This is a genomic window from Halomonas salipaludis (assembly GCF_002286975.1).
Lineage (GTDB): Bacteria > Pseudomonadota > Gammaproteobacteria > Pseudomonadales > Halomonadaceae > Franzmannia > Franzmannia salipaludis.
In genome coordinates this window covers 57672-114066 of the sequence record NZ_NSKB01000010.1, presented here as the reverse complement: position 1 = coordinate 114066, position 56395 = coordinate 57672, and the positions used below count along the sequence as shown (strand labels likewise).

General features: G+C 63.2%; 53 protein-coding genes (2 of these 53 only partly in view). 27 read left to right on the top strand and 26 right to left on the bottom strand.

What is annotated here, in order from left to right:
- Positions 1-533 carry the final stretch of a complex I subunit 5 family protein gene (locus tag CK498_RS22280; RefSeq protein ID WP_095623058.1) on the top strand. It extends 1345 nt beyond the left edge of the window, so 533 of the gene's 1878 nt are visible here — the last part of the coding sequence; the start codon falls outside the window, past its left edge; its stop codon occupies positions 531-533.
- 39 nt (positions 534-572) lie between these two features.
- On the opposite strand, the gene CK498_RS22275 is transcribed toward CK498_RS22280, so the two are convergent.
- From CK498_RS22275 to CK498_RS22255, 5 genes are all read right to left on the bottom strand, one after another.
- Positions 573-1046: a RidA family protein gene (locus tag CK498_RS22275; RefSeq protein ID WP_095623057.1), complete on the bottom strand. Its 474-nt coding sequence runs from the start codon at positions 1044-1046 to the stop codon at positions 573-575.
- Positions 1047-1048: 2 nt separating this feature from the next.
- Entirely contained in the window at positions 1049-1426 is a 378-nt protein-coding gene (locus tag CK498_RS22270; RefSeq protein ID WP_095623056.1) for a c-type cytochrome, read from the bottom strand.
- Positions 1423-3051: a flavin monoamine oxidase family protein gene (locus tag CK498_RS22265; protein WP_217987837.1), complete on the bottom strand. Its 1629-nt coding sequence runs from the start codon at positions 3049-3051 to the stop codon at positions 1423-1425. Before CK498_RS22265 ends, CK498_RS22270 begins: the two co-directional genes overlap by 4 nt.
- Before the next feature lie 269 nt (positions 3052-3320).
- Positions 3321-4730 carry a PhoH family protein gene (locus CK498_RS22260; protein ID WP_095623055.1) on the bottom strand — a complete coding sequence of 470 codons (1410 nt, stop codon included), beginning with the start codon at positions 4728-4730 and terminating at the stop codon, positions 3321-3323.
- A gap of 202 nt (positions 4731-4932) precedes the next feature.
- Positions 4933-5958, bottom strand: a complete 1026-nt coding sequence (locus CK498_RS22255; protein WP_095623054.1) for a patatin-like phospholipase family protein — start codon at positions 5956-5958, stop codon at positions 4933-4935.
- A 203-nt stretch (positions 5959-6161) separates the two neighbouring features.
- Here CK498_RS22255 and CK498_RS22250 point away from each other — a divergent pair, with 203 nt between their 5' ends.
- Complete coding sequence (locus CK498_RS22250) at positions 6162-7874, top strand: thiamine pyrophosphate-dependent enzyme (protein WP_095623053.1); 1713 nt, start codon at positions 6162-6164, stop codon at positions 7872-7874.
- Between the two features lie 294 nt (positions 7875-8168).
- Here the strand turns inward: CK498_RS22250 and CK498_RS22245 are convergent, their stop codons facing one another.
- The 4 genes from CK498_RS22245 to CK498_RS22230 all read right to left on the bottom strand — a co-directional run bounded on the left by CK498_RS22245 (position 8169) and on the right by CK498_RS22230 (position 12716).
- Positions 8169-9029: a PCC domain-containing protein gene (locus CK498_RS22245; protein ID WP_095623052.1), complete on the bottom strand. Its 861-nt coding sequence runs from the start codon at positions 9027-9029 to the stop codon at positions 8169-8171.
- Entirely contained in the window at positions 9026-10627 is a 1602-nt protein-coding gene (locus CK498_RS22240) for an acyl-CoA synthetase (RefSeq protein ID WP_095623051.1), read from the bottom strand. The genes CK498_RS22245 and CK498_RS22240 overlap by 4 nt, the downstream gene beginning before the upstream one ends.
- The gene (locus CK498_RS22235; protein WP_095623050.1) at positions 10624-11793 is read right to left on the bottom strand and encodes an acetyl-CoA acetyltransferase; all 1170 of its coding nucleotides are present in this window, start codon (positions 11791-11793) and stop codon (positions 10624-10626) included. The genes CK498_RS22240 and CK498_RS22235 overlap by 4 nt, the downstream gene beginning before the upstream one ends.
- A 107-nt stretch (positions 11794-11900) precedes the next feature.
- Positions 11901-12716 (bottom strand): IclR family transcriptional regulator, encoded by an 816-nt coding sequence (locus CK498_RS22230; RefSeq protein ID WP_095623049.1) that lies wholly within the window; start codon positions 12714-12716, stop codon positions 11901-11903.
- Positions 12717-12914: 198 nt separating this feature from the next.
- Here CK498_RS22230 and CK498_RS22225 point away from each other — a divergent pair, with 198 nt between their 5' ends.
- The 4 genes from CK498_RS22225 to CK498_RS22210 all read left to right on the top strand — a co-directional run bounded on the left by CK498_RS22225 (position 12915) and on the right by CK498_RS22210 (position 16624).
- Positions 12915-13922, top strand: a complete 1008-nt coding sequence (locus CK498_RS22225) for a DctP family TRAP transporter solute-binding subunit (RefSeq protein WP_095623048.1) — start codon at positions 12915-12917, stop codon at positions 13920-13922.
- A gap of 81 nt (positions 13923-14003) precedes the next feature.
- Entirely contained in the window at positions 14004-14495 is a 492-nt protein-coding gene (locus CK498_RS22220; RefSeq protein ID WP_095623047.1) for a TRAP transporter small permease, read from the top strand.
- The gene (locus CK498_RS22215; RefSeq protein WP_095623046.1) at positions 14488-15840 is read left to right on the top strand and encodes a TRAP transporter large permease; all 1353 of its coding nucleotides are present in this window, start codon (positions 14488-14490) and stop codon (positions 15838-15840) included. Before CK498_RS22220 ends, CK498_RS22215 begins: the two co-directional genes overlap by 8 nt.
- Before the next feature lie 22 nt (positions 15841-15862).
- Entirely contained in the window at positions 15863-16624 is a 762-nt protein-coding gene (locus CK498_RS22210) for an SDR family NAD(P)-dependent oxidoreductase (protein WP_095623045.1), read from the top strand.
- 66 nt (positions 16625-16690) lie between these two features.
- Here the strand turns inward: CK498_RS22210 and CK498_RS22205 are convergent, their stop codons facing one another.
- On the bottom strand, positions 16691-17149 hold the full coding sequence (locus CK498_RS22205) for an Lrp/AsnC family transcriptional regulator (protein WP_095623044.1): 459 nt from the start codon (positions 17147-17149) through the stop codon (positions 16691-16693).
- A gap of 125 nt (positions 17150-17274) precedes the next feature.
- On the opposite strand from CK498_RS22205, the gene CK498_RS22200 reads away from it, so the two are divergent.
- Positions 17275-18264, top strand: a complete 990-nt coding sequence (locus CK498_RS22200) for a nucleoside recognition domain-containing protein (protein WP_229359186.1) — start codon at positions 17275-17277, stop codon at positions 18262-18264.
- Between the two features lie 167 nt (positions 18265-18431).
- On the opposite strand, the gene CK498_RS22195 is transcribed toward CK498_RS22200, so the two are convergent.
- Positions 18432-19817, bottom strand: a complete 1386-nt coding sequence (locus CK498_RS22195) for an aminotransferase-like domain-containing protein (protein WP_095623042.1) — start codon at positions 19815-19817, stop codon at positions 18432-18434.
- Between the two features lie 154 nt (positions 19818-19971).
- Here CK498_RS22195 and CK498_RS22190 point away from each other — a divergent pair, with 154 nt between their 5' ends.
- Positions 19972-21141, top strand: coding sequence for an MFS transporter (locus CK498_RS22190; protein WP_095623041.1), 1170 nt, complete (start codon positions 19972-19974; stop codon positions 21139-21141).
- On the top strand, positions 21138-21758 hold the full coding sequence (locus CK498_RS22185; RefSeq protein WP_095623040.1) for a LysE family translocator: 621 nt from the start codon (positions 21138-21140) through the stop codon (positions 21756-21758). The genes CK498_RS22190 and CK498_RS22185 overlap by 4 nt, the downstream gene beginning before the upstream one ends.
- A 41-nt stretch (positions 21759-21799) precedes the next feature.
- Here CK498_RS22185 and CK498_RS22180 read toward each other — a convergent pair whose 3' ends face one another.
- Positions 21800-22999, bottom strand: a complete 1200-nt coding sequence (locus CK498_RS22180) for an MFS transporter (protein ID WP_095623039.1) — start codon at positions 22997-22999, stop codon at positions 21800-21802.
- 153 nt (positions 23000-23152) lie between these two features.
- Here CK498_RS22180 and CK498_RS22175 point away from each other — a divergent pair, with 153 nt between their 5' ends.
- The 7 genes from CK498_RS22175 (at position 23153) to CK498_RS22140 (ending at position 27811) form a co-directional block, all read left to right on the top strand.
- Positions 23153-24031, top strand: coding sequence for a helix-turn-helix transcriptional regulator (locus CK498_RS22175; protein ID WP_095623038.1), 879 nt, complete (start codon positions 23153-23155; stop codon positions 24029-24031).
- A 723-nt stretch (positions 24032-24754) separates the two neighbouring features.
- Complete coding sequence (locus CK498_RS22165; protein WP_095623037.1) at positions 24755-25141, top strand: tautomerase family protein; 387 nt, start codon at positions 24755-24757, stop codon at positions 25139-25141.
- A gap of 90 nt (positions 25142-25231) precedes the next feature.
- The gene (locus CK498_RS22160) at positions 25232-25663 is read left to right on the top strand and encodes an acetyltransferase (protein ID WP_095623036.1); all 432 of its coding nucleotides are present in this window, start codon (positions 25232-25234) and stop codon (positions 25661-25663) included.
- A gap of 37 nt (positions 25664-25700) precedes the next feature.
- Entirely contained in the window at positions 25701-26147 is a 447-nt protein-coding gene (locus CK498_RS22155) for an NUDIX hydrolase (RefSeq protein ID WP_095623035.1), read from the top strand.
- Positions 26148-26218: 71 nt separating this feature from the next.
- The gene (locus CK498_RS22150) at positions 26219-26878 is read left to right on the top strand and encodes an NADPH-dependent F420 reductase (RefSeq protein ID WP_095623034.1); all 660 of its coding nucleotides are present in this window, start codon (positions 26219-26221) and stop codon (positions 26876-26878) included.
- Positions 26879-26926: 48 nt separating this feature from the next.
- Complete coding sequence (locus CK498_RS22145; protein WP_176475880.1) at positions 26927-27376, top strand: NUDIX hydrolase; 450 nt, start codon at positions 26927-26929, stop codon at positions 27374-27376.
- Positions 27377-27400: 24 nt separating this feature from the next.
- Positions 27401-27811, top strand: coding sequence for a hypothetical protein (locus tag CK498_RS22140; protein ID WP_095623032.1), 411 nt, complete (start codon positions 27401-27403; stop codon positions 27809-27811).
- A 91-nt stretch (positions 27812-27902) separates the two neighbouring features.
- On the opposite strand, the gene nirD is transcribed toward CK498_RS22140, so the two are convergent.
- The 5 genes from nirD to CK498_RS22115 form a co-directional block, all read right to left on the bottom strand.
- The gene (gene nirD, locus CK498_RS22135) at positions 27903-28283 is read right to left on the bottom strand and encodes a nitrite reductase small subunit NirD (RefSeq protein WP_095623031.1); all 381 of its coding nucleotides are present in this window, start codon (positions 28281-28283) and stop codon (positions 27903-27905) included.
- 144 nt (positions 28284-28427) lie between these two features.
- Positions 28428-30932, bottom strand: a complete 2505-nt coding sequence (gene nirB / locus CK498_RS22130; protein WP_095623030.1) for a nitrite reductase large subunit NirB — start codon at positions 30930-30932, stop codon at positions 28428-28430.
- The gene (locus tag CK498_RS22125) at positions 30929-32263 is read right to left on the bottom strand and encodes an NAD(P)/FAD-dependent oxidoreductase (RefSeq protein WP_229359185.1); all 1335 of its coding nucleotides are present in this window, start codon (positions 32261-32263) and stop codon (positions 30929-30931) included. The genes nirB and CK498_RS22125 overlap by 4 nt, the downstream gene beginning before the upstream one ends.
- 269 nt (positions 32264-32532) lie before the next feature.
- Positions 32533-33555: a CmpA/NrtA family ABC transporter substrate-binding protein gene (locus CK498_RS22120; RefSeq protein WP_095623028.1), complete on the bottom strand. Its 1023-nt coding sequence runs from the start codon at positions 33553-33555 to the stop codon at positions 32533-32535.
- Entirely contained in the window at positions 33552-34145 is a 594-nt protein-coding gene (locus CK498_RS22115) for an ANTAR domain-containing response regulator (RefSeq protein WP_095623027.1), read from the bottom strand. The genes CK498_RS22120 and CK498_RS22115 overlap by 4 nt, the downstream gene beginning before the upstream one ends.
- A gap of 515 nt (positions 34146-34660) precedes the next feature.
- Here CK498_RS22115 and CK498_RS22110 point away from each other — a divergent pair.
- The 4 genes from CK498_RS22110 (at position 34661) to CK498_RS22095 (ending at position 40005) form a co-directional block, all read left to right on the top strand.
- On the top strand, positions 34661-37420 hold the full coding sequence (locus CK498_RS22110) for a nitrate reductase (protein WP_095623026.1): 2760 nt from the start codon (positions 34661-34663) through the stop codon (positions 37418-37420).
- On the top strand, positions 37380-38285 hold the full coding sequence (gene cobA, locus CK498_RS22105) for a uroporphyrinogen-III C-methyltransferase (RefSeq protein ID WP_095623025.1): 906 nt from the start codon (positions 37380-37382) through the stop codon (positions 38283-38285). Before CK498_RS22110 ends, cobA begins: the two co-directional genes overlap by 41 nt.
- A gap of 109 nt (positions 38286-38394) precedes the next feature.
- Entirely contained in the window at positions 38395-39624 is a 1230-nt protein-coding gene (gene fmdA, locus CK498_RS22100) for a formamidase (protein ID WP_095623024.1), read from the top strand.
- 48 nt (positions 39625-39672) lie between these two features.
- Positions 39673-40005, top strand: coding sequence for a zinc ribbon domain-containing protein (locus CK498_RS22095; RefSeq protein ID WP_095623023.1), 333 nt, complete (start codon positions 39673-39675; stop codon positions 40003-40005).
- A gap of 31 nt (positions 40006-40036) precedes the next feature.
- On the opposite strand, the gene CK498_RS22090 is transcribed toward CK498_RS22095, so the two are convergent.
- Positions 40037-40522, bottom strand: a complete 486-nt coding sequence (locus CK498_RS22090) for a GNAT family N-acetyltransferase (RefSeq protein WP_095623022.1) — start codon at positions 40520-40522, stop codon at positions 40037-40039.
- 72 nt (positions 40523-40594) lie between these two features.
- Positions 40595-41494: a LysR family transcriptional regulator gene (locus CK498_RS22085; protein WP_095623021.1), complete on the bottom strand. Its 900-nt coding sequence runs from the start codon at positions 41492-41494 to the stop codon at positions 40595-40597.
- A 126-nt stretch (positions 41495-41620) separates the two neighbouring features.
- Here CK498_RS22085 and CK498_RS22080 point away from each other — a divergent pair, with 126 nt between their 5' ends.
- From CK498_RS22080 to CK498_RS22065, 4 genes are read left to right on the top strand one after another with little or no spacing between them, the layout of a single operon-like run.
- Positions 41621-42601: a TAXI family TRAP transporter solute-binding subunit gene (locus tag CK498_RS22080; RefSeq protein ID WP_229359184.1), complete on the top strand. Its 981-nt coding sequence runs from the start codon at positions 41621-41623 to the stop codon at positions 42599-42601.
- A 22-nt stretch (positions 42602-42623) separates the two neighbouring features.
- Positions 42624-44543 (top strand): TRAP transporter permease, encoded by a 1920-nt coding sequence (locus tag CK498_RS22075; RefSeq protein ID WP_095623020.1) that lies wholly within the window; start codon positions 42624-42626, stop codon positions 44541-44543.
- On the top strand, positions 44540-45928 hold the full coding sequence (locus CK498_RS22070; RefSeq protein WP_095623019.1) for an acyclic terpene utilization AtuA family protein: 1389 nt from the start codon (positions 44540-44542) through the stop codon (positions 45926-45928). The genes CK498_RS22075 and CK498_RS22070 overlap by 4 nt, the downstream gene beginning before the upstream one ends.
- Positions 45915-46304 (top strand): AtuA-related protein, encoded by a 390-nt coding sequence (locus CK498_RS22065; protein ID WP_229359183.1) that lies wholly within the window; start codon positions 45915-45917, stop codon positions 46302-46304. Before CK498_RS22070 ends, CK498_RS22065 begins: the two co-directional genes overlap by 14 nt.
- 77 nt (positions 46305-46381) lie before the next feature.
- Here the strand turns inward: CK498_RS22065 and CK498_RS22060 are convergent, their stop codons facing one another.
- The 4 genes from CK498_RS22060 to CK498_RS22045 form a co-directional block, all read right to left on the bottom strand.
- The gene (locus CK498_RS22060; protein WP_095623018.1) at positions 46382-46858 is read right to left on the bottom strand and encodes a peroxiredoxin; all 477 of its coding nucleotides are present in this window, start codon (positions 46856-46858) and stop codon (positions 46382-46384) included.
- Positions 46859-46943: 85 nt separating this feature from the next.
- Positions 46944-48908 (bottom strand): tripartite tricarboxylate transporter permease, encoded by a 1965-nt coding sequence (locus CK498_RS22055; protein ID WP_095623017.1) that lies wholly within the window; start codon positions 48906-48908, stop codon positions 46944-46946.
- An 84-nt stretch (positions 48909-48992) separates the two neighbouring features.
- The gene (locus tag CK498_RS22050) at positions 48993-50087 is read right to left on the bottom strand and encodes a Bug family tripartite tricarboxylate transporter substrate binding protein (protein ID WP_095623016.1); all 1095 of its coding nucleotides are present in this window, start codon (positions 50085-50087) and stop codon (positions 48993-48995) included.
- 58 nt (positions 50088-50145) lie between these two features.
- Positions 50146-51030: a fumarylacetoacetate hydrolase family protein gene (locus CK498_RS22045; RefSeq protein WP_095623015.1), complete on the bottom strand. Its 885-nt coding sequence runs from the start codon at positions 51028-51030 to the stop codon at positions 50146-50148.
- 156 nt (positions 51031-51186) lie between these two features.
- Between CK498_RS22045 and CK498_RS22040 the strand changes: the two genes are divergently transcribed.
- Complete coding sequence (locus CK498_RS22040) at positions 51187-51903, top strand: FadR/GntR family transcriptional regulator (RefSeq protein ID WP_229359182.1); 717 nt, start codon at positions 51187-51189, stop codon at positions 51901-51903.
- Positions 51904-51935: 32 nt separating this feature from the next.
- Here CK498_RS22040 and CK498_RS22035 read toward each other — a convergent pair whose 3' ends face one another.
- From CK498_RS22035 to CK498_RS22025, 3 genes are all read right to left on the bottom strand, one after another.
- Positions 51936-52364 carry a GFA family protein gene (locus tag CK498_RS22035; RefSeq protein ID WP_095623013.1) on the bottom strand — a complete coding sequence of 143 codons (429 nt, stop codon included), beginning with the start codon at positions 52362-52364 and terminating at the stop codon, positions 51936-51938.
- Between the two features lie 67 nt (positions 52365-52431).
- On the bottom strand, positions 52432-53691 hold the full coding sequence (locus CK498_RS22030) for an MFS transporter (RefSeq protein WP_095623012.1): 1260 nt from the start codon (positions 53689-53691) through the stop codon (positions 52432-52434).
- Positions 53692-53783: 92 nt separating this feature from the next.
- Positions 53784-54719, bottom strand: coding sequence for a LysR family transcriptional regulator (locus CK498_RS22025; RefSeq protein WP_095623011.1), 936 nt, complete (start codon positions 54717-54719; stop codon positions 53784-53786).
- A 249-nt stretch (positions 54720-54968) separates the two neighbouring features.
- Here CK498_RS22025 and rhmD point away from each other — a divergent pair, with 249 nt between their 5' ends.
- Entirely contained in the window at positions 54969-56153 is a 1185-nt protein-coding gene (gene rhmD / locus CK498_RS22020; RefSeq protein WP_095623010.1) for an L-rhamnonate dehydratase, read from the top strand.
- 77 nt (positions 56154-56230) lie between these two features.
- Positions 56231-56395, top strand: partial view of a TRAP transporter substrate-binding protein gene (locus tag CK498_RS22015; protein WP_095623009.1) — the 5' portion only. Its footprint extends 840 nt past the window's final position; only the first 165 of its 1005 coding nucleotides appear in the window; it begins with the start codon at positions 56231-56233; the stop codon falls past the right edge of the window.

The following is a 56395-nucleotide window of genomic DNA, read 5'->3' as shown; positions in this document are numbered from 1 at the left end:
GCCAGGCCCACGCCTGGCGGGAGGCGCGCCGCCATGGCGCTGCCCCGGCGCCTTTGTCGATGACCCTGGCCTGGGCGCTGTGTGCGCTGCTGGCCGCCGCCGTGCCCTGGTGGCTGACGCTGCCCGAGGCGCCCGCCGGCGCGGTGCAAGCCACCGACCTGCCGCCCTGGGGCGAGCTTCCTGGCCTGCTGTGGCCGGTGATGTTGGGGGCGGTAGTCACCGCAGCGCTGGTGGTGGCCTGCCATCTCGAACCGCGGCTGCATACGCGCATCAGCCGTGCCGAACGCCTGCCACCCGGCGATCTCTGGCCGCTCTACGTGCACCTGGCAAGCTCGCTGAGTGGCCCCCTGCGCCGCGGGGTGGCGCGGCTAAGCAATGCCCAGGAAACCGCCCAGGATCTCGCCGCTGGCTGTGGACGTCATGCCATGGCCTGGCTGATGGCACTGCAGCGCTGGGAAGCCTGGCTGCGCCGCTGGGCAGTGCCGCTGATGGTAGGGTTGGTTGGTGTGCTGTGGCTGGCGCTGGCGGGTTAACGGCTGCTGCGCCCCGGATATCCGGGGCGCGGCGGTGGCTCAGCGTTCGGTGGCGGCTACCACCTCGATCTCCACCAGCCATTCCGGGTTAGCAAGGTCGGCGACACCGACCACTGAACGGGTTGGGAGGTTAGGCTGATCTTCGGTGCCGAAGAACGTGGTGTAGCCATCCATAAAGCCGCTGAAGTCGATACGGCCGGTTTCCTCGGTGGGCACCAGGAATACGGTCATTTTGACGACATCCGACATATCGAGGTCGAGCCGCTCCAGGTTCCCCTCGATGCGCTCCAGCACGGAGATCGTCTGTGCTTCCGTATCACCGAACTCACCGTCGTCATCGGCCAGAGGCACGGTACCGCTGAGGTAGGTGAGATTAACGTCGCTGAGGGTTACGGCCTGCAGGATTGGAAAATCCGAGTCCGGTATCGGATGGCGCTCGATGGCGTCTGCCTGGGCTCCGGTCGCCATGGCCGTAGCCAGCAGAGTGGTGGCAATTGCGTACTTGATCGTCATTGTTACTCCTCTCTTCCCATTTTGGCGGTTGCCGTTACTTTCAGCCTCTCGATATCTGAGGCGCTAAGGTCGGTGTCGGTGTCATTGAAGGTTTCACGAATGTAGCCGAGGATCTCAGCCAACTCTGTGCTGGCCAGCTCTTCGCCGAAGGAGGGCATGCCGGCGCGGCCATAGGCCACTACCCGAATCAAGTCCTCCAGATCACCCGCGACGAAGTCGCTATCGGTGAGGGCGGGAAAGGCGCCCTGGATGCCGCTGCCATCGACCATATGACAGGCCGAGCAGTTCTGCTGATAGAGGGATTCGCCATCGGCGCTTGCGGGGAGTGCTGCCATCAGCGGCAGGGCGGTAATGAGGGGGAAAGTGATCAGCTGCTTCATGAGGACATCGCCATCTCGTGCAGCTTTTCGATCTGCAGCCAGGATGACTCGATGGCGCCTGCCATCCAGCCTGTCATGTAGCTAAGGTGCTCTCCGGCCAGCAGTACGCGCCCCTGAGGCTCATTGAGTAGCGGATAGCTGTTCTGTCGAGCCTCGTCGGACCAGCTGGCCCAGCCGCCAAGGTTTTCCGGGACCAGGTGCCAGGCGGTGCTGAAGGCCGTCTCGAAGTCGCGCCGGTAGCCGGCATGAATTTTCTCGCCGACGCCCAGGGCCTTGTCGATACGCTGCTCCCGGGGCAGAGCACTGAACTGTGCGGCATTGGCGCCGAAGTTGTAGACCCCTTGCAGGATGCCCTTTTTCCCCTGCCAGCCGGTGGAGGGGTAGCTGATGTTGCCCACTTCGCTATTGTGGGTAAAAGAGTGGCCGCCGAAGACATGGTCCTCGACCTCCCAGAACCGGCTCTTCATTTGCAGGGCCAGTTTGCAGGTCGGGGTATAGCTAACGGCGTCCATGGCACTGCGGAACTCCTCCGTAAAGTCATTCTCGATATTGCGCAGCACCGACAGCGGAATGGTGCATAGGCAGTAATCCCCCGCCAGTTGCCGGGACTCTCCGGCGTCACCGTCCTGATAGTCCACCACCACTCCGTCCTCGCTCTGTTGCAGGCGGGTAACCCGAGCGCCAAAGGTGATAGTGTCACCGAGTTGTTCTTCGAATGCCTGAGGTATGCGGTCCATGCCGCCGATCGGCTGGAACATGGTCTTTTGCTGGGTGTAACCGCTCACCGAGCTGACGATGCCGAAGAGGTCGGAATTCAGCAGCGCTGAGAGAGCGTGTGGCGATGAGGCCTCACCCGGGTTGAGACCCGCCCCCGGGTCGCTGGCGTAGCCACGGCCACCGGTACCCAAGTAATCGAGGCTCTCGCGGTCGAGATGGCCTTCGCCGACCAGAAATTCCAGAAACTTCTCACGCTCCTCGGCAGTAAGGGGAACGTCCAGGGCATTCTGGTCGACATGCTTGGCGAGGATCTCCGCTGTATGGCCACGCATATCGGCGATGATTTCTTTCTGGCGCACTGCCTGGCCGTTCAGGGCACCTTCTCCATCACGGTAGGCAAAGGCGGCTTCGTTGTGATTGACGAAAATCTCGAGGGGAATCCCGAATTCCTGGGTGTAGTGGAGTGTCGAGCGGTGGTGATAGGGAATTCGCCAGGGCCCATGGTTGAAGTACTCGCCGTCATCGAAGTCACAGACTTCGTCATCCTGACCCAGCTGAGGCAGAACGAAACCCCGGCGTGCCGTCTGGCAGCGCCCCCCTGAGTACCGGCGGGCTTCCAGTACCTTGCAGTTATAGCCTTGGCGGCCTAGTTCGTAAGCGGCAACCAAGCCGGCCAATCCGGCGCCGAGGATAATGACCGTCTTGCCGTTACCGTCACCGGAGAGGGGGGGCGGACGATCCTGGGCCGAAGCGATGCCGATATTGAAGGCGGCAAGTCCCGACATCAGCATGCCCGCGCCGCCGACGGCCCCAAGGGCCTGCAGGAAATGGCGGCGGGTCAGCTGTCCTGTGATGGCGCCTGTCCTGTCCCGTCCGCCGGATGATAATGGCGTTTGTTGTTCATGCATCTGCGATTCCTCCATGTCAGACAATGGGGACATCGCAGCATCCATGCCAAGTTCGAGTATTCCTTCATTAGACAACGAGGTATGAGGACATTCGTCAGTACGGCTTCGTTAGCCTGCAATGTAACTGCACCAACATGACGAGTCTGATGGGCGTCACCTGAGGAGGTGGTGCAGTGGGCAAGCCTGATGGAAGCTTGTGAGTACGATCCCACGGCAATCCCCGCGCATCGGCATTGCCGAGGCGCGGGGATTCGGGGTGCTGGGGTGGGTTACAGCAGCTCTTCGGCGGCCAGCGCCAGGCGTGAGCGTTCGACGCTCTTGAGGGTGATATGGCCGGCGTGGGGCCAGTCGCGGAAGCGTTCGACCACCGCCGCCATGCCGCAGGTGTTGGCGGTGAGGTAGGGGGTGTCGATCTGGCCGACGTTGCCCAGGCAGACGATCTTGGTGTTGCGCCCGGCACGGCTGACCAGCGCCTTGAGCTGCTTGGGCGTGAAGTTCTGCGCCTCGTCGATGATCAGGAAGGTGTCGTTCAAGGTGCGCCCACGCATGAAGCCCGGCGAGCGGATCTGTACCCGCGAGCCGAGCAGCTGGCGGGTGGCGCCGTTGTCCCAGCTGGTGTCGCCATCCTCGCTACGCAGCAGGTTGTCCATGTTGTCGTGGAAGGCGCCCATCCACGGTGACATCTTCTCCTCCTCGGTGCCGGGCAGAAAGCCGATGTCTTCGCCCATGGGGATCGGCGCGCGGGTGAACACGATGCGTTCGAACTGCTTGGCGTCGAGGGTCTGTTGGAAGGCAGCGGCCAAGGTCATGAAGGTCTTGCCGGTACCGGCGTTGCCGGCGATGGTGACCAGGTCGATCTCCGGGTCCATCAGCAGGTTGAGGGTGAAGTTCTGACGGCTGTCGTGGGCGTGCACGCCCCACACCCCGGCGTGGTGGCGGTAGTTGGTGAGCAGCTGCAGGCGCGCCGTGCTGGGTGTCAGCTCGCGCACGATGGCCTCGAAGTCGGCGCCGTTGTCGCTGTCCGAGACCAGCATGCCGACGTGCCAGTCGCGCGGCGTCTCGCCGCTGAGCTGGTAGAAAGTGTGGTGGTCGACGCGCTCGACCCTGACCTCGACATTGAGGCACTCCCACAGCCCGTTGCCGTCCTGGCCGGCATCGGCATAGACCTTGGCGCCCTCGATCATGGCGTCGCTGTCGGAGAAGGCGCGGTCGTTGAGGTAGTCCTCCACCGGCACTCTGAGCGCCGAGGCCTTGACCCGCAGGTTGATGTCCTTGGTGACCAGGATCACCGAGGCGTCGGGACGCTCGTCGCGCAGCCGGCAGGTCTCGGCGAGGATGCGGTTGTCGGGGCTGTCCTCGAGGTTGTCGAGGGGCTTGAGGTCCTGGTAGCAGAGAAACCGCAAACGCCCCGTCTCACCGCTGATGCGAGGGATGGGGATGCCCTGCTGGATGTCGTCGAAACTGACCTGGCTGGTGATATCGGAGAGGGTGCGGCTGACTTGCCGAGCGGTACGCGCGATCTCGCGGATGCCGTTCTTGTGCTTGTCGAGTTCTTCGAGGACGGTCATCGGGATGACCACATCGTGCTCTTCGAACTGATAAAGCGCGGCGGGGTCGTGAATCAGGACGTTGGTGTCCAGTACGTAAAGCCTCGTGGCCTTCTTGTCGAGTCGTACCATCGGTGGAAGCACTCCTTGGTTGACGGCAATGTCGACACTGGCAGTGACACCTTACGGTCATGTGACAGGCTGTCATCTAGTGCCCAGCGTCGCTTCCATGATGCGTGCGCTACGTTCCTCCTCTTCGAGTGTGGCAGTCATGCTTTCGATATTAGCATGTGCCGTGAGCTTCGATTTCGCCACTTTTGGTGTCAACGCTGTGTCATTCCTGTTGCAGGTAGACGCTGTCGATGTCCAGCGTGGAGCATTTGCCGAGGTCGTCGAAGGAGGCATCGAGCCAGGCGTCGCAGGCCGCCCGGCCGCTGTCGCGCAGCTTGCACAGGAACGCCCACTCGGCGTTCATCTTGCTCGACACCGATAGCCCTTCCAGGGCGTCGTCGGCGCTGATGCGGTGGAACAGGGTGTCACGGTAGCAGCCGATATCCATGCCGCTATCGCTGATCAGGCCCTTGAGCATGGCAGCCATGCGCACTTCCTTGATCAGCGACGCGTTGAAGGTGATCTCGTTCATGCGGTTGAGGATCGCCGCGGCGCTGGTCGGCACCTCGTCGCGTTCGATGGGGTTGATCTGCACGATCACGATGTCCCGCGAGCCGCACTCCTCCATCAGCGGGAACAGCGCCGGGTTGCCGACGTAGCCGCCGTCCCAGTAGGCGCGGCCGTCGATTTCCACGGCCTGGAACATGAACGGCAGGCAGGCCGAGGCCATCACCGCATCGGCGCTCATCTCCTCGCGGCGAAAGACCCGTTGCTTGCCACTCTTCACATCGGTGGCACACACGAACAGCTTGAGCGAGTCGCAGCGACGAACCCGCTCGAAGTCGACCAGCTCGGCCAGCAGGTCGCGCAGCGGATTGAGGTTGAAGGGGTTGAACTGGTAGGGCGACACCACGCGGCTCATGAAATCCATCATCAGATAGCCGGGGGAGTGGTCGAGGCTCCAGTTGCCGAGCAGCATGTCCAGCGGGGTGCGCTTGATGGGGCTGGTCATGGCGGCGTCGCTGACCGCGCGCCAGAAGGCCTCCAGCCCTTCCCGCGCGGCTTGCTCGCCGCCGCGGGTCAGCCCCTCGGCCACCACCACGGCGTTCATGGCGCCGGCACTGGTACCGCTGATGCCCTCTATTTCGATGCGCGGGTCTTCCAGCAGGCGGTCTATCACGCCCCAGGTGAAGGCGCCGTGTGCGCCTCCGCCCTGAAGCGCCAGGTCAATGGCTTTGGTCTCTGGCATGTCGCCTCCCTGGCGTTGATGCAATGCAATATGTGCTGAGCATAGTGGGCACCGTCGCCGCCCACCAAGTCAACGCTTAACGCCGGCGGGGATTTGAAACCCGCCCGCGGCAAGGCCTAGGCTGGAAACATGACCCGTGCCATGAGGGCAGCGGGTTGAAATGGCAGCCATCCTGGCTGCCGCTGACGCGGAGGGATTCGCACATGAGCCACAACGTAGCCAGCATCATCGTCGAGACGTTACAGCAGGCCGGCGCCAAGCGCTGCTATGGCGTGGCCGGCGATACGCTCAATCACTTCACCGACAGCCTGCGCCAGAGCGATATCCAGTGGGTGCCGGTACGCCATGAGGAGGTAGGCGGCTTCGCCGCCGGCGGCGAGGCCTACATGACCGGCGAGCTGGCGCTGTGTGCCGGCTCCTGCGGGCCGGGCAGTCTGCACTTCGTCAACGGCCTGTACGATGCCCACCGCAATGGTGCGCCGGTGGTCCTCATCGCCTCTCAGGTACCGGTTGGCGAGTCGGGAGTGGGGTTCCCCCAGGCAGTCGACCAGTCACCGATCTTCAAGCAGTACAGCGTGTTCTGCGAGACCTTGGCCTCCCCCGAGCAGGCCCGCCGCATGGCCGCCATCGCCGCCCAGACGGCGCTGGCCAAGCGCGGCGTAGCGGTGTTGATCGTGCCCGGCGACCTGTTTACCCAGACGCCGTCCCAGGACCTGCCCTACCGGGCGCATCGCTTCGACTACGCGCTGCGCCCCAGCGCCGAATCGTTCGTACCGGCAGTCAAGCAGCTCAACCGCGGCGGCAAGATCTCGATCTTCGCCGGCTCCGGCTGCGAACACGCCCGCGAGCAGGTGCTGGCGCTGGCGGAGAAGCTCAAGGCGCCAGTGGCCTGGACCTCGCGAGCCAAGGACTTCATCGAACACGACAACCCCTATCAGGTGGGCATGACCGGGGTCTTCGGTCTGGAAGGCGGCTATGAAGCGGTGGCCGAATGCGACACTCTGCTGCTGTTGGGCTGCAACTTCGCCTGGACCCAGTTCTACCCTGACAAGGCGACTATCATCCAGGTCGACCATGACCCTGCGCAGATCGGGCGCCGCCACCCGGTGGATATCGGCCTGGTCGGCAGCACCCGGGACACCTGCGAGGCGCTGCTCGAGGTGGTCGAGGAGCAGACCAGCACGCGCTGGCTCGACAAGTGCCTGAAGCGCTACCGCAAGTCGCTGGAGAAGTCGGCGCATAACACCCGCGATGACGGCCTGATCCACCCCCAGGAGTTGACCTTGGCGGTGGACCGCCTGGCCGCCGAGGACGCGATCGTCACTGCTGATACCGGCAGCCCGATGGTGTGGATGCTGCGCCATATTCAGACCCATGGCCGGCGTCGCACCCTGGCTAGCCTGCAGCACGGCACCATGGCCAACGCCTACCCCCAGGCGATCGGCATTCAGCTTGCCTACCCACAGCGCCAGGTAGTGGCGATGTGTGGCGACGGCGGGCTAGCGATGCTGCTCGGCGACCTGCTGACCCTGGTGCAGGAGCGGATCCCGCTCAAGCTGGTGGTCTACAACAACGCCTCGCTGGGCTTCGTCGAGCTGGAGCAGAAGGTGGAAGGGCTGCTCGATGCCTTCACCGGCCTAACCAACCCAGATTTCGGGCGCGTGGCCGAGGCCATCGGCATGTGGGGCAAGCGCGTCGAGCGCGAAGACGAGCTCGACGCGGCCCTCGGCGAGCTGTTCGCCCAGCCGGGGCCAGCCCTGCTGGATGTGAAGGTCAACCCCATGGAGCTGGTGATGCCGCCCAAGGTGGAAGCCGGGCAGGTCGCCTCCACCGCGCTCTATTCCGGCAAGGCAGTGCTCGCCGGGCGCATGGATGAGGTGGTGAGCCTGGTCAAGAGCAACTTCCTCAAGCGTTGAATCAGCACGGGCGCTCGGTGGGTGTCCGTGCTCTCACGCCTCGATCATCACACGCTCGCCGTCGAACGCGCTGGCCAGGTGCGAAGCTCAACGTCGTCTTTCCGCAAGGCGCTGGTCATCAGCGCGTCCTGACACTGCCGTTTGACGCCCTTATGCCGGCTAACTAGCTTGAATCGGCAAGCCCCGATAACAGCAAGAACAACCTCAACCGCTCATGCGCAATCCAACGAGTCGGACACAATACCGCGGCTGGAATCCACAGAGTGCGTCAAAGCTCAGACGCCGCAGGCTGGATCATTGATGGAGTATCAGCTCAGCGGTGACGCAGACGGCATTGTGGCCGGGGGCGAGGTGCCCTTGACGATGTATGCCGTCGATGCCTACCGAGGCAAGCTCGATGATAGCTTTTCCATGTTCCAGGCGGCCGCTGAGTATCAACACCTCAGTGGCGTGGCTGCTCAAGACACTGCCGTCGGCAAAGGTGGTGCCGACAAGGCTGCCGAGGCCCGATAGCTGCGCTTCGGTAAGTCCGTAGCGGTCGGCGAGGGCCTCTACAGCCTCGCCTAGATCCTGGTTGGGCCTAAGCGTGAACAGCAACGCGTTGGTACCCGTCGACGGTGGACCCTCGGGGCGCGGTGCGAACAGCGAGAAGCGGGTCTCGGCGTCGTGAATCACCTCCAGCAGGGCGTCCTCCACCACCAGGCAGGTCGCCTCGGTATCCTCTGCCAGCACCGATTCGGTAGGTAGCATGTGTCCCATGGCCTGGCTGCCGTCGGCGCCTTCCCAGAGGCCGTGGCAGTGCAGGAACGGCTTACCGTCGCGGCGGCCGACATGCAGACCGGCGCGATGGAGGAGCGCCGGTGGCGCGAGTTCGTGGGTGGCGCTGTACCAGGCGGCGTGCTCACCGCTTTCATCGTCTGCCGGAATGACGTAGCGCAGCGATGCCATCGTTGCCTCCGCCAGTTCGAGATAGGCAGCGCGGGCTCCACTCTCCTCCAGGGCCATGACCACGGCAGCGTGCAGCGTCTGGCCGCCGCGTAGAACGAGACGGCGCTGGGTTACTCGGCAGGGCACTGCCTGATGGCGCTGGTCGGCCCACGGTCCCGGATGCATGATGCGACGCATCGACCCGGCATGTCGGGCATCAGAGTTCATGTCGCCTCCTTGAGGTCCCCGCGTTCGATGAGTGTCTCGCGAATCAACTTCTTGGTGATCTTGCCGTAGGCGGACTTGGGCATCTCCTCCCAGAACACATAGTGGCGCGGCAGTTTGTAGCGGGCCAGCTTTCCGTCCAGCCAGGCCGCCATGCCGTCGGCGTCGAGGACGGCACCAGGATAGGGCACGCAGACGGCGAGGCCCACCTCGCCCCAGACGGGATCCGCCACGCCGAGTACTGCCACCTCAGAGATATCCGGGTGGGCCAGGAGCTTCTCCTCGATCTCGCGGGGATAGATGTTGGAACCGCCGGAGATGTACATGTCCGAGACTCGGCCGGTCAGGTAGACGAAGCCCTGCTCGTCCATATGGCCCAGGTCGCCGGTCAGGAACCAGCCGTGACGGAAGCTCTTGCGGTTGGCCTCGGGGTTGTCGTGGTAGCCGGCGAACACGGCGGGGCCGATTACGGCGATCTCGCCGGTCTCACCCGAGGCGACCTCGTTGCCCTCAGCGTCCTGGATCTGCACTTGCATGCCGGTGCGTGCGAAACCGCAACTGCCGATCTTCATGCGGGCATCGTCGATGTGGTGAAAGGCCGGCGGCAGCACGGTGATGTTGCCGGTGACCTCGCCGAGGCCGAAGTACTGCACCAGCACGGGGCCCAGGGTTTTCAGTGCCTTCACCTGGTCGGCACGGTACATGGGGGCACCGGCGTAGATGACGTAGCGCAGCGAGGTGTGGTCGTGCTCGTCAACGCTGTCATGCTCGACGAGCATCTTGACGATGGTCGGCACGGTGAAGACGTTGGTGACTTGCCACTTCTCGACCAGCGCCCAAACCTCGGCTGGGTCGAACTTCTCGCCAGCCGGCAGGATCGTCTTGACGCCGTGGGCCACCTGGGCGAGTTGGTGGATGCCGGCACCGTGGGAGAGCGGCGCGACGACGATAGAGGCGTCCTCGGGGCCGGTGCCGGGCATCAGGTCGCAGAGGTGATTGGTGACCACGAAAGCCATCTGGCCGTGGGTCAGTACTGCGGCCTTGGGCCGGCCGGTGGTGCCGGAGGTGAAGAAGAACCAGGCCGGGTCGTCGCGCTGCACTGCCACCGCTGGCAGGCGCCGTCCGGCATGGCGGGCGACCAGGGTCTCGTAGTCGGGGGCGAAATCGCTCTCGCCAATGGCCACGCTGTATTCCACATGGGCCTGGCAGGCCGCGGCGTGCTCGGCGAAGGCGGCGCCGCAAAGCAGCCCCTTGGCGCCGGAGGATGCCGCCAGCCAGGCGATGTCCGCTGGCGATTGGCGGTAGTTGGCGGGCACCCAAACGGCCCCGGCCCGCCAACAGGCGAACATCGCCTCGAACATCTGGTGGCAGTTGGCCGACTGCACCAGCAGGCGGTCGCCCTTGCGCACGCCGAATTCCTCTACCAGGGCGTAGGCGAAGGCCTCGGCCCGGGCCTCCATCTCGGCCCAGCGCCAGCTGCGCTCGCCCCACACGAAGCCGATGTCGTCGGGGTGACGCCGGGCGGTCTCGGTGAGCAGGTGGGAGAGGTTCATCACCCGGGTGGAAACCGGTGTCATGCCGTTGGCCAGGTCCATGCTCATTTGACGCGCTCCAGGATCGACACATAGTTGGTCACGGCGGCGCCGCCCATGTTGAAGACACCGGCGAGGCGGGCACCGGGTATCTGCATGTCGCCGGCCTCCGCCATGAGCTGCATGGCGGCCATGACGTGCATGGACACCCCGGTGGCGCCGATCGGGTGGCCCTTGGACTTGAGCCCGCCCGAAGGGTTGACCGGCAGTTTGCCGTCCTTGTGGGTCAGGCCCTCGCGGATCACTCGATGGCCCTCGCCGGGGGCGGCGAGCCCCATGGCCTCGTACTCGAGCATCTCGGCGATGGTGAAACAGTCGTGGGTCTCGACCAGGGATAGGTCGTCGAGGGTGAGGCCTGATGCCGCCAGCGCCTGCTGCCAGGCGATGGCAGCGCCGCGAAACTCGAGCACGTTACGCTGCGACAGCGCCATGATGTCGTTGGCCTGGGTGCGCGCCCGGAAGCCGATGGCGCGCCGCATCTGGGCCGCCGTCTCGGCGTCGGCGACGACCAGGGCGGCAGCACCGTCGGAGATCAGCGAACAGTCGGTGCGGCGCAGCGGCCCGGCAACGATGGGGTTGCGCTCGGAGACAGTGGCGCAGAAGTCGACCCCGATGTCCTTGCGCATCTGCGCCCAGGGGTTGGCGACGCCGTTGGCGTGATTCTTGGCGGCGATCATGGCCAGCTCGCGGGAGCGGTCACCGTAGCGCTGGAAGTAGCTCTCGGCGATCTTGCCGAACAGGCCGGCGAAGCCGCCCTGAATGTCGGCCTCGTGCCGGTGGTAGCTGGCGCTGAGCAGGATGTCGCCCACCTCAGCGGTCGGGGTGGCGCTCATCTTCTCCGCGCCGACCACTAGGGCCATGCGGCCGCGCCCCGACTCGATGAAGTCGAGCGCTCCATGCAGGGCGGCACTGCCCGTGGCGCAGGCGTTCTCGTAACGGGTGGCGGGGGTATGGGCAAAGCGCTCATCGCCCATGGCCACCAGGGCGGCCTGGAAGTCCTGGCGTGAGAAGCCGTTGTTGTAGACGCCCACGAAGATGCCGTCGATGTCCTGGTGGGTGACCCCGGCGTGGACCAGGGCATCGCTTACCACGTCTTTCATGAGGGTTTCGGTATCGGGCTCGGTGAGCTTGCCGAAGGGAGAGTGTGCCCAACCGACGATCTGTGCCTGTGTCACGTGTGTCACTCCTTACTCTTGTTGTCTGCACGTGTCCGATTCGGGGCTTGACCGGTGCCCCTCGTTGTCTCGATATGTCCAGCTGCGCCTCTATTGCCGATGAGGTGCTAGCCGTGAGGGTGCTTTGCGTATTGCCGGGCGATCTGCGCCTCGATGTCCTTCGCTTCCTGCTTGAGCAGGGGTAGTAGTTGGCGGCATCGCGGTTCCTGCATGCGGCTCTCGATGGCCGCCAGCGACAGCGCTCCGACCAGGGTGCCGTCGGGCCAGTACAGGGCAATGCCGAGGCCCCAGGAGTCGGGAAAGACGAGGCCCGGGTTCAGGGCGTAGCCGTGCTGACGGGTCTCCATGACCAGCTCCCGGAGCCGCTCGGGCATCAACGACGGGTACTCTGCGGCCAGCGTCTGATGATTCGCTTCCAGGGTGGTCTCGACCTCGTCATCGGGCAGCGCCGCCAGCATGGCCAGCGAGCCGGCGCCTACACCCAGCGGGTGATAGGCCCCCGGCACCAGGGCATAGGTGCGGATCGGGTAGGGGCCATCCTCCCGGTGCAGGCAGAGCGAATAGAGTCCACGCCGGACAGAGAGGCAGGCGGCGTCCTCGGTAGCCTTGGCCAGGCGAGCGACGTTGCGGGTGGCGGTCCTGACCAGGCCGTGGTGTTCTGAGGCGCGCAGCCCGAGAAGGTAAGCCTCGGGCCCCAGCTGGTAGCGATGAGTGGGGTTGCACTGATCGACCATCCCGCCGTTGATCAGGGCCAGCAACAGTCGCCTGACAGTTGGCTTGTTGAGCCCGCTCAGCGCCGTCAGCTCGGAGAGTGACAGCCCCTCCCCCGAGTGGCGGCCCAGGAGACTCAGCAGGGCCAGGGCCCGGTCGACGCTCTGGGCGCCGGATGTCTTCCCGCTGCCTTTGACTTTATCTTGTTCCATAATATGGACTATCAGTCTCTAGCGCTTCATGTGCTTATAATGAGTAATTACGCTTTACTTTGACTTTAACAAAAGGGTTTGGCAAGTTTGACTTGTTGGATTTATGATTAGTGGTCCACGATGTGGATCAATAAGAGCCAGATATAGACACAAGAATTAGGCTCGACTGAACGAGCGCGCCAGAAGGAGTACAACACAATGAAAAGCCTGGGTTTTTGCAAGCTTGTGCTGACCGTTGCCGTGGCTGGGGCAATGGCGGCCGGTACCGCCTCCGCCGAGACGCTACGCCTGTCCCATAACACCGGCGATTCCACCACCTGGCACCAGGGGGCGGAGCGCTTTGCCGAGCTGGTGTCGGAAGCCACCGATGGCGAGATCGGCGTGCGTGTCTTCCCCAACGCCCAGCTCTCCGGTGGCGATCAAATGCGCCAAGCCGAGATGGTGGGGCGGGGCGCTCTGGACCTGCTGGTCACCTCCGCCATCAACGTGACCCCACTGGTACCGGAGATGGCGGTCTTCTCCCTGCCGTACCTCTACGCCACATACGACCAGGTCGATGCCACGACCCGGGGCAAACCGGTCGAACTGCTTGAGGAGATATTGGAGGAGAGGGGGATCGTGGTGCTGGCTTGGGGCGAGAATGGTTTCCGCGAGCTCACCAACAGCGTGCGTCCGATCCGAACCCCCGAGGATATGCGGGGCCTGAACGTGCGCGTGGCGGGTCCCATGTACGTCGATGTGATGAACTCCCTGGGCGCCAACCCTCAGCAGATGCAGTGGACCGAGACCATGACGGCCCTGCAGCAGGGTGTGGTGGACGCCCAGGAGAATCCGGTCGGCGCCGTGATCATTCCCCAGCAGATCTACGAGGTACAGGACTATCTGACGGCCTGGCACTACTCTTACGATCCCATCTTCCTGGGCATCTCCAGGGAGAAGTGGAACGGCTACGACGCTGACACCCAGTCGGCAATTCGCCAGGCGGCCGAGGAGGCCATGGTCTACCAGGTGGATATCACCCGCGAGAGTACCGCCGAGGGTCTCGACTTCCTGCGCGAGCAGGGTATGGAGATCACCGAGCTCTCAGAAGAGGAGATTGCTGCCTTCCGGGAAGCGACCCAGCCGGCCTTTGCCGAGTGGGCCGAGAGGGTGGGACCGGAGATCGTCGCTGCCTTCCAGGAGGCGATCGACGCCAGCGGCGACTGACAGCCCGCTACCGCATTCCGGGCCGTGCCTCCCTGGGGTCTCGGCCCGGACCTTTCGGTTCCTGCCAAGACTGGGCCTGACATGAGATTCCTGTTACGAGAAGCCGAGAAGATCGTCTGTGCGGCGCTCTTCCTCAGCATGACTCTGCTGGGCTTTGCCAACGTGGTGGTGCGCTATGGCACCAATTACTCCCTGGCGGCCACCGAGGAGCTGCTGACCAACGGTTTCCTGATCCTGACCGTCTTCGGCGCTGCCATCGCCGCCCGTCGGGGGGAGCATCTGGCGGTCACCATCCTCTACGACGCCCTGCCGGTGGCCCTGCGCTGGGTGGTGTTCGTGATCTCCGGGGCGCTGTCTATCCTCCTGCTGGCGTTGTCAGCCTACTTCTCCTTGGAAGTGCTGATGAATCAGCTGAACTCTGGTATGCGCTCCTACGGGCTCGGTTTGCCGGCCTGGTATTATCAAGTTGCCGTGCCGTTCGGCTTCGCGCTGATCATCATCCGCTACCTGCAGCGTCTGGTGGAAGAGGCGCGCAAGGGGCGTGCCGTGGATCGGAGCATTCCCGATGTTTGAGCTCATCGCCGATCTCCCCGCCGGTACCCGGATGGTCCTGGTGTTCTTCCTGTTGATGCTGCTGCGTGTGCCGATAGCCTTCGCGCTGGGTCTCTCCGCGGTTTATGCCATGTGGCACATGGGCTTCGGCCTGGACATAGCCGGAGACCTGATCGCCACCGGCATCACCAAGTTTTCGTTGCTGGCGATCCCTTTCTTCATCCTGGCGGGTACCCTGATGGGCTCGCTGGGTATCGCCGAACGCATGATCCGCTTCTTCCGCGTACTGGTCGGTGGCCTCCCAGGCGGCATGGGGGTGGTCGGTACCGTAGTCTGTCTGTTCTGGGGGGCGGTCAGCGGATCGGGGCCCGCCTCGGTGGCAGCGATCGGACCGATGATCATCAAGGGCATGGAGGAGGACGGCTATCGCCGTGCCTATGCGGCTGGTCTGGTCTGTACCGGGGCGGCGCTGTCCATTGTGATCCCACCCTCCATCGGCCTGGTGATCTACGGGGTGATCGCCGAAACCTCCATCTCCAAACTGTTTCTCGCCGCCATCCTGCCCGGCACCCTGATGGGCTTGATCATGATGGTGACCTTGCCGCTGGGGCGCGTCTCCCGCCACCCAACGGGAGCGTCGAGCCTGAAGGATTCACCCAGCTTGAGAGCCATGGGTCTGATGCCCTATCACGAATTCCCCTACCGTCGGCGGTTATGGCTGACCTTCCGCGAGTCCTTCTGGGGCCTGATGACGCCGGTGGTTATCCTGGGGGGCATCTACTCCGGCGTCTTCACGCCCACCGAGGCGGCGCTGGTGGCCACCGTCTACGCCCTCTGTGTCGGAGCCCTGGCCTATCGCACCCTGAGCGTGCCCAAGCTCTACGAGGCGCTCGGTGATGCTGCGGCGTCCTCGGCGGTGGTGATGCTGGTGGTAGCCTACGCCAGCTTGTTCGGCTGGGTGGTCACCGTGGATGACCTGGTGGGCACCTACTCAGGCTTGCTGCTCGGCCTGAGCGACAACGAATGGGTGATCCTGCTGGTGATCATGCTGATCCTGTTGTTGGTAGGCATGTTCATGGACGCCGTCACCGTGATGTTCATTTCGCTGCCGATTTTCCTGCCGGTGGTTCACCAGATGGGCTGGGATCCGGTGTGGTTTGGGGTGCTGCTGATGGTCAACCTCTCCATCGGGCTTATCACTCCGCCGGTGGGGATCAACCTCTACGTGGCAGCCAACGTGACCCAGCTCTCCATTGAGCAGGTGGCCAAGGGCGCCCTGCCGTTCATGCTGATCTGCCTGATAGGCCTGGCGATCATCGCCGCCTTCCCCGCGCTGTCGCTGATGCTGGTGAACGCGCTGAACTGATTCAACCGGCAAGGAGCCGATAATGACAACTTCTCCCCCTATCGCCGTGGTGACCGGTGCCGCCCGTGGCATCGGCCTGGCGACCACACGACTCTTTATCGAGCAGGGCTTCACGGTAGTGATGGTCGACCGCGACGCTCCCGAGCTAGAGAAGGCCGCCGCTACGCTGACCGGCACCGAGCCGCTGGTATGCGACGTCTCCGAGCCCGATCAGGTGGCCGAGCTGGCCCGGGAGCTGACGCGCCGCCACGGCCGTGTAGACGCCCTGGTCAACAACGCCGGCGTCGCCGATTTCCGGCCTCTGGAAGACACCGACTACGCCACCTGGCGAGAGGTCATGGCCACCAATCTCGATGGCGTCTTCCTCACCTCCCAGGCATTGCTACCGTTACTGAAAGTCGCCTGCGGGGCGATCGTCAACATCGCTTCCATCTCCGGGTTGCGCGCCAGCACCCTGCGGGTGGCCTACGGTACCTCCAAGGCAGCCGTCATCCATCTGACCCAGCAGCAGGCCGCCGAGCTTGGTGAGCACGGCATTCGCGCCAATTGCGTGGCCCCCGGTCCGGTGAATACCAAGCTGGCCCTGGCCGTGCACACCGCCGACATCCGCGCCGCTTACCACGACGCCATTCCGCTCAACCGCTACGGTTCGGAGCGCGAGATCGCCGAAGTGATCGTCTTCCTGTGTTCCGCTAAGGCGGCTTACGTGACCGGCCAGGTGGTGGCCGCTGATGGCGGCTTCCAGTCGACCGGCGTTGGCCTGCCGGCGATGAGGGCGCGATGAAGTAACGTGGCGGCCGATAGCAGAGGAGGGGACGCCCGTGGAAGCGGCGCTATTCGAAGGGAGAAATTAAATATCCAGCGGCAGGCGAGTCTCGAACTTGGTGCGCTTGCGTGAAATCAGCGTACGGAACTTGTGCACGTTATCGCTGGCATCGAGTACGCGGTCGCAGAAGCGGTCATAGCTTTCCATATTGGGCACGCTGACGACCAGCACGAAGTCCACCTCGCCAGTGACCTGATAGCACTGGGTTACCTCGGGTGCCGCCTCCACCTGCTTGATGAATTGGCCATACAGTGTCTTGTTGTCGCGAGCCATGGTGACTTCCACCAGCATATGCAAATTGGCACCAAGAGCGTCGGGCGCCAGTATCGCCACTTCGCGCTGAACGATGCCGCGCTCCCTCAGGCGTCGAACGCGCTTCAGGCACGCCGAGGGGGAAAGCCCGACCTGTTCTGCCAGTGCCTGGTTGGTCAGGCTGGTATCGCGTTGCAGCTGATCGAGAATCCTCAGGTCGAGTTTGTCCATGTGCAGGTAATTTCCTTCACGATCCTCAAAAGGCAACATTCTTCCCGTTTCGAGCCAATAACGCCATCGCATTCTTCAGGCCATGGGTAGAGTCAGTGGCTGACATATCTGATGGAACGGCTCATATGACACAACGAATTTCCGTCCGCCTGCTCAGCACTATGGGGCAGCTGCTTCGCGAGGCCTGGACGGTCTACCTTACCCTGCTCAAGGTGATGGTACCCGCCCTGCTCATCGTGAAAGCGCTAGAGATGCTGGGCATGACCGAGCAGCTCGGCTACTGGCTCTCGCCGCTGATGTCACCGCTGGGCTTGCCCGAGCCGCTGAGCCTGGTGTGGGCAGCCTCGCTGCTGACCAACATCTACACCGGGCTGGTAATCTTCTTCGAGGTGACCCGGGATACGTCCCTTACCGTGGCGCAGGTAACCGTGCTCGGTACACTAATGGCCGTGGGGCACTCGTTGCCGATAGAAGGGGCAGTGGCGCGCATGGCCGGCGTGCCCTGGTGGTTGACGTTGCTGCTCCGCGTGGGAGGGGCCTGGCTGCTGGGCTGGCTGCTGCACCTGAGCTATTCCCTTGGGGGGTGGCTCCAGCATGCCAACCACGTGGTGTGGCAGCCGACGCCACGGGACGCCTCGCTTATCACCTGGCTGCAAGACCAGGCCACGATGCTGATTACCATTTTCGTAGTGATTCTGGCGCTGATGATATTGCTGAGGCTGCTGCGGCGGCTGGGCATCGAGCGGCTGATTCACAAGCTGCTCTTCCCTCTATTGCGGCTGCTGGGGATCGGCCCGGCGGCGGCCAACATCACCGTGATCGGCATTACGCTGGGGCTGAGCTTCGGTGCCGGCCTGCTGCTGCGAGAGGCGCAGTCGGGCCGGCTGACCCCGCGGGATATCGTCCTCACGCTCTGTTTCCTCGGGCTATGCCATAGCCTCATCGAGGACACGCTGCTGATCATGCTGATGGGTGCCGATCTCTCCGGCCTGCTGTGGGCACGGCTTGGCTTTGCACTGGTGACGATTGCCCTGCTGGCCAGGCTGCCCTGGTTGAGCCGTGCTCGGTTGCCAACCTGGATATTTGCTGCCCGGGCAGTGGCGGAGAGAAAATAGCCGCTGGCTGAGCTCGCTCTCTATCATGGCCGGCTCGGCAAGGCCCACGGCTCGAGTACGGCCTTTCTCGCACTGCTGCATGAAGCCTATCGGGCCGAACTGCTCGAACGGCTTTGAGGTGGCACCTGTTGAAAGGACGGCACGTCGAACCGATGCCATGGGGGGCATCAAGCCATTGGGCTGTTGAGGAAGCTTGCTGCCCTATGGTCGCTGGCATAGGCCACATTGAGACGCAGCCAGGGCGAGGCATCTCTGTGGGGAAAGAACACATCCCCCGGGGAGAGTCGAATGCCGAGCTGAGCGGCCCGCTCCGCGAGCTGTGAGGAGCGCTCGACGGCGGGGTGGCGAGCCCAGATGAACATGCCGCCGGCAGGGGGATAGAACACCTCCCATCCGGCTTTTTTCACCAGATCTAGTGTCGCGGCCATCTGCCCGGCGAGCTTTATCCTGAGCCGCTCCGTCAATTTTCGGTAAGAGCCGTTCTCCAGCATGGTGGCAACCACCTGCTCGGCAAAAGGCGAGGTGGAGATTGTGGTGAGCATCTTGATATCGACCAAGCGCTTCAGCAGCGGAGCCTGGGTGGCAATGAAGCCCACCCGCAATGCGCTGGACAGGCTCTTGGAGAAACTGCCCAGGTAAATTACCCGCTCCAAGCCATCCAGGGCCGCGAGCCGTGGCGTAGGGTCATGCTGGAAGTCGGCATAGATGTCGTCTTCGATGATCTGAACGTCATGGCGTTGCGCCAGCTGCAGCACACGATGTGCGACGGTGGGCGCCAGGGTCGTGCCGGTGGGGTTCTGGAACACGCTGTTGGTGAAGAACAGCTTGGGCCGGTAGCGGCTAAGCAGTGTCTCGAGGTGCTGCGTGTCCGGCCCATCGGAGAGGCGAGGAACGCCAATCACCCTGACCCGCTGCAGGTGTAGCAGGCCGAAGAGGTTGTAGTAGCCCGGGGCCTCGACGAACACCACATCGCCGGGGGACAGCAACAGCCGCACGATGAGATCCAGCGAATGGCTGCCGCCTCCGGTCATGAGAATCTGGTTGGCCTGGGTGTTGATGTCGAGTAGTCGCAGCCGCTCCTGAATCAGCTGCCGCAGCCTCGGTGCACCCAGGGGCGTGCTGTAATCGAAGAGGCTTGGCCCGCTATGGCGAGCCACCTGACGCACGGCGTAGGTCAGGTCGTCGTTCTCTCGCCAGTGGCTCGGTAGCCAACCGCATCCCAGCTTCAGCTCGCCCTCATCCGCCTGGAAGAGTCGCCACATCTCATCGGTGACATCCTCCATGCCGACAGGTGGCGTCTGTGCATCCCGGGTTGCGCTCACGGCAACATAGAAACCGGAGCCCGGTCGGGCGCGAATCACGCCGTGCGCCACCAGCTGATCATAGGCCTCGATCACTGCATTGCGGCTGATGTCGTGATCCGCTGCGAGACGCCTGATGGAAGGCAGTCGCTGACCGCTACCGGCAGCGTGGTGCTCGATCCAGCCGCCGATGCCATCCACCAGCTGCTGGACGATGGGCGTGTTCGAGTGCCTGTCGAGGCGCAGCTTCATGGATAGGGGCTCTCCGTTGCATCCAACCGTTCGGCAAAACGCGGGAACAGTGCCGTGATAACCGCTGAGAAGTGTACCTTACCGCGACTTCGTGCGGATGCGAGCCTGAGCTGCCATGCCATCGATGATCTCGTCCGACAGGGAGCGTCTCGCCATGCCTCGAACCAGTGCCCTCCGTTTTGCCTTTGCCCTGTGCATGATCACCACGGCGGTGAACCTGCAAGCGCCGCTATACGATGCCTTGGCTGCGCGAAGCGGTGCCGGAGTGGGTGCCACAAGCGTTGCGTTTGCCTGCTATGTGCTTGGCATCTTGCCGGTGCTGCTGGGGCTCAATGGGCTTGCCGACAGGGTGGGGCGCAAGCCGTTGATCGTGACGGCGCTGCTGCTGTGCCTGGCCGCCACGACCTTGACGCTCCTGCTGCCCGGCCTGGTGACCCTAGGCTTTGCCCGCTTTCTGATGGGGATCGGTACGGCACTCACGTCGGCAGTCGCCCCAGCGTACATGTGTGGCTTCTTTGCCGGTGAGGACACCCGCAGGCCCGCCAACTGGGTAACGGCCAGTACCGCGCTAGGATTCGGCCTGGGCGCGGCGCTCACCAGTCTATTCGTGCTGCATACGCCAACCCTGACACCACCGAGTCTATGGCTCTATCTGGGCGCCGCTTCTCTGGCATTCATGCTAGTGATAACGTTAAAGGACGATTCACCCCGGCTGGCGCAAGCGGAGATGCTGCGCTTGCCTGCCTATCCATCAGGCACCCTTGGTTACGGGCTGGCCATCTTGTTGGCATGGGCCAGTGTAGGACTGGTGATTGCGATTCTGCCCTCAGCGCTGGCCCAGCATGGCCTAGCGGGCTGGGCCGGTTTTGCGACCTTTGGTATCTGCAGCTGCGGTGTGCTGTTCCAACCCTGGGCCAGGCGGCTGGCGCCGCAGATGGCGACGCAAGTGGGCCTGGTCATCTTGCCGCTGGCCTATGCACTGATTGCCTGGGGCGCGTTGCAGGGCGAATTGGTGGCCGTGCTACTGGGGACCGTTGCCGCAAGTAGCGCCTGCTATGGTTTTATCTATCTGGGTGGCCTGAGTGGCGTGCTTGACGTGGCGCAGGAGCACTCGTCGCGGGCGAGCGCCGGCTATTTCCTGATGGCCTACCTCGGCTTCAGCATTCCGGTCATCACCACAGGGGTGCTGGCCGATACCTTTGGCCACGGTGCTGCGCTTTGGATCTTCGGCGTGGCGCTGTTGGGTGGGGTGGTCGCGGCACTCGGTGTCATCCGGCGTGATGGCGATGCCATCGTCTATATCAGGGAGGAGAAACGACAGTGACGTTAATGACCGTACTGCTATTCATACCCGCATGCTTTGCACTGAATATGGCCCCTGGGCCCAATAACCTACTCTCCATGGCCAATGCAAAGCGCTACGGCATCAAGGTGGCCTGCTATGCCGGTATCGGCCGCCTTGTAGCGTTCGTGGGCATGATCACGCTAGCGGCCACCGGGCTTGCCACGCTGCTATATACCTCTGAGAAGCTCTTCCTGGCGATAAAGCTGGTGGGAGGGCTATATCTGATCTGGTTGGCGTTCCAGCTATGGACGGCAGATACCTCCGACAGCGGGGGGCAGGCCCTGGGTGGAAAGAGCCTGTTACAACTGGCGAGGCAAGAGTTCCTGCTGGCCGCCGGTAACCCCAAGGCGATCCTTATCTTTACCGCGTTTCTGCCGCAGTTCGTCGACCCCGCCGGCCATGTGGCGGGCCAGTTCCTGGTCCTAGGCGTGCTGTTTTTAATGCTCGAGTGGGTCGCCATCGCCGGGTATGCGTTCTTTGGCAAAGCCTTGCGTTACTGGTTCTCGCGCCCCGCGATGCGACGGCTGTTCAATCGGGTATGCGCGGGGCTGATGGGGAGCGCTGGGGTCGGCCTACTCCTGGCGCGCCGCGAATGACCAGAAGCGTGCGTCAACACTCGGCGGCCTACTTTGATGACTTATTTGCAGGGCCTGACCTGTGTCTCGGCCACTCGGCTTGGCTGCCGACGCAGGTTAAGGGTCTGCAGCAAGGCCCCCAGGATGGCTACGCCGCCGGCACAGGCGGCTAATGTCCAGACAGGTAACTGTAGCAACAGTACAAAACCGCCCGCCGCAGCGCCAATGGCGCTGCCCAGATAGAGGGCCGACTCGTTAAGGGCAATGGCGAGGTTACCGTCGCCCTGTGCTTGACGAGCGCGAATCAACTCATTGTTTTGCGGTACCTGCAGGGCCCAACCGACGGCGCCCCAGGTGGCGATCGGCAGCATCACTACCCAGGCATTAAGAGCGGCTGATAGCGGCAGCACGAACAGAGAAGCTGCCAGAATCAGCATGATGGCAAAGGTCAGCTGGGGCCCTTTGAGACGATCCACTAACGGACCGATGAGGAAGCTGCCCAGCACGCCGCCAATGCCCCAAACCCAGAGATAGGGAGTGACTGAGCGTACGGCGCCATAAACCGGATCAGTCATCAGGGGAGCGATAAAGGTATACATCCCCAGGCTGGCAACGGCTGCCAGCAGAGAGACCGTCAGGATAACCAGTACATGACCGTCGCTGAGGATCGCTAGCTTCTGTCCCAGCGAGCTGGTTTTAGCTGCCGGTAGGACGGGAAGTCTCAGCACTAAGCCGATAAAGGCAATCAAGCCGAGGAGTGCTACCAGCCACAGCGCTGATTGCCACCCCATCTGCTCCGCAAACAGCAGGCTGAGTGGCACGCCCAGTACCACGCCGCTGGCCATGCCGCCCATGATGATGGCGATAGCCTTGCCGCGACGTTCAGGAGTCGAGACGGCGGCTGAGGCGCCAATGCCCATGGCCAGGTAGACACCGGCACCTATACCGGCAATGGCGCGCCATACCATCAGCGCAGTGAAGTTCTCGGCCAATGCGCTGGCAGCATTGGCTATGATGAAAACGCCAAGGGCAAGCAGCAGGCCTGAGCGTTGGCGGTGTGCTGGGGTCAGGGCAACGAAAATAGGAGAGCCCAGCCCATAGGCCAGGGTGAAAGCGGTTACCAACTGTGCAGCCACCGCCACGGATACCGCGAAGGAGTCTTCGATCATCGGAATCAGCCCTGCAGTAACATAGGAGGCCATGCCGAGGGAAAAGGCTCCCAACGCTATTAGGTAGATGGAGGATTGGTTGGCTGTTTGCATACTCATTACCCTTTGTGGATCTACGCAATATCAAGATGTTTTTTCTGATCGGATAAGATCTCTGGCTCGGGTGCGTCAGCCAGACAAGGTATTCTTCTTCGGTTTTTCGAAGAGTACAATTTGACCGTTTATGCTATTACTTGAGGTAACTGGATGAGCACGCCTCAGATACTCGAGCAACATCCTCGGGCAGAACTGGCTGATTTTTTGCGGAGCCGCCGAGAGCGCATCTCACCGCAGGACGTTGGTTTACCGGTTGGTGGCAGACGCCGTACACCTGGGTTGCGGCGCGAAGAGGTGGCGGCTTTGGCTGGGGTTGGTTTGTCCTGGTACACGTGGCTGGAGCAAGGTCGGGACATTAAGGTGTCCTCAACGTTTCTCGACAATCTTGCTCGGGTGCTCAAGTTGGATGCGACCGAGCGTCGCCACTTGTTCTTACTGGCTCACCGGCGGTTGCCCCAGGAATCCGGGCACACCTCGTGCAAGGTACCTATGATAGTCGGCCGTTTGCTGGAAGATCTCCCTACACGCCCGGCTTATGTGCTGAACCTGCGCTGGGATGTATTGGCTTGGAACTCAGCTGCCGATCGAGTCTTTGGCTTTACAAGGGTCCCAGGAAATCAGCGCAATCTATTATGGATGCTGTTTACTAGTCCGGCACTGCGAGAGCTCTTTACCCCTTGGGATGAACAGGCACTCCAGATATTATCGAGCTTTCGTCGTGACTTCGTGCGTGCCATCCACGACCCAGATATCACTGATCTGGTGAGAGAGTTGGAAACGGTATCACCAGATTTTAAGGCCTGGTGGCAACAGCAAAATATCCATGGCCCATGTCAGGGAGTTCGCAATTTACTGATCCCTACGGTAGGCCACGTGACGTTTGAGCATACTACCCTGACAATCGATGATGAGCGTCACCTGCGCCTTGTCTACTACGCTGCGAAGGAAGGGGAACCCGAGAGTCGATCCTTTGTGCAGTGGCTGCAACGAGAATCGGCACCGGTATCGAACGCGGGTTGTGCATGCTAAGCGTTAACCGGTCGGCGACAAGATCCTGTCGATGCTCATCCTCAAGGAGGACGAGCTGGAAGCATGCTGACAAAACCGTGCATTGACGATTGCCCGTGACCACAACACTGCCTCATGCCTTAGTGAGAATTGCCCTTGACACACTGCTCGGTTACGGTAATAGGGCTAAGGCCACTGAAGATGGCTCATGCAATGACAGGGTACGCATGGACTGCCGCACCAGGATGATGCCAAGCATCATCAATGCTGCCAGGTAGGGGCGGTAGCGTATCTAAGGTGCGTCACTAACCGCTCTACGAGAGGCTTCGTAGTGTTTCACACCTGGCGGGAAACCTGCCGGTGGTGCCTAACCATATTCGCTCGTTGCTTGCGCCCGGCGGGCTCTTCATCACCAAGACGCCGTGTGTTGGTGACATGAATATGCTGATCCGCCTCGTCATCCCGGTTATGCGCCTCGTGGGCAAGACACCCAGTTCCGTTACCTCAACCAGGACCATAGCTACCGAATGTCAGTGGCGGAGCCGGTATTCGGCAATATCAGCACCACGAAACGATTGAACCGATTCGGACTTCGTGGCAATGAAGAAGGTACAGGGTCAGCTAGGTTTCTTGGCCAAGCAAATTGCCCGGTTGGTGGGTGGTACAAAAATCAGGATATAGGCAGTAAGAAAGGCTCAGAATCGAGCTTTTCTACAGCCGCGTTACACGTACTAAGGAAATCGCATGATTGTAATTTATGGAGTAAAAGATCGGTTGAATCCTATAAAGGCGAAGCTATCGAATGTGATTCACGAATGTATGCAATCTGTTTTGGGTATGCCAGAAGACAAGCGAGCGCATAGGATTGTGCCTTTAGAGCGAGAGGATTTTTATTACCCCGGCGGCAGAAGCGATGCCTATACGGTAATAGAAATCAATATGATGTCGGGTCGGAAGCCGGAGACGCAAAAGGCTCTTATCAAGTCGCTTTTCCAACAGCTCGAGTCGCAGCTATCCCTAGCGCCAATTGACGTTGAAATTACGATCAAGGAGCAGCAGCCGCACCAGTGGGGATTTCGCGGGATGACAGGGGATGAAGCGAATGACCTCAAGTATGAAGTCAGCGTGTGACAAAGCCATTGAATTCGCTCCCTGCGGTCGCCGAACCTCGTTTCACTCGGCCATTTATAGCGGGCGTTAAATTTTCAATCAGGTTTAGTGATGAATATTGAGATCGTAGAAAAAACAGATCACCTTAAGCTGATAGAAGTCTGGGAAGCATCGGTCAGAGCAACCCATGACTTTTTGGCTGAAGATGATCTACAGGAGTTAAAGCCGTTAATCCTGGAGCAGTACCTTGATGCTGTTGATTTAAGGTGTGTCAAAAATAGTAATGGTGAAATACTGGGATTCTGTGGTGTGCATGATGGTAATATAGAAATGCTGTTCATTTCACCTGATGTGCGTGGCAAGGGCATTGGTGCTTTGTTAGCGGCCCATGCAATCAAAGATCAGGGAGCAACCAAGGTTGACGTGAATGAACAGAATGAGCAAGCGCTAGGTTTTTACCAACATCTTGGTTTTACAGTAACGAGTCGCTCACCAGTAGATGGTCAGGGTAAGCCTTATCCACTGCTGCATATGGCGCTATAAAATTTAACAGGGACAGGTGGTAATGGAGTATTAGGAAATGGAAACAAGGAAGTCATCACGGCTGATAATCGTTGACGAATCAGGACGGTTATTGCTGTTTTTATACAAAGACGAGCACCAGTCTCCATTTTGGGCAACAGTGGGAGGAGAGCTGAAGCCCGGTGAAGGCTATGCCGAAGCTGCGAAGCGGGAGCTGTATGAGGAAACGGGACTAAGACAGGAGGTCGGAGAGGTGCTAAGGGATCGTGATGAAGTATACGCTGTAGCGAGGTCGGTACCAGCTCGTTGGCTCGAAAAATACTTTTTAGTTGAATGGCCTTCAGGCGCAGACGTATTTGCGGCGAAATGGACGGATGAGGAAAAGAGTACTATTCAAAAATGGAAATGGTGGAGCTTAGAAGAAATGCGTGAAGAAAAAGCTTCTCAGTTCAAGCCAGAGTGGATTCCTGATCTACTTCATTCCGTGTTACGTAAAAGAGCTTAACAAGTGGCTCCATTTGATGCCGAAAAGCGGCGAAGATGAGCCAGACATCGGGCAGCCGGAAAGGAGTTAGTATGAAGATTGGAGTTATTGGAGCAGGTCACATCGGTCAGGCGCTCGCCAAGCTTGCTGTTGCTCACGAGAACGCTGTGATGATCAGTAACTCTCGCGGCCCGGAAACATTAAAAGTGCTCGCCGCTGATATTGGATGCTCGGCGGGAACTTCAGCGGACGCTGCGGCCTTTGGTGAGGTGGTGATTCTTACTGTGCCATTCAAGAAAGTGTTCGAAATTAAGTCAACTCTTCTGGAAGGCAAGATAGTCATCGATACTAACAACTATTATCCAGAGCGTGACGGGAGAGTTACCGAGCTAGATGAATTGAGGACAACGACAAGTGCTATGGTCGCTAGGCACTTTCCAGGGGCGTGTGTAGTTAAGGCCTTTAATGCGATTCTCGCAGCCGATTTGCAGATAGAGTCTATCAATAGCTTCGGTTCCGCTAAGCGGTCTTTACCGATAGCTGGAGACGATAAGCAAGCAAAGCAAATTGTGGCTCGGCTACATCATCAATTTGGTTTCGACGTGGTTGATGTCGGGAGCCTTGAAGATAGCTGGAGATTTGAACGCGCCAAACCAGCATATTGTATTCCGTTAGATGTCGCAGGCCTGAAAGACGCCATAAATAAGGCCGAACGGGACATTGAACTCCCTCATGGGTCATGGCGTCGATAATGAAGATGCCCAACTTGCGCGTTGAACTTTCTGATAAGGAGGCGTAAGGTGCATAATCTTGGAGCATTCGCTATCATTCTTGACGATGTGTCACGTGTTTTGCTTTGTCACCGGACGGATTTCGATGCGTGGAATTTACCTGGCGGAAAAGTAGAGCGCCAGGAATCGCCGTGGAAAGCCGCACAGCGTGAAGCTCTGGAAGAAGTGGGCCTTGTTGTGAGAGTTGAGCACTTAATCGGTGTCTATTCTGTGCCCGAGCAGGAAGCTGTAGCGTTTACTTTTCTGTGCACTCGCATGGACGGTACTATTCATCTGAGCGATGAAGCCGACGATATTCAGTGGTTTCACAGAGATCATCTCCCCTCGAGCACACTGCCTCGTCATGCTGAGCGCATCGAAGATGCGTTCAACGAATGTGGCGATGCGTGGTTGCGTGTACAAGCCCAACAAGCGCTTGCAGCGGATGGCCCGTGTTCTACGTGCTCGCGTCACCGCTGAAGCAGGTCGTTAATCGGTAGAGACATGGAACCAGTCATCCAGGAAGAAATCAGCGGTTGTGGTATTGCGGCAAGTGCTACTCTAGCGGGCATTAGCTATGCAGAAGCCAAGCGCAGGGCAAACGCTCTGGGAATTTACGCTGCAGACCCGACACTCTGGTCGGAGACAGCCCACGTTCGCAAGCTTCTACGTGAACTCGGGATTTCGGTGTCACCGAAAGAAACACCATTCGAGTCGTGGGGACGCCTGCCAGACAAGGCCCTAATGGCGATCAAATGGCGCCTGGAGCAGGGCAAACCATTCTGGCATTGGGTCGTGTTTGTCAGAGAAGGTGGCGAGGCGGTGGCGCTGGACTCCAAGAAGGCATTGAAATCGAATGTTCGACGTGATTTCGGGCGCATCAAGCCTAAATGGTACATTGAGGTAACTAATTAACAGGCCATAGTCTGTGCTTTGCTGTAGCTACTCCCTAAAAGCCGCCAGTGCGCTGAGCACCGGCGGCTTTTTTGTTTCACGCCGACCTACCTCAGGCTTCGATCACGACCTTCTCGCCATCGAAGCGCACCGGCCAGGTGCGCAGCGTTACGCTCTCGTCCTCCACGCAACTGCCATCCTCGAGGCGGAAGTGCTGCTTGTAGATCGGCGAGGCGACCACCGGTTCGCCCTTGATATCGCCGACGATGCCGCGGGCGATGACGTTGGCATCGGAGAAAGGGTCGTGGTGGTCAATGGCATAGAGTTCCTGGGCGTGGCCTGGCAAATAGAAGATTGCCACTTGGGCCGGGCCCTCGGCGGTTGCGAGCCAGGCGGCGACGCCGGAGAAGGTTACCAGGTCGGCCTTGGTGCAGATGGTTTGCCAGGTCACGTCGGTGTGTGCCTCATCTTTTAGTGCTGTCGCAGTGTTCATGGATGCATCCTGTAAGTTCTGGGAAATCGGCGAGCGAGATGAATCGCTAGGCGCGTGGCGCACCGAAGGCGAGACATAACGGGGTGTTAGGCGAGCCTTCGGGGGGCTGCGCAACAACGCGATTCGCTCGCGCAGCCATTTCCATTAAGCCGGGCGTAGCTGGCCGCGCTCACTGGTAAAGATAATGTCCGGATCCGGGCGCGCGTCGTTGACGAAGCTGCGGAAGCGCTTGAGCTTCTCCGGGTCGCTGATGGCATCGGCCCATTCGCACTGGTAGTTGTCGATCACCGTCTGCATCTGGCGCTCGAGTTCATCGCCGAGGCCGAGGCTGTCGTCGAGGATCACTTCCTTGAGGTAATCCAACCCGCCCTCGAGGTTCTCGCGCCACACCGAGGTGCGCTGCAGACGGTCGGCGGTGCGCACGTAGAACATCAGGAAGCGGTCGATGGTGCGGTAGAGCTGCTCGTCGTTGAGGTCGGTGGCGAACAGTTCGGCGTGGCGCGGGCGCATGCCGCCGTTGCCGCAGACGTAGAGGTTCCAGCCGTGCTCGGTGGCGATAATACCGATGTCCTTGCTCTGCGCCTCGGCGCATTCGCGGGTACAGCCGGAGACGCCGAACTTGATCTTGTGCGGCGCGCGCAGGCCCTTGTAGCGGTTCTCGAGCTGAATCGCCATGCCCACGCTGTCCTGCACGCCGTAGCGGCACCAGGTGCTGCCGACGCAGGATTTCACGGTACGCAGCGACTTGCCGTAGGCATGGCCGGTCTCGAAGCCGGCTTCGATCAGCTCGCCCCAGATATCCGGCAGGTCTTCGAGGCGGGCGCCGAACAGGTCGATGCGCTGGCCGCCGGTGACTTTGGTGTAGAGGCCGTACTTCTGGGCCACCTGGCCGAGTACCACCAGCTTGTCCGGGGTGATCTCGCCGCCGGCGATACGCGGCACCACCGAGTAGGTGCCATTCTTCTGCATGTTGGCCATGAAGGTGTCGTTGGTGTCCTGCAGCGGCACATGGGCGGCGTCGGTGATCGGCTCGTTGAAGCAGGAGGCGAGGATCGAGGCCACCGCCGGCTTGCAGATATCGCAGCCGAGACCATGGCCATGTGTCTCGATCAGCTCGCCGAAGGTCTTGATGCCCTCGACGCGGACGATGTCGTAGAGCTCCTGGCGGGTATGGGCGAAATGCTCGCAGATCGACTGGTCGACCTCGACGCCGCGGGCGGTCAGCTCGTGGTCCACCACGCTCTTGAGCAGTGCCGCGCAGCCGCCGCAGCCGCTGCTGGCCTTGGTGTCGCCCTTGACCGTGGCCAGGTCCACCGCGCCGGCGTCGATGGTGGCGCAGATATCGCCCTTGGTGACGTTGTGGCACGAGCAGATGGTGGCGGTTTCCGGCAGCGCGTCCGGGCCTAGCGCCGGGGCGCCTTCGCTGCTCGGCAGGATCAGCGAGGCGGGGTCGTCGGGGAGCTCGAGCCCGTTGTCGTAGTACTGCATCAGGGTGTCGAAGTAGCCGTTGTCGCCTACCAGCATGGCGCCAAGCAACTGCTTGCCGTCGCTGGAGACCACCAGCTTGCGATACTCCTGCTTGATCTGGTCGAGATAGCGGAAATTGCGCGCCCCGGGGTTCTGGTTGCCGTGGGCATCGCCGATGGAGCCGACGTCGACGCCGAGCAGCTTGAGCTTGGTGCTCATATCGGCGCCCTGGAAGCGCGTCTCGCCGCCCATCAGGGTCGACAGCGCGGCCTTGGCCATCTGGTAGCCGGGGGCGACGAGGCCGAAGATGCTCTGGTTCCACAGCGCCACTTCACCGATGGCAAGGATCTGCGGGTCGCTGGTCAGGCACTGGTCGTCGATCACCACGCCGCCGCGCTCGCCGACCTCCAGGCCGCAGTCGCGGGCCAGCTCGTCGCGGGGGCGAATGCCCGCCGAGAACACGATCAGGTCGGTCTCGAGGATCTTGTCGTCCTGGAACACCATGCGATGGCGGGCAGTATCGCCGTCCTCGATGCACTGGGTGGCGCGCTCGGTGAGGACTTGAACGCCGAGCGACTCGATCTTCTCGCGCAGCAGCTCGCCGCCCTCGGTATCGACCTGCATCGGCATCAGCCGCGGGGCGAACTCGACTACCGCGGTATCCAGGTCGAGGCCGCGCAGGGCGTTGGCCGCCTCGAGGCCGAGCAGGCCGCCGCCCACCACTACGCCGGTATTGGCTTTCTCAGCCGCGGCGCGGATGGCATCGAGGTCCTCGAGGGTGCGGTAGACCAGGCAGCCGTCGCGGTCGTTGCCGGGAATCGGCGGCACGAAGGGGAAGGAGCCGGTGGCCAGCACCACCCGGTCATACGGGTAGCGATCCTGGTCGGTGACCACCTCATTGGCCTGGCGGTCGATCGTCAACACCGCCTCGTTGAGGCGCAGCTCGATGCCGTGCTCGGCGTAGTAGTCGGCGGTGGAGAGCGCCAGGGAGTCGGCATCGCGGCCGCTGAAGTACTCCGAGAGATGTACGCGGTCGTAGGCCAGGTGGCGCTCCTCGCCGAACACCGTGACCTGGTAGCGGTCCAGCGCGCCCTGCTCGACGAGCTGCTCGACCAGATGATGGCCGACCATGCCGTTACCGATGATGATCAGGCGCTGCTTGGTGGATGCGGGGGTAGTCATGCGGCCTCCTCGACGGGGCGTTGCAGATGAGCGGAGTCGGCGGCGCGGTCGGCGTCCTCGGCGGCTGCATCGAGCAGCGCCTGGACATCGGCCGGGCCGAAAAGTAGTGCCTGGCGGCAGGCGTTGAGGTCGCTGCCGGCCAGGGCCTGTTCGAAGGCCCAGGGGCCGATGCGGGTATCGCCGTAGAGCACTACGCCCTCCAGGCGGCCATCGCGCAGCAGCAGGCGGCGGTAGTCGCCGCGCTCCGGGTCGTGGTAGCTGAGCACGTCGTGTTCCGGGGCCGCCTCGGTGGGGCCGAAGGCGTAGAGCGACACGCCGCTGATCTTGAGCTTGGTAGCGCTGGGCTGCTCGACGTAGCCGCCGACCGCCTCACCGGCGAGATGCGCGGCGAGCACCTCGACCTGGCGCCAGATCGGCTCGACCAGGCCGTAGGTGTGCTGCTCGAACTGGCAGCACTCGCCGAGGGCGTGAATCGCCGGGTCGCTGGTGGTGAGGTGGGCATCGACGAGAATGGCGCGGTCGCTGTCGAGCTCGGCGTCGTGGCCCAGTTCAGCATTGGGGGTGATCCCCGCGGCTACTACCACACAGTCGGTGACTAGGCGGCGGCCATCTTCGAGGTGGACCGCGGCGACCCGGCCGTGGCCGTCGTCCTCGACGGCGGCCAGCCGGGCGTCGGTGATAACCGTGAGCCCGCGGCTGGCGAGCTCAGCCTCGAGCAGCCCGGCGGCGGTGGCATCGAGCTGGCGATTCATCAGCCGCGAGGCGCGCTGCAGCACGCTGACCGCCATGCCGCGCTTGCGCAGCCCTTCGGCGGCCTCCAGGCCCAGCAGGCCGCCGCCGATCACCACGGCGCTGCCGCCGCCTTGCGCGCACTCCGTGAGGGTGGCGGCGTCCTCCAGGTCACGAAAGCCGTGGACACCCTGGAGATCGATGCCGGGCACCGGGGGCATGGCCGGGCGCGAGCCGGTGGCCAGCACCAGGCGGTCGTAGTCGAGCCGGCGCCCGCTGGCGGTGATCACCTGGCGCGCCTGGCGTTCGATACGCTCGACGCGGTCACCGAGGATCAACTCAACGCCCTGCTCGGTATACCAGTCGGCGTCGCGCAGGGTCAGGGCGGCGTGGTCCAGCTCGCCGGCCAGCAGCGGCGAGAGCAGGATGCGGTTGTAGGCCGGCACCCGCTCGGCGCCGACCACGGTGATCTGTGACGGCGGCGTGGGCCGGACCAGCAGCGCCTCGACCAGCCGCTGGCCGGCCATGCCGTTGCCGATGATCAGCACCCGGTCGCGGTGACTAGGGCCTTCGGGCATTGGGGCTTGGGACGTTGGTGTCATGTCGGTCGACTCCTCGATGACTGGAGCATGCGGCCAAAAAAAAAGACGCCTCGGCGTCCTGCTGGAGCAGGAAGCCAAGACGTCTGTGTCTGGTGGTGACGATCACCATTGACCGTCGGGCGACCGCGATGCCGCCGAATTATTGCGTTGCTCTAGCTAAAGCAAAGCGCCTGCCAACCGGCAGTAATTTCGCCTTTTAGTAGGATTTTCAGTCGACTGGAGGTGTGGCGTAGGGGAGGAGCTGGCCCCATAACGGGGCCAGTTGCACATCAGTGGTGCAGGGTGCGGTCGAAATGCACGGCGCTGTAACACTCGCTGAGGGTGGCGAGATCGAGCTGCTGACCTTGATCGCGCAGCTGCTGGTCGATCTGTTCGGCGAGCAGCTCGGCAAACGCAGGGTCGGGGCGCAGCATATCGCGGCCGCAGAGCCGCTGCCGCAGTGGCGGGGCGTCGATGGGCAGGGTCGCGAGGTGGCCCACCGAGCGGTCGAGGTAGGGCGGCAGGGCCAGCCAGTCGCGAGCCTGCAGGCGGTTGGCCGGCGACTCGGCGAGCCAGTCGCTGGCGGCGGTCAGTGCGTGAATCAGCCGGGCTAGCGTCGCCGGGTAGCGATTCGCCCAGGAGCGGGTCACGCCGAGGACCTTCTCCGGCTGCTCCGGCCACAGCTGGGCGCCAGTGGCGACGATGCGACCGACCTGGCGGTGCTCGGCGAGGCTGCCCCAGGGCTCGCCGACGCAGAAGCCGTCGATCTTGCCCTGCTGCAGGGCGTCGACCATGCGCGGCGGGGGCAGCGCCACCAGCTCGACGTCGCGATCGGCATCGATGCCGCCCAGGCTCAGCCATTGGCGCAGCTGATAGTGCTGGCAGGAGTGGGGGTAGACCATCCCCAGGCGCGTAGGGCCGCTGGCGCCGGGCAGGTAGCCGGCCAGCGCGCTGGCGCTGGCGGCCGGGTCGTCGCTGAGGCGAGCCGTGCAGGCGTCGGCCAGCGCTTCGGAGAGTACGATGGCGTTGCCGTTACGGCTCAGGGTGATCGGCGCCAGGGTATCGCAGGGCGCGCGCCCCAGCCCCAGGCTCATGGCCAGTGGCATCGGCGCCAGCATATGGGCACCGTCGAGCAGCCCGGCGGCGACCTTGTCGCGCAGCGTCGACCAGGCGTTCTGGCGCGATAGCGTGACCTCGAGGCCCTGATCGGCAAACAGGCCGCGCTCGCGGGCGACCACCAGCAGTACGCAGTCGAGCAGCGGGATGAAGCCCAGCTGCAGGCGCGACAGCTCGGCCGGAGGAAGCGTGTTCATAAGCCTTTCTCTAGTCGTTCGAGGATGTCGATGACGCTCGTGGCGACCTCGGCGATGCGCTGGCCGCGGTCCATGGCCAGCTTGCGCAGCATTTGGTAGGCCTGCTCTTCGTCACAGCTCTGGTGGCGCATCAGCAGGCCCTTGGCACGTTCGATGCGTTTGCGCTCGGTGAGTTGCGTACGGGTGCGATCGAGCTCCTGGCGCATCGATTGAAAGGCTTCGAAGCGGGCGATGGCGACCTCGATGATCGGCTTGACCCGCCCCTGCACCAGGCCGTCGACCACGTAGGCGCTGACGCCGGCCTTGAGTGCCGACTGCATGGTGTCGGGGTCGTGCTGGTCGGCGAAGAACACCACCGGGCGCGGGTTCTCGCGGTTGAGCTGGGTCATGCTGTCGAGGGTGTCGCGGTCCGGCGATTCCATGTCGATGATCACCACGTCGGGCTGATGTCTGGCCACCATATCATTGAGGCTGGCAGGGCTCTTGAGGTGGCAGATCACCCGATGACCTTCCCTGACCAGCGCCTCCTCGACCATGGCGGCGCGCACCTCTTCATCATCGACCAGTAGAACATCAAGCGCTGGGGGCATGGTGTGGGCTCGTCTCGCTGTAGTTGAGGCGCACGTACTTAGGTACTGCAAGTTATATTCCACGTCGACCCATAGAGCGTCTGCAAAAGGGCTGCACTCGTCTTCGTTTGCCTCTTTTGCAAACGCCCTCTCCGTGGCCGGTGTGGCGGCGCATGCGCTACCAAATGGGCGGCTTTGTATTCCTCGGCAGGCTGCTGCGCCGCGTCATACTGGTGCAAAACCCAGGCCAAGCGCAATGCTGTGGTGCGAGGAGCGCCACCCATCAGATGCGGGGCGCTGCCCACGGTATGTCGCCAGACCCGGCCCGCTGGGCAGTGGCGGCGGGCTAGGGTGTAGCTGGCATGGCGCTTGCTTGGTATGTACCTATTACTATGACTACAGCATAGATAATTGCCGAGGGCCAACGCCGGCTCTCACCCGACAGCGACGTCCACTATCGACATCCTGAGATGTCGAAAGTGGACGTTTTTGCGTTTTAGCCCTTGCATCGGGCGGCGGCGAAACGAGGAGTCACCATGTATCAGGCCGATGATTCAGCGCCGATATGCGATCAAGCAAAGACCACCTGCCCCTACTGCGGGGTAGGCTGTGGCGTGACCGCAACCATCGAGGGTGGGGCGATAACCGCCGTGGAAGGGGATCGCCAGCACCCGGCCAACTATGGGCGCCTGTGCGTCAAGGGCTCGGCGCTGCACGAGACCCTGGGCCAGCAGGGGCGCCTGACTCGGCCGTGGGTGGATGGCGCCGAGGTCGACTGGGACACAGCGCTGGACGCCGTGGCCAGCCGCTTAACGGCGATCCGCAACGAGCATGGCAATCAGGCGCTGGCGGCCTACCTCTCCGGCCAGCTGCTGACCGAGGACTACTACGTCGCCAACAAGCTGTTCAAGGGATTCCTTGGCACGCCGCACCTGGATACCAACTCGCGGCTGTGCATGGCCTCGGCGGTGGCCGGCTACAAGCGTGCCTTTGGCGCCGATGCGGTGCCGTGTTGCTACGAGGACCTCGAGGAGGCCGAGCTGGTAGTGCTGGTGGGCTCCAACCTGGCTTGGAACCATCCGGTGCTCTATCAGCGCATCAAGGTGGCCAAGACCCGCAATCCGTTGATGCGGGTGGTGGTGATCGATCCGCGGGTCACCGACAGCTGTGAAATCGCCGACCTCTACCTGGGACTCAAGCCCGGCAGCGACGCGCGCTTGTTCAACGGCCTGCTGAGCTGGATGGCGGCCAAGGGCAAGCTGGACGAGCTCTATCTCACGCGCCATACCCAGGGCTTCGACGAGGCGCTGGCTGCGGCCCGCGAGGAGGCCAGCGACCTCGAATCGGTGGCCGCCGACTGCGATCTCGACGCCGAGGCGCTGGAGACCTTCTTCTACTGGTTTGCCAGCCAACTGCACGTAGTCACCCTCTACTCCCAGGGCGTCAACCAGTCCTCCAGCGGCACCGACAAGTGCAACGCGATCATCAACTGCCACCTGGCCGGTGGCAAGCTGGGTCTGCCCGGCGCCGGGCCCTTCTCGATCACCGGCCAGCCCAATGCCATGGGCGGCCGCGAGGTGGGCGGGCTGGCCAACCAGCTGGCCGCGCATATGGACTACCACACCCCCGGCGCCATCGATCGGGTGACCCGCTTCTGGCGCACCGCGTCGCTGATGCCGACCCTGCCCGAGGGCCCGGGCCATAAGGCCGTCGAGCTGTTCAGTGCCATCGAGCGCGGTGAGGTCCAGGCGCTGTGGGTGATGGCCACCAACCCGGCGGTGAGCCTGCCGGACGCCGCCCGGGTGCGCGCGGCACTGGCCAAGTGCCCGCTGGTGATCGTCTCTGAGTGCGTCACCGACACCGACCTGCTGGCCTATGCCGATATCGTGCTGCCGGCCTCGAGCTGGTCGGAGAAGGACGGCACCGTGACCAACTCCGAGCGCTGCATCTCGCGCCAGCGCGGCCTGCTACCGCCCCCCGGGGAGGCGCGCCACGACTGGTGGATCATGTGCGAGGTCGCCAAGCGGCTGGGCTACGGCGAGGCCTTCGCCTACGCCCACCCCAGCGAGATCTTCGACGAGCATGCCCGGCTCTCGGGCTTCGAGAACGCTGCCGAGCCGGCGGGCGCCAGGCGGCTGTTCGATATCTCCGGACTGGCGGGCCTCGACCGCGCCGCCTATGATGCGCTGGCGCCGATCCAGTGGCCGGTCACCGCCCAGGCGCCGCGGGGCACCGCGCGGCTGTTCGAGGATGGCCACTTTGCCACCGACAACGGCCTGGCGCGGCTGGTGCCGATCACTCCGCGTGGTCCCGAGCAGCGCCTGAGTGCGGCGCGGCCATTGCGCCTCAATACCGGGCGTATCCGCGACCAGTGGCACACCATGACCCGCACCGCGCGCGCCCCACGGCTGATGAACCACCGCGCCGAACCGTTTATCGAGGTGCATCCCGACGATGCCGAGGCGTACGGCGTCGCCGACCAGCGCCTGGCGGTGCTGAGCAGTGAGGCCGGCGAGTATCGCGCCCGGGTGCGCGTCGCCAAGAGCCAGCGCGCCGGTGAGGTGTTCGTGCCGATGCACTGGAGCGACCGCTTCACCAAGCAGGCGCGCAGCGGCGCCCTGATCAGCGGCTACACCGACCCGCTCTCGGGGCAGCCGGAGTCCAAGCACGGCGCCGTGGCCCTGGCGCCGCTGAGTACCGCCTGGGAGGCCACCCTGTTGGTCAGCGAAGCACTCAGTGAAGCGCTCAGCGACGCTGCGCCCTGGTGCGAGAGCGACTACTGGGCACGCATTCCCATGCGCGGTTGCCAGCGCTGGCAGCTGGCCAGCGGGCAAGTCGAGCACGACTGGCTCGAGCGCCTGGCGGCCTGGCTGCCCGAGGCGGCGACGCTGTGGTGCGAGGATGCCGGCGATGGGCGGCTGCGCGCCGCGGCGGTGCGTAATGGACGACTGTGCTGGTGGGCCATGGTCGGCCCGCCCGCCGAGCTACCCGGCCTGGCCTGGCTCGAGCAGCGCTTCAACGATGCCGAACTGAGCGACACCCATCGCCGCCGGCTGCTGGCCGGCTGCGACGACGGCGCCGCCGATACCGGCCCCACCATATGCAGCTGCCACCAGGTCGGCCAGAAGGCGATCGTCTCCGCCATTCGCGACGGCGATACCAGCGTCGAGGCGCTGGGCGCGCGGCTCGCCTGTGGCACCCAGTGCGGCAGCTGTATTCCGGAACTCAAATCACTGCTCGAAGAGGAACGCACCCATGCGCGCACCAAGCCGACCCCTGAAACCCAAGTGGCCTGATGCCTTGGTCCGCCTCAGCCGGCGCATGACGGGCTACCTCACCGCGCTCGGCGCTGAGCCCTCAGGCGCCACCCCCGGCGTGACGCTGCGCGGCGAGTGTCGACCCGGCAAGGTGTACCTGGTGGGTGCCGGCAGCGGCGATGTCGAGCTGCTGACCCTCAAGGCCGCGCGGCTGCTGCAGCAGGCCGATGCGGTGGTCTACGACCGCCTGGTGGAGGAGGAGGTGCTGGCACTGATCCCCGCCGGCCGTGAGCGCTACTACGTGGGCAAGGCGCGCGGCCACCACAGCGTGCCCCAGGCCGAGATCGGTGCGCTGATGGTGCGCCTGGCCGGCGAGGGCAAGTCGGTGGTGCGCCTCAAGGGTGGCGACCCTGGGGTGTTCGGGCGCATGGGGGAGGAGCTGGCCGCCCTGGCGCAGGCCCAGGTGCCCGCCGAGATCGTGCCCGGCATTACCGCCGCCTCGGCCGCCGCGGCGAGCATGGGCATTCCGCTCACCGACCGCGGCCATGCCCAGCAGCTGCGCTTCGTCACCGCCCAGCTATGCCGCGAGGACGGCACGCCGGACTGGGCCTCGCTGGCGCGCCGCGACGAGACCCTGGTGTTCTATATGGGACTCTCCAAGGTCGCCGCCATCTGCGCCGGGCTACGCGACGCTGGCCTGCCCGGCGACTGGCCGATCATGCTGGTGGCCAACGCCAGCAAGTCCGAGCAGCAGTCACTGATCGGCAGCCTGGCAGATATGCCGGCCCAACTGGCGGATCAGCCGCTGCCCTCGCCGTGCCTGATCGTGGTCGGCAGCGTGGTGCGCATGGTCGGGACCAGTCCCGCGGTTGGGTCACGGGGTGCAGTGGGAAGCGTCGCCTAAGTAACGTTGAGTGGTTGGCCTATAGTGAAAGGGGCAGGCGGGGTTGCCGTTACCTTGGCAGCCGATTGCGCAAGACGCTACAACACCGACAACACAAGGAGTTGCCCCCATGGCCGAGACCATCATCAAGATCGACCTCGATAAGCCACCCTACGAGAACGAAAACATCCATAACCGCTGGCATCCGGATATCCCCATGGCGGCTATGGTCAAGCCCGGTGACGACTTCATCGTGGAGTGTCATGACTGGACCGGAGGACAGATCCATAACAATGATGACGCCTCGGATGTGCGGGATGTGGATTTGACCCAGGTTCATTTCCTATCCGGGCCGGTGGGGGTGGAAGGCGCCGAGCCTGGCGATCTGCTGGTAGTGGACATTCTCGATATCGGTACCTTTCAAGAGAGTCAGTGGGGCTTCAATGGCTTCTTTTCCAAGCAGAATGGTGGAGGGTTTCTCACTGAGCACTTTCCCGAAGCCCAAAAGTCGGTCTGGGACTTCAATGGCATGTTCACCAAGTCGCGCCACATACCCGGGGTCGAGTTCGCTGGCCTGATCCATCCGGGGCTGATCGGATGCCTGCCATCCAAGGAGATGCTGGAAGAGTGGAACAAGCGTGAGAAAGTGCTGTTCGATAGCGATCCTGAACGAATACCTGCACTTGCCACCCTGCCCTATGCCGACACCGCGCACATGGGCAAGCTGAGCGGGGAGGCCAAGACGCGAGCTGCCGAGGAGGGGGCGCGTACTGTGCCGCCTCGCGAGCATGGCGGTAACTGCGATATCAAGGACCTATCGCGGGGCTCCAAGATCTACTTCCCGGTCTACGTGAAGAATGGTGGGCTTTCGGTAGGCGATCTGCACTTCAGCCAGGGAGATGGGGAGATCACGTTCTGTGGTGCCATCGAAATGGCGGGCTGGATTCACCTACGAGTGGAGCTTATCAAGGATGGCATGTCCAAGTACGCCATCAAGAATCCTATCTTCAAGCCCAGCCCGATGGCCCCGAAATACGACGACTACCTTATCTTCGAAGGCGTCTCGGTGGATGAGCAGGGCAAGCAGCACTATCTCGACGTGCACGTGGCTTACCGCCAGGCGGTGCTCAACGCCATCGAGTATCTCAAGAAGTTCGGTTATAGCGGTGCTCAGGCCTACTCGCTATTGGGTTGTGCCCCTGTCCAAGGGCATATTAGCGGTGTGGTGGACATTCCCAATGCCTGCGCCACCTTGTGGTTGCCCACCGATATTTTCGAGTTCGATGTAAAGCCCAATGCCGATGGGCCCAAGCAGCACGTAAAGGGCAACATCGACCTGCCACTGGCTAAGGACAAATGACGCTGTCAACGCCACTGCCCATGAATGAGCGGAGGGAAGGAGTCACTCATGCCACTGTACGACTATAAGTGCGCCGAGCATGGCCTGTTTCATGAACTGATCCCCATCAGCGCGTCGGGTGAGGTCTGGCCTTGTCCAAGCTGCCAGGTGCTGTCACCCCGTGTGCTGCTGGTGCCGCCGCACTTGCTAGACATGGCGCCGGAGAGGCGCCAGGCCATGGCCCGCAACGAGCGCGCCGCACATGAACCGCGACACGGCAACGCCCTGAGCGAGCGGGAGCAGGGAGGGTGCCATCATGACAAGCGTAAGCCGCAGGTCTTCTATACCGCCGAAGGCAACAAGATGTTTCCGTCGGCGCGTCCCTGGATGATCAGTCACTAAGTGGCAATAGATGGCCGGGTGTGGAGCCCGGCTAGCGTAGCGCCTTATACATGATGCGGGTATCCACCAACCCCAGCTCGCGGTGGCGGTAGCCGCCAGGCACCGTGCCGATGATCTCGAAGCCGAGCGTCTGCCACACGCGGATGGCCACCTCGTTGGTGGCGACCACCGCATTGAACTGCATGGCCAGGTAGCCGGCCTCGATGGCGACCCGCTGGGAGTGCTCGCACATGGCACGGGCCACCCCCTTGCCGCGGGCTTGGGGGGTGACCATATAGCCGCAGTTGCAGATATGGTCGCCGGGTCCGGCGGCGTTGGGCTTGAGGTAGTAGGAGCCGAGCAGCTCGCCGTCCTGCTTGGCGACAAAGGTGAACTGCGGAAGCTCGCACCACAGCCGCCAGGCCGTGTCGAAGTCCATGTTCGGGTCGAAGGCGTAGGTCTCCTGGGCCTCGACGATGGCCTTGAAGGTCGGCCAGAAGGCGCGGAAGTCATCGCGGGTGATCGGGGTGATGTCCATGCGGTCTCTCGATGATGGCAGCCAACTATTCTGACCAGTCACCCCGGCGACGCACAAGGGCCGGCAAACACCTCATCCCCACCCCTCGACGACGTGTTCAATGATCAGGGAGTGTAGCGCTGCGGCGGCAGCCGAGGGCGCGTGGCGACGGCGCATGACGATGCCCAGTGGCCGCTTGACGTCGGGCGCTATCAGCGGCCGGTAGTCGATGCCCCCGGTGGCGATCTGCCGAAAGCTCAGCTGTGGCAGTACGCTGATGCCGAGTCCTGCAGCGACCATGCGCCCCACGGTAGCAATCTGGCTGGCATCACAGAGGATATCCAGTGTGGCGCCGACGTCAGCCATGATGCGGTCGATGTCCTGGCGTGAACTGGATAACCGGTTGATGCCGATGAACGGGTAGCCGGCCAGCTGCCTCCACTCAACGCGTTGCTGCGTGAGGAGTGGATGCCCGTTGGGGCAGACGGCGACATAGCGGTCCTCGAGTACGGGGGTGAAGGCCAGCTCCTCGGCATCATGTGGCTCCACCGACAGGCCCAGATCGGCACGTCCCTCGCGCACCATCTGACTGACCTGCTCGGCCAGCACATCGTGCAGGCTCAGGTTGATACGTGGGTAGCGGGCGTGAAAGGTGGCGATGATGCCCGGCAGCAGCCCCGCCGCCAGGGTGGGTAGGGCAGCAACCGTCACCTTGCCGCGCTGCTTGGAAAAACGCTCTTCGAGATCCTCGAAGGCCTCCGACCAGTCATGCAGCAGCCGTATCGCCACCGGGAGGAAGGCGGCACCCTCCGGTGTCAGGCTGAGCTGGCGCGTGGCACGCGAAAACAGGGCGCCGCCCACCGTCTCTTCCAGCTTGCGCAGGGCGATGGAGATCGCCGGCTGGGAGAGGTGAATGCGCTCGCTGGCTTCGGCGAGGCTGGATGACTGCGCCGCGGCAACGAAGGCGCGCAATTGCTGGATGCTTGGATTCATTTAAGAAGTAAAACACAAGTTAAAAACAATTCAATATACAAAATATAACCCCCGACCCATTCTGCTAAGTGGGACGATTCCTAACGCAACACCACAACACAACAACAAGCCCGCCAAGGAGCCACCATGAAAACGCCAATCAAGACGATGCTCACCGCCATGGCCGCCAGCGTCGGCCTGCTTGCCGCCGCGTCTGCCGTCCAGGCCAATGAACGCCTGCTGATCGGTTCGACCTCGAGTTCCTCCAGCCACTACGGCTACTTCGTCGCCGTCAATCAGATCATCAACAGCCAGATCGACGGCGTCAGTTCGTCGGTCGCCGAGACCGGTGCCACCGTGGACAATCTGCGCCGCCTCGGTCGCAACCAGATCGACATGGGGCTGGTGACCACCAACACCGGCTACCATGCCTATGCCGGCCTCGAGGATTTCGACGGTCGCCCGGTGGATAGTCGCCTGCTATGGGTCTATACCGTGGCGCCGCAGAACGTAGTGATGCGTCAGGATGCCGGCGTCACCACCCTCGAGGAACTCGAAGACGTGCGCTTCAACCCCGGTATCACCGGTTCTGCCACCGAGAGCACCACCGAGGCCGTACTCGAGAAACTTGGTATCGCGCCGGACTACGTGCGCGGCTCGACCACCGACGTGGTCGACTCCATCAAGGATGGCCGGATCATGGGCTATGCCAAGTCCGGGGTCGGCAATCGCCTCGACGGCTCGACCATGGATATCGCCACCTTCACGCCGATCAACGTACTGTCGCTCTCGGGCGAACAGGCCGAGACGCTGCGCGCCGAGATGCCGGACGTGGCCATCGTCGACGTGCCGGAAGGCGCAGGCGAAGGCATTCCCGCCTATACCACCTGGGCCTTCGGCGTGGCCGTGCATGCCCACCCGGACCTCGACGAGGAGACCGCCTATCAGATCGTCAAGGCGGTGATGGAAAACCCCGAGCCGCAGGCCAATGCGTTCTCTGCCGTTCGTGACGCTGACCTCGCTAGCATGACCCTCGACGTGGGCACCGTGCCGCTGCATGCCGGTGCAGCCCGTTACTTCGAGGAGCAGGGCCACGAGATTCCCGATGCCCTGAAGCCTGCCCAGTAACGGCGATCGATAGGTGCCTGCCATGCGCGCGAACCTGACCAAAGTGCTGGCCCTGATGCTGGGCGGGCTGATTCTCTATACCTCGGCCACCGGCCCTTTCGAGAGCCTGGTCCAGCGCAGCATCTTTCTCGCGCTGGTGATCCTGCTGGGGCTGGTCGTCTACCCGCTGGGGGCCGGCAAGCGCTGGCGCCCGCTGGGGTTGGCCGTCGACCTGGCCCTGGCGGCGGGCGTGGTGCTGGCCTGCGGCTACGTGGCCATGAATCACGAGCGTATTCTGGTGGAGCTGCCCTGGGCATCGGCCCGGGACATGCTGTTCACCGGCGTATTGCTGGTGGCCATTCTCGAGCTGTCGCGCCGCGCCATCGGGGTGATCTTTCCGCTGCTGGTGATGGCGGGGCTGGCCTATGCCTGGCTGGGGGCCGCCATTCCCGGGCCGCTGGGGCACCGTGGCTTCGATGTCTACTACATCACCGAGACCATCTACCTGGGAGACCTGGGCGTCTGGGGCATGCTGGTGGGCGTGGCGGCCACGACCATTGCCGCCTTCGTGCTGTTCGGCTGCCTGCTACTGCACACCGGTGGCGGCCAGACCTTCATGGACATGGCACTGCGCATCAGCGGCCGCTCGCCGGGCGGGGCCGCCAAGGTGGCCACCGTGGCCTCGGGGCTGTTCGGCATGGTCAGCGGCAGCGCGGTGGCCAACGTGGCCACCACCGGCAACTTCACCATCCCGATGATGAAGCGCCTCAACTACCCGCGGCCCTTCGCCTCCGGCGTGGAGGCGGTGGCCTCCACCGGCGGCCAGATCGCCCCGCCGATCCTGGGGGCGGCGGCCTTCATCATGGCCGAGATCCTCGGCGAGAGTTACCTGCGTATCGCGATTGCCGCGCTGCTGCCGGCGATCCTCTTCTACCTGGGGGTCTTCCTGACCATCCATCTGGTGGCAAAGCGCCGCAACCTGCAGGTGGTGCCCGACGACGAACTGCCCACCTGGCCCGAAGTGCTGCGCCCCGAGCGGATCATCCCGATCCTGGCGGCGCTGGGCGGGCTCTTCTACGGGGTGCTCAGCGGGCGCTCGATCCAGATGTCGGCCTTCTACGGCATCCTGATGACGATCCTGACCTTCGTGCCCTTCGCCTTGCTGGCGAAGATGCCGCTGCGCGAGATAGCCGGCAAGCTGCTCTCGGGACTGATGGATGCCGGCAGGGGCATGGTGATCATCGGCGTGTTGCTCGCCGGTGCCCAGATCCTGGTGGCGATGATTGGCATGACCGGTATCGGCGTGACCCTGGCCAGCCTGATCGTCAATGTCGGTGGCGAATCACTGTTCCTGGTGGCCTTTATCGTCGGTGGTGTGTGCCTGATTCTAGGCATGGGCATTCCCACCACCGCCGCCTACGTGCTGGTGGCGTCGGTATTGGCACCGGCACTGACCACCATCGGCGTCGAGCCGCTGATCGCCCACCTCTTCGTGTTCTACTTCGCCACGCTGTCGGTGATCACCCCGCCGGTGTGCGTGGCCGTGTTCGTCGCGGCGGGCATCGCCGGCACCAACTGGCTACCGGCGGCGGGGGAGGCCGTGCGCCTGGCGGCGGCGATCTACGTCATTCCCTTCCTGCTGCTGATCTACCCGGCACTGGCCGGCTTCGGCAGTTGGGTCGATATCCTGCTGGCCAGCTCCCAGGGCGTGGTGTTCGTGCTCGCCTTCGCGTCGCTGATGTCGCGGGTGGCGATCACCGGCAGTCGTATCCTGGACGTGGTGGGTCTGCTGCTGGTGGTCGGGCTGGCACTGACCCCCGGCTGGTTGACCACGATAGGCGCCCTGCTGGTGCTGGCGGGGCTCTATGCCCGTAACCGACAGCGGATTTCATCGACGGCCCACGCTTCGGGTTCAGGCACGCCGAAGCCCCAGGGCGTCCATGCCAAGGAGACGCACCCATGACCTTCCTGTTGGGGAGCGGGGCCGGCTTCTCCGGTGACCGTACCGATGCGGCGATTCCCGTCGTGACCGAGCTGATTCGCCGCGGACAGCCATCGGCTCTGGTTTTCGAGACCCTGGGGGAGCGCACCCTGGCCGCCGCGCATCGCGCCATGCGCGAGGCTCCCGACGCGGGATACGAGCCCCTGCTGGCCGAGCTGCTGGCACCGGTGCTGGGCGACTGCCTGAGCCACGGCATCACCATCCTCGGCAACTTCGGCGCCGCCAATCCGGATGGTGCCTGCCAGGTGGTCGCCGAGCTGGCCGGGCGCGCTGGCTTTCCCCAGGTGCGGATCGGCCGGGTCCATGGCGATGATATTCGGGCGCATCTCTCCAGCCTCGACCTGCAGCGCTGGGAGGCGGAAAACCGCGAACTGCCCGGTGAGGAGGCGCTGATCTCCGCCAACGTCTACCTGGGCGCGGTGCCGCTGACCGAGGCGCTGGCGCTGGGGGCCGAGGTGGTGGTGACCGGACGGGTCGCCGACCCGGCGCTGTTTCTGGCCCCCCTGGTGCACCATTTCGGCTGGGCCTGGGACGACTGGGATCGCCTGGCCGCCGGCATGATGGCCGGCCACCTCGCCGAGTGTGGGGCCCAGGTCAGCGGCGGCTATTTTGCCGACCCGGGATGCAAGGAGGTGCCCAACCTGGCGACGGTGGGCTACCCGATCATCGAGGTGGAGGAGGATGGCAGCCTGGTGGTGACCAAGCCCCCGGGCACCGGCGGCTGCGTGACCGAGCGTACCGTCAAGGAGCAGCTGCTCTACGAAGTCCACGATCCGGCCAACTACCTGACCCCCGACGTGGTGGTGGATCTCACTGCCGTCGAGGTCAGCCAGGTCGGCCCCGATCGGGTGGCGGTCAGCGGCATTCGCGGCAAGGCGGCGCCGCAGCGGCTCAAGACCACGGTCTGCTACGAGGGCGGCTGGCAGGGCGAGGCGGAGATCTCCTATGCCGGACCCAACGCCCTGGCCCGGGCGCAGCTCGCTGCCCAGGTGCTGCGCGAGCGGCTGACGTTTCGTGCGCCGCCGGAGCTGCGTACGCGACTGGATATCGTCGGTCTTGCCAGTGTCTTCGACAGCGATGCCGGCGACCTGCAGCGCACGATGCCAGGCAGCGCCAGCGGCGACTACCGCCTGCGGCTGGCCGCGGAACATGCCGAGCGACGCTGGGTGGAGCGTGCCACCCAGGAACTGTTGGCGTTGTACTGCGCCGGTCCGGCAGGGGGTGGCGGCGTGCGCCGTCATTTTCAACGTCGAGTATGCACGGCCTCCTACCTGGTCAAGCGCAGTGACGTGGAAGCCTTTGCCACGCTGTTCGACAAAAGGAGTCACTACCATGTCGCCAGTTGAACCGACCCTGGTGTCACCCTCCGAGCGGTCGCCGGGCCAGCCCCTCGACGACAGCGTCACGGTGCCGCTCCATCGCCTGGCCCATGCCCGCGCCGGCGACAAGGGGGACCGCCTCAACCTGGCGCTGTTCGCCTATGATCCGGATCACTACGCCCTGTTGCTGGAGCAGGTCACCGAGGAGCGCGTGCTGGCGCTGTTCGCCCACCGCGGTGCCAGCCGCGTACGGCGCTACCCGATGCCGGGCCTGGCCGGGATGAACCTGGTGATAGACGACGTGCTGCAAGGCGGGGTCAACGGTGCGCTCAACCTGGACGGCCATGGCAAGACGCTCTCGTTCCTGCTGCTGAGCATGGCCGTGGCGGTCAAGCGGGCGTAGGAACAAGGAGGCGCCGCCCATCCTGGGTGGCGCCTCCTTGTCTATGGATGGCTTGTGTGCGGAATTGCTGGCTGGGGTTACAGCTGGGCCAGCACCGTTTCGGCACTGCTCTTGTCGACGCCCTTGGCATCGATGCCGATGTACTCCACCACGCCGTCGTTGGCGATCAGCGCGAAGCGCTTGCTGCGTATGCCCATGCCGCCGGCGCTGGCGTCCATCTCGGTGCCGATGGCCTTGGCGAACTCGGCGTTGCCGTCGGCCAGCATGGTGAAGGCCTCGGCGTTCTGCGCGCGCTGCCAGGCACCCATCACGAAGGCATCGTTGACCGCCATGCAGGCGATGGTGTCGACGCCCTTGGCAAAGATCTCGTCGGCCTTGATTACGAAGCCGGGCATATGGGTGTTGGAGCAGCCGGGGGTGAAGGCGCCGGGCACGGCGAACAGTACCACCCGCTTGCCGGCGAACAGCTCAGTGGTGGAGATGTCCTGGGGGCCATCCGGGCCATTGGTCTTGATCGTGACGTCGGGAATCTTGTCGCCTACTGTCAGTGTCATACCAGATCCTTCCATGTGGTGTGAGTGATACGCCCAGGCTACGCCAATGTACTGCCTTGTCCAGCATGCATGGGGTGGTGCGAGCTCACCATGGCATCGGCAAGCTGAACCAGATGCCCGATGGTGGGGTGAGACGCATCAGCGCGAACATCCCCTGGGCGGTGGCGTATACGATGGCGCCGTAGAGTGCCGCGCTGGCCAGTCGCATGCCCGCACATTTCAGCAGTAGCCAGGCCAGCAGCAGCGGGGTGGCCAGACTGAAGCCGATCAGCCACATCGCCACGCCGTAGGCGAGAATGCCCGCCAGGACCGGCAGCTCCTGGCGTGAGCCTAGATGAATGATCCGCCCTTGCCAGCGCAGCCGATTGAGCTGCCGGCCCAGAATATAGACGCTCAGCGCCAGGCCGGGGACGATGCCCACCGCGGGCATCAGCCGGGCATTGCTGCGAAAGCCCAGCATCTCGTAAAAGGCGTAGGCGAAGGTGACCAGCAGCAGTGCCGAGGCGAGTAGCAGAACGGCGGTGTCGCGGGGTGCATCGTCGTCGCTAGCCGGCTGAGAACCTGCCTGATCGGCTGAGGTGGAGGCCTTCGACGACCGCCATCGGCGTACCAGATTGAGCAGCATCGGCACGACGATCAGCGAGGCGATGAGCAGCACCCCGGGCCGGGTCAGCCAGGTAAAGCCGTGGATCTGCGTGGTCAGCCAGAAGTACTGCTCCATGGGCGTGGCCAGCACGAAGCCCACCAGCACCGGTGCCCGCGGCCAGCCGGCGTTCTTCATCAGCCAGCCGATCACGCCCAGCACCAGCAGCGCGAGGATGTCGCCGAAGGTCTGGGTGCCCTGGTAGGCACCGGCGACCATGATCAGCAGCAGCGGCGCAGCGATCAGTGCGAAGTTGATGCGCGTCAAGCGAGCCAGGTACGGCGTCACCGCGAAACACAGTGCGGCGCCCATTACCGAGGCGAGCGCCACACTCCATACGATCATGTACATCAGGTCCGGTGTCTCGCTGACCATCCGCGGACCGGGATAGAAGCCGAACGAGAATAGCGCGCCGAGGAAGATCGCTGCGGCCGGGCCACCGGGCACGCTGAACAGCATGGTCGGCACCAGGTCGGAGATCACCGTGGCGTTGTTGGCGCCCTCGGCGCCGGCCACCCCGCGAATCTCGCCTTTGCCGAAGCGCCGCTTGTCCTTGGTCGAGCTCATGGCGTGGCCGTAGGCGATCCAGGTCGAGGCGCTGGCGCCAACCGCAGGCACGAAACCGCCGAAGATACCGATGATCGACGAGCGCACGATCAGCCAGCGGCTGCGCCAGAATTCCCGGAAACTCTCGCCCCACTTGCCCATGGCCATCGACTTGCTGGCGATGCCGCCGCCGGCTGCGACCATACCGATCAGCTCGGCCACGGCAAACAGCCCCAGCGCGACGATCGGCAGCGACAGTCCGTCCATCAGATAGGATTGGCCGAAGATGAAGCGGTAGTTGGCGGCGGCAGGCGCGGCGCCGACCACGCCCAGCAGAATGCCGAAGCAGGCCGCGGCCAGGCCCACGACGATATCCTTGCCGACCATGCTGGCGGCAAAGCACAGTCCTACCAGGGCGAACATGAACAGCTCCGGCGTGCCCAGCGCCAGCACCAGCGGGCCGGCAATGGGGATCGCCACCGATAGGATTAGCGCACCGAACAGGCCGCCGACCATCGAGGCCAAAAAGCCCACTCCGAGTGCCAGCGATGCCTTGCCCTGCTTGGCCAGGGCATGCCCCTCGATGGCCGTCGGCGCCGATGCCGGCGAGCCCGGTGCGCCGAGCAGTACTGAGGTAATGGTATCCGCGGTGTAGATCACCGAGATGGCCCCCAGCAGCATGGCCAGCCCGGAGTAGCTGTCCATCAGGTAGATGAACGGCAGCAGGATCGATACCGCGGCGACACCGCCAAGACCCGGCAGCATGCCGAATACCATGCCAGCCAGCATTCCGGCGAACAGCGCCAGTAGGCGCATGGGCTCGAACAGGATCGCCAGGGCCGTTGTAATGTTCTCTAGCACAAGACAGGTCCTATGCGGGGATCAAAAAACCGCGGCCAATGCCACCCGTGGGGGAGGTGGCTGGCCGCGGCAGTGGCGTTGGCATTAGAGGTCGACGTCGTACTCTTCCGAGAGCAGCGTACGCAGGTGTTCACGTACCTCGTCGGAAGGCTGCAGCGCCTCACTGAGTGACTCGGTGACCTCGGAAGCGGGCAGCAGCGAATAGCCGCCCACGGCATCCTGACTCTGCTGCTGGTACTCGGGGTCGTCGTTGATGGCGGCGATGGTGGCTTCGAAGATCTCGAGAACCTCGTCCGGCGTGCCTGCAGGCAGGTAAGCGGTGAGGCCGTAGTTGAAGGTCACAGCGCCGATCGACTGGAAGGCGTCCCACTCAACGCCGGAGGGGGCTTCGCCGTTCAGCTCTTCATACACTTCGTAGACCGAGGGATAATCCGGGAAGGCCGCGTCCCGGGCGCTGAGTACGCCATCCTCGCCGACCGAGCCACCGGTCATGATGGGAACCGCACTGCCGGCCTCGACCATATCGACCACCTGCGACATATAGGCCGGCGTGAACTGGAAGTCGATATTGGTTTCGCCGCGCTCGAATGACAGGCGCGCCGGACCGCGACCGTCGAAGCCGAGCACCGTCTGGATATCGAGGTCGAGCAGCTCGAAGGCCAGCAGCGTCGGTAGATCGCTGGCCGCCGCGGCGATACCGCCATAGATCAGTGGCATATCGGGTTCCTTGAGGCCCGCGGGTGAGTCGATACCGGTGCGCGGCGATACATAGATCACCGCGCCGAAGGGCAGGCTGTAGGCGGGGCGCATGGCGGCAAGATCGTACTCCACGGCTTCCATGCCCAACACATAAGGGTTGGAGGTGGAGGAGGTGGTGAATAGGATGGTTTCGCCGTCCGGCTCGGCGTTCTGTTCGAACCAGTTGGCACCGAGAATCGAGCCGCCGCCGGGGCGGGTCTGAACATCCACGCGTGGACTTCCGGGCAGATGCTTCTCGAGGAACGGCTCGAGGAACTTGGCGGCGACATAGGTGGCGCCGCCCTCGCCGAAGGGCACGACTATCTCGATGGTCTTGCCCTCGTAGAAGTCGTCGGCCAAGGCGGGCGTGGCGGCAATAGCGCCGGCGGCGACCAGCATGGCGGCTGGCAGTGTCTTGAGGGGGTGTGTCTTTGTAAACATGGCGTGCTCCTGGTGTTGTTGTGAAATATTGTTGACCCGGTGCGTTTACCTGAGGGGGCTACTGGCCGACCCGGTTCTCAATGGCGCCCATGCCCTCGACCTCGACGCGGACCACGTCACCGGTCTGCAGAAACTTGGGGGGCTCGAAGCCGATGCCGACTCCGACCGGGGTGCCGGTGATGATGACGTCGCCAGGCTTGAGCTCAATACCGGCCGAAATGGTCTCGATCAGGGTGGGAATGTCGAAGATCAGCTGACCGATATTGGAGTCCTGGCGCAGCTCGCCGTTGACCCAGCACTTGATGCTGGCGTTGCTGGGATCGATTTCGTCGGCGGTGGTGATCCAAGGCCCCATCGGACAAAGGCCGTCCAGGGATTTGGCCAGGTGCCACTGCTTGTGATTCTTCTGCAGGTCGCGGGCGGTGACGTCATTGGCCACGGTGTAGCCCCACACGTGGTCGAAGGCCTGAGCCTTGCGAATACCGCGCCCGCCCTTGCCAATGATGATGGCGAATTCGGCCTCGTAGTCGAGCTGCTCGGTCACCGTGGCGTGGCGTGGGATCTCGTCGCCGTCGGCGATCAGGGTGCTATACGCCTTGGTAAAGATGATGGGACACTTTGGTACTACATCGTCAGCATTGGTGCTGCTGTCGAAGCCCGAGTGGCTGAATTCGGCGGCGTGCTCGAAGTAGTTCTTGCCCACGCAGAACATATTGCGCTGCGGGTGTATGGGAGCTTCTACCCGGACCTCGCTGAGCGGCAGGCCGTCGCCGCTGGGGGATAACGTCTCCCGGATGCTGTCCCATGCCTGTATGAGCTGGTGCATATCTCCCGAGAAGCCGGATATCAGATCGGATAGCGGCCAGTAGCGCTGGGCATCCCCATCGACCAGGGCGACGAAAGTCGGCTGGTCGGGGCTGGAGCGGAGCGTGGCGAATTTCATCTGGCTTGGTTCTCCATAGGTTTGTTTTGGTCCCGTATCCATCGAGACTAGAACTAAAAATGTACCAATTCAAGGGAGGTTTTTTGAAAAGTGGGACCAAATGGTATAACTTTGCTGCATCAATGAATGATTTGGCATCAGGAGCAAGGACAGCCTGTGAGTGACAAGACACTGGGCAAGGCGGTACGCGCCGACGGCGCGCGTTCCCTGTCCCGCTATCTTCAGCAGCAGATCGAAAGCGGCAGCTTCCCTGCAGGGCATCGGCTGCCTACCGAGCGCGAGCTGAGCGAGCGCTTTGCTGCATCGCGCGGGGCAGTGCGGCGGGTACTCGGTAACTTCAAGCAGCAGGGCTTGATCACCCAGGTGGTGGGCAGCGGCACCTTCGTCTCGGAGCGTGTCGGCGAGCTGGTGGAGCCTCAAGGTGAACCGGGCGCTCGCGCGGTGGCCATCCAGACGAGTCCGGCGCAGCTGATGGAAGCGCGGCTGCTGATTGAGCCGCAGATGGTGGCGCTGATTGTGCGATATGCCACGGCCTCGGATTTCGAGCGCATGGACGAGTGCATCCTCCGCTCTGAGGGTGCTACTGCCATCGAGGAGTTCGAACACTGGGATGGCGCGCTGCACCAGGCATTTGCCGAAGCCACTCACAACAGTTTCTTCCTGCGTATCCTGGAGCTGACCAATGTGGTGCGCGAAGAGGGCGAGTGGGGGCGTCTCAAACGGATTTCACTCACCCCCGAGCGGCGCAAGCGCTACGAAATGCAGCACCGCGCGATTGTCGCGGCGCTGCGCGATCGCGACGAGGATACCGCCAGGGCGCTACTCGAGGAGCATCTCCGGGAAGTACAGAAGAACCTGTTCGGGAGAGATTGAGCGCGGTCGCGAGTCGGGTGGCTGCTGGTTAATCATTGATCTTCGCCATTGAACGCCGCGAACACCTGATCGCCGGTCATGTCGTGGGTGTCGTTGGCGAAGTCGTAGTAGCTGGGCTTTTCGTCGATGAAGATCTGGGTGGCGAAGTGCCAGCCGTGGCCCTGGTCGACCAGTCCCACCGGTACGGCGTGGTGCTCGCCGCTCTTGAGGCGATAGAACAGGTGGGTGCCGCAGTGCCGGCAAAAGCCGCGCTCGGCCCACTCGGAGGAGGGATACACCGTGACGTTATGTTCGCCGACCAGGTCTATCGAGCTGGCGCCCTCCAGGGCCAGCAGCGGGCCACCGCCCCAGCGGCGACACAGGCTGCAGTGACAGGCAGCGACCGCGTCGGTGGCGACCTCGACGCTCAGGGTGACGGCGCCGCACAGGCAACTGCCGGTATGTTGGGTCGTGGCGGGCATGAGACTCTCCTTGTAATGACGACTCCTCAGCCAGTCTAGACGCAAATCGCCAGGCCGCTGAACACCCTTAGCGCGAGGCGTCATCGAAGCGGTCGACGCGGCGCAGGGTGGGGAACAGCCGCATCCAGGCGCCGACCACGGCCAGAGTGCCGAGGCCACCGATTACCGCCGCCGGCACGGCGCCGAGCCAGGCCGCCATGCTGCCGGCGCGGAACTCGCCGAGCTCGTTGGAGGAGCCGATGAACAGCATGTTGACGGCGTTGACCCGACCGCGCATTGCGTCGGGGGTGGCCAACTGGATCACCGTCATGCGCACATAGACGCTGATCATGTCGGCGGCACCTGCGACCAGCATGGCGATCAGCGACAGCCAGAACAGCGTCGAGAAGGCGAACACCAGGTTGGCAATGCCGAATATCGCCACGGCGACGAACATCACCATGCCGGCGTGGCGCTTGATACCGCGCACACCGAGATAGATCCCCATCAGCAGGGCGCCGACGGCGATGGCGCTGCGCAGCGCACCGAGCCCCTCGGGGCCGACGTGGAGCACCTCTTGGGCGTAGATGGGCAGCAGCGCGACCACTCCGCCGAGCAGCACCGCGAACAGGTCCAGCGAGATGGCGCCGAGGATGATCGGCTGGCGGCGGATATAGCCAATGCCGGCGGTAAAGCGGCGCCAGGCGGTGGCCTCAAGCGCCTGGCTAGCCTCGGCGAAGCGGATCGGCACCGGCAGGAGTAGAACCAGCGCAATAGCGAAGCAGCCCAGGCATACCGCATAGGCGAGCCCACCCCCGCCGAGTGCATAGAGGATCCCACCGAGCAGTGGGCCACCGATTACCGCGATCTTCATGATCGAGCTGTTCAAGGCGATGGCCTGGGCCAGCTGGCTGCGAGGCACGATATTGGGCAGCAGGCTCTGCAGTGCCGGGCCGGTGAAGGCGCGGGCGCAGCCGAACAGCGCGAGCACCGCATAGAAGGCCCCGACCCGCTCGCTGGCGGCCAGCGATAACGCGAGCAGCAGGGCGCTGCATATCCCCTGAACGCCCCAGCTCAGCTGCAGGATGCGCTTACGCGGAAAGCGATCGACCAGGTCGCCGGCGGGCAGCAACAGCACCACCATGGGCAGGAACTGGGCCAGGCCCACATAAGCCAACGACATCGGATCGCGAGTAATCGCATACACCTGCCAGGCCACCACCACTGCTTGGATCTGCATGGCGAATACCGCCGCCAGGCGTGATACCAGGAAACTCACAAAGCCGGGTTGACGATGCAGAGCGATCTGTTCTTCGGCGGGGGGATCAGCGGCGTGGGCAGAACTCATGGCGTGTCCGGCAGCGAAGCGAAACCTCGATTCTAGAGATTCTTAGGGGGATATTCACCCGGCTAATGAGTAAGGGGCTAATGATATGCGCCTCATCGCCAATCGGCGGCGTTGCGCCGCAGGATCTCACAGAAGCCGGTTACCGGCTCGCCGTAGAGGGTGTCCTTTCGCGTCAGCAGGCCGAACGGTGATAGCGTGCGCCCGAGCAGCAGCGGTAGCCTCTCGATCAGCCCGGTTTGCAGATGGTCGCGGAGTATCGTCTCGGCCATCACTAGCAGGGCATCGCTCTGCTGCACCAGCTGCAGCGCAGCGAAGATCGAGCCGCACTCGATGATATCGCGGGGCGATACCAGCCCCTCCATCTCGAACTCCTTCTCCAGCGCTTGGCGGGCCGGCGTTGCCATGGGCTGCAGGATCCACGGCCAGGTCTCCAACAGCTGCTCCAGCGGCGGCAGCTCGCTGCTGCAGAGTGGGTGGCCGCGGCGCACCACGGTGATCATGGTCTCGTTGCCCAGCGGCTCGAAATCGAACTGGTTGTGCTGGATCGAGGTGGCATAGCGGGCGATAGCGATGTCCACTCTGTCCTGCTCGAGCAATTCCACCAGCTGATCGCTGGTCTCGCCCATCAGCCGGATTTGCAGCAGCGGGCGCTGGCGCTTCAGCTCGATGATCGACTGGGCGACCAAGTCCGGCGCCGCGCCCATGATGGCACCGACGGTTAGTTGGCCGCGACCGCCGAGCTGGTAGCGACGCACCTCCTCGGCGCAGCGATCGAGGCGGGTCAAGGCGTTGTCGGCGAAGTCGATCAGCATCTCGCCGAGCGAGGTGGGGTGCATGCCGCGGGCGGTGCGCTCGAACAGCTGGCAGCCGAATACCTTCTCGATCTCGCTGAGCATGCGTGTCGCCGCCGGCTGCGACATATGCATGGCTGCAGCGGTTTGGTGAAGATTTCGGCGCGAGCCTAGCGTCGAAATCATCAGCAGATGCTTATAGCGCAGCCGGCCGATCAGTGTCTGATAGCCATCCATCCAAGAACTCCGTCTATTTCGATACCTTGACATTATGGAGATGACCAGGCGTCAAGGCGTGAGACATTAGTCTAATTCCGCATGTTGGCAGGGACGCTGGCGCTAAGCGCTATGCCAGGCATCAAGCGGGATTCGGTTTTTTGATACCTTAAAGGTATCGGGGGCAGCGTGATTCTCATTGGTCGCTTTCGCTGCCCTTGCGTAGAACTTCCTCATCAACGTCGTATTTCGTCCGACATGAGGGAGCCCATGAGCGAAGTGACCATTAACCAGGTGCGTGCCTATACCGTCCGCGGCGGCGGCGCCGACTACCACGATCAAGCCGAGGGGCACTGGATAGATGCGCAGATCGCCACGCCAATGAGCAAGTACCCTGAGTACCGTATGACCCGGCGCAGCTTCGGGCTCAATGTGCTCGGCACCCTGGTGGTGGAAGTCGAGGCCAGCGACGGCAGCGTGGGCTTTGCCGTTACCACCGGTGGTGAGATCGGTGCCTGGATCGTCGAGAAGCATCTGGCGCGTTTCATCGAGGGTAAGCGTGTTACCGAGATTGAGAAGATCTGGGACCAGATGTTCAATGCCACCCTCTATTACGGGCGTAAGGGGGTGGTGATCAACACCATCTCCTGCGTCGATCTGGCGCTGTGGGACCTGCTGGGCAAGGTGCGCGAAGAGCCGGTTCATCAGCTCCTCGGTGGCCCGGTACGTGACGAACTGACCTTCTACGCCACCGGAGCGCGTCCCGATCTAGCCAAGCAGATGGGCTTCATTGGCGGCAAGATGCCGCTGGCACATGGTCCGGCAGAGGGCGAGGAGGGGCTCAAGCGCAATCTGGCGCACTTGGCTGAGATGCGCCGTGCGGTGGGTGAAGACTTCTGGCTTATGTACGACTGCTGGATGAGCCTCGACCTCAATTATGCCACTCGTCTGGCCCAAGGGGCTCAGGAGTTTGGCCTCAAGTGGATCGAAGAAGCGCTGCCGCCGGATGACTACTGGGGCTATGCCCAACTCAAGCGCGATGTGCCCAAGGGCATGCTGGTCAACACCGGCGAGCACGAAGCCACGCGCTGGGGGTTCCGGCTGCTGATGGAGATGGAGTGCTGCGATGTCATTCAGCCCGACGTTGGCTGGTGCGGTGGCCTCACAGAGCTGATCAAGATCTCGGCGCTGGCTGACGCCCACAACAAGCTGGTGGTGCCCCACGGCTCCTCGGTTTATAGCTACCACTTCGTGATCACCCGGCACAACAGCCCCTTCGCCGAGTTCCTGATGATGGCACCCAAGGCGGATGAGGTGGTGCCTATGTTCAACCCGCTGCTGCTCGATGAGCCGGTACCCGAGAACGGGCGCATGTCAGCCTCCGCCCTCGATAAGCCTGGCTTCGGGGTGCGGTTGAATCCCGAGTGCGGACTCTCTAGGCCGTACCAACATTGAGTAGTGGTCTGAATACACAATGACCTTTCTTCAGTAAGAAGGGGCATAAAACGTAGGATAGAGTGAGGTAAACTATAATGAAGTCAAATAAAATTGCACGCAAAGCTATGTTTACGGCAACTGCTAGTGGCATTGTGGGACTCATCTCCATGATGTCGGTCAGCAGTGCTCTTGCCGATGTCAAGATCAATTTTGCGCATCACCTCCCTACGGAGTCGGAGCAGCACATGGCTGCCGAGCGC

Bases quoted from the DNA above. Each gene is read 5' to 3' on its own strand.
- CK498_RS22270 (WP_095623056.1), bottom strand. From the start codon at position 1,426: ATGAAGCAGCTGATCACTTTCCCCCTCATTACCGCCCTGCCGCTGATG.
- CK498_RS22155 (WP_095623035.1), top strand. From the start codon at position 25,701: ATGGAAACAAGGAAGTCATCACGGCTGATAATCGTTGACGAATCAGGA.
- CK498_RS22165 (WP_095623037.1), top strand. From the start codon at position 24,755: ATGATTGTAATTTATGGAGTAAAAGATCGGTTGAATCCTATAAAGGCG.
- CK498_RS22265 (WP_217987837.1), bottom strand. From the start codon at position 3,051: ATGCATGAACAACAAACGCCATTATCATCCGGCGGACGGGACAGGACA.
- fmdA (WP_095623024.1), top strand. From the start codon at position 38,395: ATGGCCGAGACCATCATCAAGATCGACCTCGATAAGCCACCCTACGAG.
- CK498_RS22140 (WP_095623032.1), top strand. From the start codon at position 27,401: ATGGAACCAGTCATCCAGGAAGAAATCAGCGGTTGTGGTATTGCGGCA.
- CK498_RS22255 (WP_095623054.1), bottom strand. From the start codon at position 5,958: ATGCCAGAGACCAAAGCCATTGACCTGGCGCTTCAGGGCGGAGGCGCA.
- CK498_RS22190 (WP_095623041.1), top strand. From the start codon at position 19,972: ATGCCTCGAACCAGTGCCCTCCGTTTTGCCTTTGCCCTGTGCATGATC.
- CK498_RS22060 (WP_095623018.1), bottom strand. From the start codon at position 46,858: ATGACACTGACAGTAGGCGACAAGATTCCCGACGTCACGATCAAGACC.
- CK498_RS22080 (WP_229359184.1), top strand. From the start codon at position 41,621: ATGAAAACGCCAATCAAGACGATGCTCACCGCCATGGCCGCCAGCGTC.
- CK498_RS22210 (WP_095623045.1), top strand. From the start codon at position 15,863: ATGACAACTTCTCCCCCTATCGCCGTGGTGACCGGTGCCGCCCGTGGC.
- CK498_RS22065 (WP_229359183.1), top strand. From the start codon at position 45,915: ATGTCGCCAGTTGAACCGACCCTGGTGTCACCCTCCGAGCGGTCGCCG.
- CK498_RS22115 (WP_095623027.1), bottom strand. From the start codon at position 34,145: ATGCCCCCAGCGCTTGATGTTCTACTGGTCGATGATGAAGAGGTGCGC.
- cobA (WP_095623025.1), top strand. From the start codon at position 37,380: ATGCGCGCACCAAGCCGACCCCTGAAACCCAAGTGGCCTGATGCCTTG.
- CK498_RS22090 (WP_095623022.1), bottom strand. From the start codon at position 40,522: ATGGACATCACCCCGATCACCCGCGATGACTTCCGCGCCTTCTGGCCG.
- CK498_RS22195 (WP_095623042.1), bottom strand. From the start codon at position 19,817: ATGAAGCTGCGCCTCGACAGGCACTCGAACACGCCCATCGTCCAGCAG.
- CK498_RS22180 (WP_095623039.1), bottom strand. From the start codon at position 22,999: ATGCAAACAGCCAACCAATCCTCCATCTACCTAATAGCGTTGGGAGCC.
- CK498_RS22035 (WP_095623013.1), bottom strand. From the start codon at position 52,364: ATGCCCGCCACGACCCAACATACCGGCAGTTGCCTGTGCGGCGCCGTC.
- CK498_RS22205 (WP_095623044.1), bottom strand. From the start codon at position 17,149: ATGGACAAACTCGACCTGAGGATTCTCGATCAGCTGCAACGCGATACC.
- CK498_RS22215 (WP_095623046.1), top strand. From the start codon at position 14,488: ATGTTTGAGCTCATCGCCGATCTCCCCGCCGGTACCCGGATGGTCCTG.
- CK498_RS22160 (WP_095623036.1), top strand. From the start codon at position 25,232: ATGAATATTGAGATCGTAGAAAAAACAGATCACCTTAAGCTGATAGAA.
- CK498_RS22275 (WP_095623057.1), bottom strand. From the start codon at position 1,046: ATGACGATCAAGTACGCAATTGCCACCACTCTGCTGGCTACGGCCATG.
- CK498_RS22045 (WP_095623015.1), bottom strand. From the start codon at position 51,030: ATGAAATTCGCCACGCTCCGCTCCAGCCCCGACCAGCCGACTTTCGTC.
- CK498_RS22250 (WP_095623053.1), top strand. From the start codon at position 6,162: ATGAGCCACAACGTAGCCAGCATCATCGTCGAGACGTTACAGCAGGCC.
- CK498_RS22150 (WP_095623034.1), top strand. From the start codon at position 26,219: ATGAAGATTGGAGTTATTGGAGCAGGTCACATCGGTCAGGCGCTCGCC.
- CK498_RS22125 (WP_229359185.1), bottom strand. From the start codon at position 32,263: ATGACACCAACGTCCCAAGCCCCAATGCCCGAAGGCCCTAGTCACCGC.
- CK498_RS22220 (WP_095623047.1), top strand. From the start codon at position 14,004: ATGAGATTCCTGTTACGAGAAGCCGAGAAGATCGTCTGTGCGGCGCTC.
- CK498_RS22075 (WP_095623020.1), top strand. From the start codon at position 42,624: ATGCGCGCGAACCTGACCAAAGTGCTGGCCCTGATGCTGGGCGGGCTG.
- CK498_RS22175 (WP_095623038.1), top strand. From the start codon at position 23,153: ATGAGCACGCCTCAGATACTCGAGCAACATCCTCGGGCAGAACTGGCT.
- CK498_RS22240 (WP_095623051.1), bottom strand. From the start codon at position 10,627: ATGAGCATGGACCTGGCCAACGGCATGACACCGGTTTCCACCCGGGTG.
- CK498_RS22260 (WP_095623055.1), bottom strand. From the start codon at position 4,730: ATGGTACGACTCGACAAGAAGGCCACGAGGCTTTACGTACTGGACACC.
- CK498_RS22120 (WP_095623028.1), bottom strand. From the start codon at position 33,555: ATGAACACGCTTCCTCCGGCCGAGCTGTCGCGCCTGCAGCTGGGCTTC.
- CK498_RS22225 (WP_095623048.1), top strand. From the start codon at position 12,915: ATGAAAAGCCTGGGTTTTTGCAAGCTTGTGCTGACCGTTGCCGTGGCT.
- CK498_RS22200 (WP_229359186.1), top strand. From the start codon at position 17,275: ATGACACAACGAATTTCCGTCCGCCTGCTCAGCACTATGGGGCAGCTG.
- CK498_RS22030 (WP_095623012.1), bottom strand. From the start codon at position 53,691: ATGAGTTCTGCCCACGCCGCTGATCCCCCCGCCGAAGAACAGATCGCT.
- rhmD (WP_095623010.1), top strand. From the start codon at position 54,969: ATGAGCGAAGTGACCATTAACCAGGTGCGTGCCTATACCGTCCGCGGC.
- nirD (WP_095623031.1), bottom strand. From the start codon at position 28,283: ATGAACACTGCGACAGCACTAAAAGATGAGGCACACACCGACGTGACC.
- CK498_RS22245 (WP_095623052.1), bottom strand. From the start codon at position 9,029: ATGAACTCTGATGCCCGACATGCCGGGTCGATGCGTCGCATCATGCAT.
- CK498_RS22230 (WP_095623049.1), bottom strand. From the start codon at position 12,716: ATGGAACAAGATAAAGTCAAAGGCAGCGGGAAGACATCCGGCGCCCAG.
- nirB (WP_095623030.1), bottom strand. From the start codon at position 30,932: ATGACTACCCCCGCATCCACCAAGCAGCGCCTGATCATCATCGGTAAC.
- CK498_RS22095 (WP_095623023.1), top strand. From the start codon at position 39,673: ATGCCACTGTACGACTATAAGTGCGCCGAGCATGGCCTGTTTCATGAA.
- CK498_RS22025 (WP_095623011.1), bottom strand. From the start codon at position 54,719: ATGGATGGCTATCAGACACTGATCGGCCGGCTGCGCTATAAGCATCTG.
- CK498_RS22070 (WP_095623019.1), top strand. From the start codon at position 44,540: ATGACCTTCCTGTTGGGGAGCGGGGCCGGCTTCTCCGGTGACCGTACC.
- CK498_RS22050 (WP_095623016.1), bottom strand. From the start codon at position 50,087: ATGTTTACAAAGACACACCCCCTCAAGACACTGCCAGCCGCCATGCTG.
- CK498_RS22110 (WP_095623026.1), top strand. From the start codon at position 34,661: ATGTATCAGGCCGATGATTCAGCGCCGATATGCGATCAAGCAAAGACC.
- CK498_RS22085 (WP_095623021.1), bottom strand. From the start codon at position 41,494: ATGAATCCAAGCATCCAGCAATTGCGCGCCTTCGTTGCCGCGGCGCAG.